The sequence below is a fragment of the Chryseobacterium lactis genome (assembly GCF_003815875.1).
Taxonomy (GTDB): domain Bacteria; phylum Bacteroidota; class Bacteroidia; order Flavobacteriales; family Weeksellaceae; genus Chryseobacterium; species Chryseobacterium lactis.
In genome coordinates this window covers 5,074,858-5,132,528 of the sequence record NZ_CP033924.1, presented here as the reverse complement: position 1 = coordinate 5,132,528, position 57,671 = coordinate 5,074,858, and the positions used below count along the sequence as shown (strand labels likewise).

At 37.7% G+C, this 57,671-nt stretch carries 64 protein-coding genes (2 of these 64 only partly in view); 37 read left to right on the top strand and 27 right to left on the bottom strand.

Features of this window, described 5'->3' with window-relative positions; translation table 11 throughout:
• The 5 genes from EG342_RS22900 to EG342_RS22880 all read left to right on the top strand — a co-directional run.
• Positions 1 to 1,952: the final stretch of a SpvB/TcaC N-terminal domain-containing protein gene (locus tag EG342_RS22900; protein WP_164466666.1), read on the top strand. It extends 8,122 nt beyond the left edge of the window; only the last 1,952 of its 10,074 coding nucleotides appear in the window; its start codon lies off the left edge, out of view; the stop codon is at positions 1,950 to 1,952.
• Positions 1,924 to 2,634 carry a hypothetical protein gene (locus EG342_RS22895; RefSeq protein ID WP_048506380.1) on the top strand — a complete coding sequence of 237 codons (711 nt, stop codon included), beginning with the start codon at positions 1,924 to 1,926 and terminating at the stop codon, positions 2,632 to 2,634. Before EG342_RS22900 ends, EG342_RS22895 begins: the two co-directional genes overlap by 29 nt.
• A 112-nt stretch (positions 2,635 to 2,746) precedes the next feature.
• A complete protein-coding gene (locus tag EG342_RS22890; RefSeq protein ID WP_048506379.1) occupies positions 2,747 to 2,989 on the top strand; it encodes a hypothetical protein in 243 nt (80 codons plus the stop codon).
• A gap of 4 nt (positions 2,990 to 2,993) precedes the next feature.
• Entirely contained in the window at positions 2,994 to 3,821 is an 828-nt protein-coding gene (locus EG342_RS22885) for an SOS response-associated peptidase (RefSeq protein WP_083429475.1), read from the top strand.
• Between the two features lie 243 nt (positions 3,822 to 4,064).
• Positions 4,065 to 4,397, top strand: coding sequence for a hypothetical protein (locus tag EG342_RS22880; RefSeq protein ID WP_048506377.1), 333 nt, complete (start codon positions 4,065 to 4,067; stop codon positions 4,395 to 4,397).
• A gap of 18 nt (positions 4,398 to 4,415) precedes the next feature.
• On the opposite strand, the gene EG342_RS22875 is transcribed toward EG342_RS22880, so the two are convergent.
• A complete protein-coding gene (locus EG342_RS22875) occupies positions 4,416 to 6,275 on the bottom strand; it encodes a PAS domain-containing sensor histidine kinase (RefSeq protein ID WP_048506376.1) in 1,860 nt (619 codons plus the stop codon).
• 394 nt (positions 6,276 to 6,669) lie between these two features.
• Between EG342_RS22875 and EG342_RS22870 the strand changes: the two genes are divergently transcribed.
• Complete coding sequence (locus EG342_RS22870) at positions 6,670 to 7,656, top strand: aldo/keto reductase (RefSeq protein ID WP_048506375.1); 987 nt, start codon at positions 6,670 to 6,672, stop codon at positions 7,654 to 7,656.
• Positions 7,657 to 7,875: 219 nt separating this feature from the next.
• On the opposite strand, the gene EG342_RS22865 is transcribed toward EG342_RS22870, so the two are convergent.
• Together EG342_RS22865 and EG342_RS22860 are read right to left on the bottom strand one after the other, a co-directional pair.
• A complete protein-coding gene (locus EG342_RS22865) occupies positions 7,876 to 8,157 on the bottom strand; it encodes a hypothetical protein (protein WP_073060384.1) in 282 nt (93 codons plus the stop codon).
• A gap of 689 nt (positions 8,158 to 8,846) precedes the next feature.
• Entirely contained in the window at positions 8,847 to 10,451 is a 1,605-nt protein-coding gene (locus tag EG342_RS22860; protein WP_103290211.1) for a hypothetical protein, read from the bottom strand.
• A gap of 912 nt (positions 10,452 to 11,363) precedes the next feature.
• On the opposite strand from EG342_RS22860, the gene EG342_RS22850 reads away from it, so the two are divergent.
• The 29 genes from EG342_RS22850 (at position 11,364) to arsB (ending at position 29,530) form a co-directional block, all read left to right on the top strand.
• Positions 11,364 to 11,768 (top strand): single-stranded DNA-binding protein, encoded by a 405-nt coding sequence (locus tag EG342_RS22850; RefSeq protein WP_048506370.1) that lies wholly within the window; start codon positions 11,364 to 11,366, stop codon positions 11,766 to 11,768.
• A 24-nt stretch (positions 11,769 to 11,792) separates the two neighbouring features.
• The gene (locus tag EG342_RS22845) at positions 11,793 to 12,065 is read left to right on the top strand and encodes a hypothetical protein (protein WP_048506369.1); all 273 of its coding nucleotides are present in this window, start codon (positions 11,793 to 11,795) and stop codon (positions 12,063 to 12,065) included.
• Positions 12,066 to 12,092: 27 nt separating this feature from the next.
• The gene (locus EG342_RS22840; protein ID WP_103290207.1) at positions 12,093 to 12,629 is read left to right on the top strand and encodes an antirestriction protein ArdA; all 537 of its coding nucleotides are present in this window, start codon (positions 12,093 to 12,095) and stop codon (positions 12,627 to 12,629) included.
• Between the two features lie 49 nt (positions 12,630 to 12,678).
• A complete protein-coding gene (locus EG342_RS25290; RefSeq protein WP_164465222.1) occupies positions 12,679 to 12,852 on the top strand; it encodes a hypothetical protein in 174 nt (57 codons plus the stop codon).
• 53 nt (positions 12,853 to 12,905) lie between these two features.
• Positions 12,906 to 13,280 (top strand): hypothetical protein, encoded by a 375-nt coding sequence (locus EG342_RS22835; protein WP_123868161.1) that lies wholly within the window; start codon positions 12,906 to 12,908, stop codon positions 13,278 to 13,280.
• A gap of 25 nt (positions 13,281 to 13,305) precedes the next feature.
• Complete coding sequence (locus tag EG342_RS22830) at positions 13,306 to 13,725, top strand: hypothetical protein (RefSeq protein ID WP_048506366.1); 420 nt, start codon at positions 13,306 to 13,308, stop codon at positions 13,723 to 13,725.
• Between the two features lie 48 nt (positions 13,726 to 13,773).
• Positions 13,774 to 14,022 carry a hypothetical protein gene (locus EG342_RS22825; protein ID WP_048506365.1) on the top strand — a complete coding sequence of 83 codons (249 nt, stop codon included), beginning with the start codon at positions 13,774 to 13,776 and terminating at the stop codon, positions 14,020 to 14,022.
• Positions 14,023 to 14,024: 2 nt separating this feature from the next.
• On the top strand, positions 14,025 to 14,393 hold the full coding sequence (locus tag EG342_RS22820) for a DUF1281 family ferredoxin-like fold protein (RefSeq protein ID WP_048506364.1): 369 nt from the start codon (positions 14,025 to 14,027) through the stop codon (positions 14,391 to 14,393).
• A gap of 26 nt (positions 14,394 to 14,419) precedes the next feature.
• The gene (locus EG342_RS22815) at positions 14,420 to 14,602 is read left to right on the top strand and encodes a hypothetical protein (RefSeq protein ID WP_048506363.1); all 183 of its coding nucleotides are present in this window, start codon (positions 14,420 to 14,422) and stop codon (positions 14,600 to 14,602) included.
• Entirely contained in the window at positions 14,599 to 14,853 is a 255-nt protein-coding gene (locus EG342_RS22810; protein WP_074941775.1) for a hypothetical protein, read from the top strand. The genes EG342_RS22815 and EG342_RS22810 overlap by 4 nt, the downstream gene beginning before the upstream one ends.
• A 3-nt stretch (positions 14,854 to 14,856) precedes the next feature.
• Complete coding sequence (locus EG342_RS22805) at positions 14,857 to 15,234, top strand: hypothetical protein (RefSeq protein ID WP_048506362.1); 378 nt, start codon at positions 14,857 to 14,859, stop codon at positions 15,232 to 15,234.
• Positions 15,235 to 15,263: 29 nt separating this feature from the next.
• Positions 15,264 to 15,824: a PRTRC system protein E gene (locus EG342_RS22800; protein ID WP_048506361.1), complete on the top strand. Its 561-nt coding sequence runs from the start codon at positions 15,264 to 15,266 to the stop codon at positions 15,822 to 15,824.
• 18 nt (positions 15,825 to 15,842) lie between these two features.
• Complete coding sequence (locus EG342_RS22795) at positions 15,843 to 16,061, top strand: PRTRC system protein C (RefSeq protein ID WP_048506360.1); 219 nt, start codon at positions 15,843 to 15,845, stop codon at positions 16,059 to 16,061.
• Positions 16,062 to 16,080: 19 nt separating this feature from the next.
• Positions 16,081 to 17,265 carry a hypothetical protein gene (locus tag EG342_RS22790; protein ID WP_048506359.1) on the top strand — a complete coding sequence of 395 codons (1,185 nt, stop codon included), beginning with the start codon at positions 16,081 to 16,083 and terminating at the stop codon, positions 17,263 to 17,265.
• Complete coding sequence (locus EG342_RS22785; protein ID WP_048506358.1) at positions 17,252 to 17,986, top strand: PRTRC system protein B; 735 nt, start codon at positions 17,252 to 17,254, stop codon at positions 17,984 to 17,986. Before EG342_RS22790 ends, EG342_RS22785 begins: the two co-directional genes overlap by 14 nt.
• Complete coding sequence (locus tag EG342_RS22780) at positions 17,983 to 18,792, top strand: PRTRC system ThiF family protein (protein WP_048506357.1); 810 nt, start codon at positions 17,983 to 17,985, stop codon at positions 18,790 to 18,792. Before EG342_RS22785 ends, EG342_RS22780 begins: the two co-directional genes overlap by 4 nt.
• 662 nt (positions 18,793 to 19,454) lie before the next feature.
• Positions 19,455 to 21,629 carry a TonB-dependent receptor gene (locus EG342_RS22770; protein ID WP_048506355.1) on the top strand — a complete coding sequence of 725 codons (2,175 nt, stop codon included), beginning with the start codon at positions 19,455 to 19,457 and terminating at the stop codon, positions 21,627 to 21,629.
• Between the two features lie 3 nt (positions 21,630 to 21,632).
• Positions 21,633 to 22,430 (top strand): cation transporter, encoded by a 798-nt coding sequence (locus EG342_RS22765; protein ID WP_048506354.1) that lies wholly within the window; start codon positions 21,633 to 21,635, stop codon positions 22,428 to 22,430.
• Between the two features lie 226 nt (positions 22,431 to 22,656).
• Positions 22,657 to 23,031: an ArsR/SmtB family transcription factor gene (locus EG342_RS22760; RefSeq protein WP_048506353.1), complete on the top strand. Its 375-nt coding sequence runs from the start codon at positions 22,657 to 22,659 to the stop codon at positions 23,029 to 23,031.
• On the top strand, positions 23,028 to 23,630 hold the full coding sequence (gene merTP, locus EG342_RS22755) for a mercuric transport protein MerTP (protein WP_048506352.1): 603 nt from the start codon (positions 23,028 to 23,030) through the stop codon (positions 23,628 to 23,630). Before EG342_RS22760 ends, merTP begins: the two co-directional genes overlap by 4 nt.
• On the top strand, positions 23,630 to 23,836 hold the full coding sequence (locus EG342_RS25565) for a GDCCVxC domain-containing (seleno)protein (protein WP_073060390.1): 207 nt from the start codon (positions 23,630 to 23,632) through the stop codon (positions 23,834 to 23,836). Before merTP ends, EG342_RS25565 begins: the two co-directional genes overlap by 1 nt.
• Before the next feature lie 224 nt (positions 23,837 to 24,060).
• Positions 24,061 to 24,387 carry an ArsR/SmtB family transcription factor gene (locus tag EG342_RS22745; RefSeq protein WP_048506351.1) on the top strand — a complete coding sequence of 109 codons (327 nt, stop codon included), beginning with the start codon at positions 24,061 to 24,063 and terminating at the stop codon, positions 24,385 to 24,387.
• 4 nt (positions 24,388 to 24,391) lie between these two features.
• Positions 24,392 to 24,958, top strand: coding sequence for a hypothetical protein (locus tag EG342_RS22740; RefSeq protein WP_048506350.1), 567 nt, complete (start codon positions 24,392 to 24,394; stop codon positions 24,956 to 24,958).
• 56 nt (positions 24,959 to 25,014) lie between these two features.
• A complete protein-coding gene (locus EG342_RS22735) occupies positions 25,015 to 25,488 on the top strand; it encodes a DUF6428 family protein (protein WP_048506349.1) in 474 nt (157 codons plus the stop codon).
• Positions 25,489 to 25,535: 47 nt separating this feature from the next.
• On the top strand, positions 25,536 to 26,597 hold the full coding sequence (locus EG342_RS22730) for an ArsO family NAD(P)H-dependent flavin-containing monooxygenase (RefSeq protein ID WP_048506348.1): 1,062 nt from the start codon (positions 25,536 to 25,538) through the stop codon (positions 26,595 to 26,597).
• Position 26,598: 1 nt separating this feature from the next.
• Positions 26,599 to 27,372 carry a metallophosphoesterase family protein gene (locus EG342_RS22725; protein WP_048506347.1) on the top strand — a complete coding sequence of 258 codons (774 nt, stop codon included), beginning with the start codon at positions 26,599 to 26,601 and terminating at the stop codon, positions 27,370 to 27,372.
• A gap of 15 nt (positions 27,373 to 27,387) precedes the next feature.
• Positions 27,388 to 27,999, top strand: coding sequence for an arsenate-mycothiol transferase ArsC (locus EG342_RS22720; RefSeq protein ID WP_048506346.1), 612 nt, complete (start codon positions 27,388 to 27,390; stop codon positions 27,997 to 27,999).
• A gap of 1 nt (position 28,000) precedes the next feature.
• Positions 28,001 to 28,492: a GNAT family N-acetyltransferase gene (locus EG342_RS22715; RefSeq protein ID WP_048506345.1), complete on the top strand. Its 492-nt coding sequence runs from the start codon at positions 28,001 to 28,003 to the stop codon at positions 28,490 to 28,492.
• Positions 28,493 to 28,498: 6 nt separating this feature from the next.
• Positions 28,499 to 29,530, top strand: coding sequence for an ACR3 family arsenite efflux transporter (gene arsB, locus EG342_RS22710; protein ID WP_048506344.1), 1,032 nt, complete (start codon positions 28,499 to 28,501; stop codon positions 29,528 to 29,530).
• Positions 29,531 to 29,616: 86 nt separating this feature from the next.
• Here arsB and EG342_RS22705 read toward each other — a convergent pair whose 3' ends face one another.
• The 4 genes from EG342_RS22705 to EG342_RS22690 form a co-directional block, all read right to left on the bottom strand.
• Positions 29,617 to 30,660 (bottom strand): IS110 family RNA-guided transposase, encoded by a 1,044-nt coding sequence (locus EG342_RS22705; protein ID WP_074941852.1) that lies wholly within the window; start codon positions 30,658 to 30,660, stop codon positions 29,617 to 29,619.
• 406 nt (positions 30,661 to 31,066) lie between these two features.
• Positions 31,067 to 31,318: a hypothetical protein gene (locus EG342_RS22700; protein WP_074941777.1), complete on the bottom strand. Its 252-nt coding sequence runs from the start codon at positions 31,316 to 31,318 to the stop codon at positions 31,067 to 31,069.
• 77 nt (positions 31,319 to 31,395) lie between these two features.
• Positions 31,396 to 33,825: an ATP-binding protein gene (locus EG342_RS22695; RefSeq protein ID WP_073060393.1), complete on the bottom strand. Its 2,430-nt coding sequence runs from the start codon at positions 33,823 to 33,825 to the stop codon at positions 31,396 to 31,398.
• A gap of 121 nt (positions 33,826 to 33,946) precedes the next feature.
• Complete coding sequence (locus EG342_RS22690; RefSeq protein ID WP_048506340.1) at positions 33,947 to 34,720, bottom strand: XRE family transcriptional regulator; 774 nt, start codon at positions 34,718 to 34,720, stop codon at positions 33,947 to 33,949.
• A 78-nt stretch (positions 34,721 to 34,798) separates the two neighbouring features.
• Here EG342_RS22690 and dinB point away from each other — a divergent pair, with 78 nt between their 5' ends.
• Positions 34,799 to 35,947 carry a DNA polymerase IV gene (gene dinB, locus EG342_RS22685; RefSeq protein ID WP_048506339.1) on the top strand — a complete coding sequence of 383 codons (1,149 nt, stop codon included), beginning with the start codon at positions 34,799 to 34,801 and terminating at the stop codon, positions 35,945 to 35,947.
• Between the two features lie 4 nt (positions 35,948 to 35,951).
• A complete protein-coding gene (locus tag EG342_RS22680; protein WP_048506338.1) occupies positions 35,952 to 38,891 on the top strand; it encodes a DNA polymerase III subunit alpha in 2,940 nt (979 codons plus the stop codon).
• Between the two features lie 7 nt (positions 38,892 to 38,898).
• Here the strand turns inward: EG342_RS22680 and EG342_RS22675 are convergent, their stop codons facing one another.
• The 20 genes from EG342_RS22675 to EG342_RS22580 all read right to left on the bottom strand — a co-directional run.
• Positions 38,899 to 39,798, bottom strand: coding sequence for a hypothetical protein (locus EG342_RS22675; protein WP_048506337.1), 900 nt, complete (start codon positions 39,796 to 39,798; stop codon positions 38,899 to 38,901).
• Positions 39,799 to 39,803: 5 nt separating this feature from the next.
• Positions 39,804 to 41,183: a hypothetical protein gene (locus EG342_RS22670; protein WP_074941779.1), complete on the bottom strand. Its 1,380-nt coding sequence runs from the start codon at positions 41,181 to 41,183 to the stop codon at positions 39,804 to 39,806.
• Entirely contained in the window at positions 41,176 to 42,006 is an 831-nt protein-coding gene (locus EG342_RS22665) for a hypothetical protein (protein ID WP_048506335.1), read from the bottom strand. The genes EG342_RS22670 and EG342_RS22665 overlap by 8 nt, the downstream gene beginning before the upstream one ends.
• 10 nt (positions 42,007 to 42,016) lie before the next feature.
• Positions 42,017 to 44,059: a type VI secretion system Vgr family protein gene (locus tag EG342_RS22660; RefSeq protein ID WP_073060396.1), complete on the bottom strand. Its 2,043-nt coding sequence runs from the start codon at positions 44,057 to 44,059 to the stop codon at positions 42,017 to 42,019.
• A gap of 346 nt (positions 44,060 to 44,405) precedes the next feature.
• Positions 44,406 to 44,681, bottom strand: a complete 276-nt coding sequence (locus EG342_RS22655) for a hypothetical protein (protein ID WP_048507115.1) — start codon at positions 44,679 to 44,681, stop codon at positions 44,406 to 44,408.
• Between the two features lie 140 nt (positions 44,682 to 44,821).
• Positions 44,822 to 45,343 carry a hypothetical protein gene (locus EG342_RS22650; RefSeq protein ID WP_048506334.1) on the bottom strand — a complete coding sequence of 174 codons (522 nt, stop codon included), beginning with the start codon at positions 45,341 to 45,343 and terminating at the stop codon, positions 44,822 to 44,824.
• 67 nt (positions 45,344 to 45,410) lie between these two features.
• Positions 45,411 to 45,863 (bottom strand): TraQ conjugal transfer family protein, encoded by a 453-nt coding sequence (locus tag EG342_RS22645; RefSeq protein WP_048506333.1) that lies wholly within the window; start codon positions 45,861 to 45,863, stop codon positions 45,411 to 45,413.
• A gap of 11 nt (positions 45,864 to 45,874) precedes the next feature.
• On the bottom strand, positions 45,875 to 46,435 hold the full coding sequence (locus EG342_RS22640) for a conjugal transfer protein TraO (RefSeq protein ID WP_074941782.1): 561 nt from the start codon (positions 46,433 to 46,435) through the stop codon (positions 45,875 to 45,877).
• A 19-nt stretch (positions 46,436 to 46,454) separates the two neighbouring features.
• The gene (gene traN / locus EG342_RS22635; RefSeq protein ID WP_048506331.1) at positions 46,455 to 47,354 is read right to left on the bottom strand and encodes a conjugative transposon protein TraN; all 900 of its coding nucleotides are present in this window, start codon (positions 47,352 to 47,354) and stop codon (positions 46,455 to 46,457) included.
• Between the two features lie 24 nt (positions 47,355 to 47,378).
• Entirely contained in the window at positions 47,379 to 48,707 is a 1,329-nt protein-coding gene (gene traM, locus EG342_RS22630) for a conjugative transposon protein TraM (protein WP_048506330.1), read from the bottom strand.
• Positions 48,697 to 48,978: a hypothetical protein gene (locus tag EG342_RS22625; protein WP_048506329.1), complete on the bottom strand. Its 282-nt coding sequence runs from the start codon at positions 48,976 to 48,978 to the stop codon at positions 48,697 to 48,699. Before EG342_RS22625 ends, traM begins: the two co-directional genes overlap by 11 nt.
• Positions 48,979 to 48,988: 10 nt before the next feature.
• Positions 48,989 to 49,612, bottom strand: a complete 624-nt coding sequence (gene traK / locus EG342_RS22620) for a conjugative transposon protein TraK (protein WP_048506328.1) — start codon at positions 49,610 to 49,612, stop codon at positions 48,989 to 48,991.
• Between the two features lie 21 nt (positions 49,613 to 49,633).
• Positions 49,634 to 50,617, bottom strand: coding sequence for a conjugative transposon protein TraJ (gene traJ, locus EG342_RS22615; RefSeq protein ID WP_048506327.1), 984 nt, complete (start codon positions 50,615 to 50,617; stop codon positions 49,634 to 49,636).
• 3 nt (positions 50,618 to 50,620) lie between these two features.
• Positions 50,621 to 51,253 (bottom strand): DUF4141 domain-containing protein, encoded by a 633-nt coding sequence (locus tag EG342_RS22610; RefSeq protein ID WP_048506326.1) that lies wholly within the window; start codon positions 51,251 to 51,253, stop codon positions 50,621 to 50,623.
• Positions 51,254 to 51,272: 19 nt separating this feature from the next.
• Entirely contained in the window at positions 51,273 to 53,780 is a 2,508-nt protein-coding gene (locus tag EG342_RS22605) for a TraG family conjugative transposon ATPase (RefSeq protein WP_048506325.1), read from the bottom strand.
• A complete protein-coding gene (locus EG342_RS22600) occupies positions 53,780 to 54,115 on the bottom strand; it encodes a DUF4133 domain-containing protein (RefSeq protein WP_048506324.1) in 336 nt (111 codons plus the stop codon). The genes EG342_RS22605 and EG342_RS22600 overlap by 1 nt, the downstream gene beginning before the upstream one ends.
• A 9-nt stretch (positions 54,116 to 54,124) precedes the next feature.
• Positions 54,125 to 54,958, bottom strand: a complete 834-nt coding sequence (locus EG342_RS22595; protein WP_083429476.1) for a DNA adenine methylase — start codon at positions 54,956 to 54,958, stop codon at positions 54,125 to 54,127.
• Positions 54,959 to 54,988: 30 nt separating this feature from the next.
• Complete coding sequence (locus EG342_RS22590) at positions 54,989 to 55,294, bottom strand: DUF4134 domain-containing protein (RefSeq protein ID WP_048506323.1); 306 nt, start codon at positions 55,292 to 55,294, stop codon at positions 54,989 to 54,991.
• Positions 55,295 to 55,565: 271 nt separating this feature from the next.
• On the bottom strand, positions 55,566 to 57,104 hold the full coding sequence (locus EG342_RS25560) for a hypothetical protein (protein WP_228419543.1): 1,539 nt from the start codon (positions 57,102 to 57,104) through the stop codon (positions 55,566 to 55,568).
• Between the two features lie 212 nt (positions 57,105 to 57,316).
• On the bottom strand, positions 57,317 to 57,671 hold the 3' portion of the coding sequence (locus EG342_RS22580) for a hypothetical protein (protein WP_048506322.1). Its footprint extends 260 nt past the window's final position; 355 of the gene's 615 nt are visible here — the last part of the coding sequence; its start codon lies off the right edge, out of view; the stop codon is at positions 57,317 to 57,319.

Below are 57,671 nucleotides of genomic sequence, written 5' to 3'. Positions count from 1 at the left end.
CTTCTCATACGCTTACTAAGGATAATTACACAACCTATCTTGCTAATAGCTATAAATATGACTTTGCGGGGAATGTAGTTTCTAATATCAATAGCAGTATTTTAACACCTAACCAATTAGGGGGAAGTTACCAGCTTCTATATGGATATGATAGCTTGAACAGGCTTACACATGCGGTAGGGGCAATGCTAAAAGATATAAAAGAAGATCCTAATAACCCTTCTAATGTTGGAGCAAGTTATGAGACAACCCTAACTTACACTACTGGAAATGGCTTTAAAGGAAAAAACCAGACCCATGTGGTAAGCGGTATAACAAATCCTTTAAATACTTACAATAATAGTTACAAGTACGTCAAAGGAACCCATATGGTCACTTCTGTTACCGATTTGAACAATGGGTTTGTAGAAAGTTTCAAATATGACCTGAACGGTAATCCAATAGATCTAAATTCACCAAATGGCACTGTCTCGATGGCGTGGGATGAAGAGGACAATATGAAAGCCTACTTTAAAAAGGCTGATGGTATATTCCAGTATTATTCCTATGACAATAAAGGCGACAGAACTATTAAGTATAATTTACAGGAAGGTCCTAAATTATATCAGAATGGGTCACTCGTTGATGGCACAATGCAGCTGTATGGATACAAAGTCTATCCGAACTCCTATGTTGTGGTAAGCTCAGATAATACTTATACAAAACATTATTATGCCGGAACACAAAGGATCGCAAGCCGATTGGCAGACAATCCAGGTCTTTTTAACAGAGTAGCAGTAAACCAAAATGTCAACGATGATAAGGACAGTGTGCCTGACGTTGAAACTGAATTTAAAGCTTACTCAGAAAAAATGGGTGTAGATATTACAAAACTGGAAACTGAATTTGCTAAAAACAGTTCACAGGCAGGACTATATTATTTACACAGTGATCATTTATCGACAGCAAATTTTGTCACAGATGCAAATGCCGTAGCAACACAATTTTTCCTAAATTTACCTTTTGGTGAAACGTTCATTGAACAGCAGGTTCCTGGAGTCTATGAAAATCCATACAAGTTCAATGCAAAAGAACTGGATAGTGAAAGTGGCCTATATTATTATGGTGCAAGATACTATAATCCAAGACTGAGCATCTGGTATGGCGTAGATCCACTAGCTATCCATAATCCGGTTATGGAGCACCAATTTTATGGGAATGGTCAACATAATTCAGGATTCTATTTCATAGGTAATTTAAACCCATATATTTATACCTATCAAAATCCTGTACGATACACTGATCCAAATGGAAAACAGGTTGATACTGTTATTGATGGTCTCAAAAAGATGTGGAATGGGATCAATCCTTGGAAAGCCGTTGAAGGTAGTAAAGATGGTCCTAGGGTTCGCTCAGGCGAGGAAAGATTTCAGGAGTTTAGAACAGGAACTATACAGGCTGCTAAAGGAGCGGCAACGGCTGAAGTTGGGCATGTTGTCCTCGATGCAGCTGGTGTTGTTGATCCTACTCCTGTTTCAGATACGGCAAATGGTATTTGGTACGTCTTTGAAGGTGACTGGAAAAATGCTGCAATCAGTGGCATATCGGTTGCCCCCTATATAGGTGATGGTGCTAAAGGTGTTAAATATGGTGGAAAAATTATAACGCAGATACAAAAACACCACATTATTCCTCAGCAACTATATAAATTAATGCCAGAAATCGGAGATTTCATATTAAAGAATTCAGGTATAAATTTAAAGAAATTACCAAATAGATTTCATGGAAATCACCCAGCTTATACAAATTGGGTGAAAAATAAGATTGACGATTTATTAGCTGAGGGCGATCTTACGAAAGAAGGACTTGAAGGAGTAATAAAAGAAGCTAATATTGAACTTAATAAAGCCTATAAAGAGTTTAAAGAATCAGGGCAGTCATTGAATGATTATTTTAAAAACAAAAAGAAATAACATGCATAAACAGAAAAATTATTATCAAATTGAACCGACCATAGACAGTAAAATCATTGGCAAAAGTGAATTGGCACTTTCAGTTGAAATTACCAATAAACAATTTTTGGCATTCCGAAAAGATAAATTGGTCTATGTTGACAATTATTTTGAACAGACTGAACCATATAAGGATTTTCCCAAAAATATAACAGGCAAAATGTATCAGAGAAAGAAATCTCCCATTGATATTATGCAAGTCATGCCAATGTGCCTGGGAATTCCATTTATTATTAGTGGAAAAGTAAAGGAAATATTAGAGAACTTAAATATAAAAAAATCCGAATACCATTTGGAAGATTTGAGTATCGATGGATCTTCAGAGCCATTTTATTTTCTCTTTATTCCTATGCTTAAAAATTCTGAGACAATTGATTATTCCAAGAGTGTTTTCTATAGTACATTACAGGATAGATTTGCTGTTTTTGATACTTATGAAAAATATCTCACAGAAAAGAACAATAGATTCAAAGTTAAAAATCTGTTTTTATCTAAAGCACTGGAAAGTCAGGATATTATAAGTGTCCAGGCAGCAGGACCGTTTTTTAGCGAAAGAATAATTGATGCCTTCAAAGAAAATCATGTCATTGGTTACGATATAATAAAGGGCGGAGATTTTAAAGTAGACCTTAAATTCTCCTGATTTTATGTTGATGTGAATGTTTTTGAAACCACCGAAAGGTGGTTTCTTTTTTGCCATTTAAAAATTAAAAATGATTAACTTTAATTGTGGTAAATCATTGACAAATAATTGAATGGGCAATCTTTTTGAGAATAAAATAATTGAAATCATATCAGAAGGTGTAAAAATTGCTGTATCTGAACATACGGTAAATGATCAGCAAATATATCGACTGATCTTTTCCGATGATAGATTACCTCTTGTAATTACACGTATTTCCACTTTTTCTGGTAATAACTGGACAAGTGTTCCGCAGGGAAGACAGAAAGAAGCTGAATTATTTGGTAATGAAATCCTAAAACATTTAAAAAAATAATGATATGTGTTATTATAACGGACAACGTGTTTCAAGAGCTGAGTTCATTCGTTTAATGGACTTGGAAAAAGCGGTTGTGAATTATGATTTTTTAAATCAGGATCTGCACGAGGGTTTTAATTATGGAAAGATAGCGGTTCTGCGTCCTTCCGAAGACAAATGTAATTTTGAAATTGTGCAAATGGAATGGGGTTTCATCCCTTCTTATATTAAAAATCGCGATGCGGTTCAAAAGATGCGTTTTGGATACAAAGACTCCCTGGGTAAGTGGCATCAACCCTATACAACACTTAACGCTAAAGGAGAAGAGCTTCTGCTGATCGATGAAAATTCGGGCAAGGAAAAAATGTTTCGCAAAGCTGCACTTGATCGAAGATGCCTTATCCTGTCTAGTGAATTCTACGAATGGCGACACATTTATCGTCTGAACAAAAAGACAAACCAGCCTTTAAAAACAGCAGATAAATATCCTTACCATATTGGTTTAAAGGACAAAGAGTATTTTTTTATTGCAGCGATATGGCAAAACTGGATTGATAAGGAAACCGGAGAAACAATTGACTGCGTAGCCCTGGTAACAACAGAAGCAAATAGCTTAATGAGACAAATTCATAATTCAAAAAAACGTATGCCAACAATGTTGCCTGATGACCTTGCCTGGGAATGGATGATGGAAGATCTGGATGAAAAAAGAATTACTGAGCTGGCAACCTATCAGATAAATCCTACTGAAATGGTCGCTTATACGGTTGAAAAAGAATTTAAAACAACCGGTACTCCTTCAAAGGCTTTCGTTTACGATGAGATCCCTGATCTTTCTTATGAAGTCTAACAGTTAAAAATGATCGGCTAAAAAAATCCCATTACATAGAAGTTGCCGTTTTAAATATTTAAAGTTGGTCAATAAATTGGTTAGATGATGGGAATTGTCATACTAATGACTTCTTATGCACCATCAAAAACAAATAGATGTATTCCATGTTTTAAACTTTGCATGTATAGGGTTGTTATTGCCTTGTGATAGGATCAACCTAATATGTCATTTCTTTATTAATTTCTGAATTCTATAAAAAATATGAATGGAATAATTTTTCAGCATAACAAGGCCCATATCGGATGTTCTGCTAAATTTATGTTTATTCCTGAGCCTGGGCAAAGGTCAATTCCAGCAATAGCTGAATTTCAAGGTGGTGAAAAAGCATATGCCGTAATAGAAGAGGTAAATGCTCTTGAAGTTGTTTTAAGAATAGGTGAATACTTAGATGCCAAAGGACTCAAAGTTCCTGAGAAAGTATGGCGCATGAGATATGATAAAGACAATGACCAATGGCAAATTGTTGGTAGTTTTTTATCTAATGAAAATCTAAAAAACAACCGAAGAAAGAAATCAAAAATTGGAAAGATTTAATTTTTTTATTCGATTTTTTTAATCTTTGTTTTCCAACACAAACTGAAAGGTAGAACCTTTACCTTCTTCACTTTCCACACTTATAATTGAATTGTGATAATGCAATATCTCTGCGACAATATAAAGGCCGATACCAAAGCCGGAAATATTCGCAAGTTCCTTCCTTTCGACCCTAAAGAATCTTTTAAAAAGTTCTTTCTGATCTGCATTACTTATTCCGACACCTTCATCACTGACAAAAATCCTTAAAGAAGCATTACTGATTTTCTCACAGCCTAACACAATAGTTCCGCCTTCGGGGGAATATTTTATGGCATTGGTCAAAAGATTTGTTAAGACCTGACCGATTTTATCTCGGTCGGCAAGCACTTCATGAGAGGAATTACATTGAATCTTTATTATATGCTTTTCGCTGATATATCTTGCCTCCGATACGATCTCCTGCAACAAACCTAAAATTTGAAAATATTCAAAATGCATCCTGATTTTACCCTCCTCGATCTTTGCGAGGTTCAGAAAATCCTGAATCATCGAAGTCATCCGTTTCGCCTGATTTTCGATCCCGACTGACAAGTTTCTTCCTATTTCCAAATTATTATTCTTAAAACCTCTTTGCATGGCCTGAGAACTTAATAATATGGAAGTAAGCGGTGTTTTAAGCTCATGGCTCACCATTGAAACAAAATCATTTTTCCTTCTTTCTTCCTGTTTTTTTTCCGAAATATCCCTGGCTATTTTGGATATTCCCATGATTTCACCATTGGCGTTCTTAATGGGTGATATTGTCAGGGACACATCTAATAGTTTACCAGATTTTGTCAGCCTCTGCGTTTCAAAATGATTTATGGATTCCCCAGCCCTGAGTTTTTCCAAGATATAATCTTCTTCCCCCAAGCGCTCTTCAGGGATTATCTTTATGATCGGCTGACCGATCATTTCATCGGCACTGTAACCGAATATTGTTTCTGCAGAACTGTTCCAGGTACTGACAACTCCATTCAATGTTTTACTTATGATGGCATCAAAAGAAGAGTTCACTATGGCCACAAGTTTTGAATGGTACTCTTCTGAATTTTTTAGATCTGTAATATCAAGTACGCAGCCGACGACCCTGTGTAAACCTTCGCTTACTTGTTTCTGTATAATTCCCTGCACCCTGATCCAGACAGGAATAGCATTCGATTTTAAAAATCTAAAAATAATATCAAACTCACCGTTATCCCTATATTTCACATCTGAAATATGGGATTCCACCTTTTCTTTATCTTCCGGGTAAATATAATCTTTAAGCAGACCACCTGCATCAACTTCTATCGGGATTTCAAGCATCTGCCGAAGTTCATCTGAAATTTGGATATTTCCGGTAATTAAATCTAATTCCCATATACCCAAGTTAGATGCTGAAATCGCAAGCCGTAAACGTTCCGCACTTTCCGCAAGTAGATGGTGAAGTTCGTTCTTGCGTTTTTCTTCTTTGACCAGCTCGGTTACATCTCTGGTGAAACATCGCGTATGGATAAATTTTCCGTCCTCTATCAGTACATTTGAACTGATTCTGACATATTTGACATCCCCATTTTTGGACAGTAGACTGGCCGGAAAATCCTGTACCGTTTCATTATTGGAAAGTTTAACCAATAGCTCCGAAATTATATCACTATCGGCATGAAAATTCTGGATCGGAAAACCAATATATTCTTCTTTGGTATATCCCAGAAGATCGAGTTCGGCCTGGTTTGCCCAGATAATAATACCGTCCCCATTTACCCAGTGAAGGGGCATACTTCCGTTTTCGATAAAATCCGTCAGCTCTTTCACACGATATTTTAGCGATTCTAATTCGATTCTCAGATCCTCTACATTTTCAGGTTGGGCCATAGTCAATTAACTTTCGATATTTTAACTAAGTAAATTTATTAATTATACAAATATATAGCGCAATAATCATTTATTTATCCTACGTGGTATGGCTTATTTCACAACTGGTTAAATATCAGTGATGTGCGAATAAAATAACTGTGCGATATAGAATTTGTATGTATTAACAGAAGAGATTAAATAGAGGCTGGGCAAAATACCCAGCCAAACGTTACTAATAGTATTAATGGAGCGCGTTTAAATAAAACAAATACAGAAATCATTTGTTTAGGCATTTCTATAATATTTAGGTCAAAAAAACACTGCTTGCTATTCTATTTTACTGCAAATTATTTTTAATTTTAGTAAGCTTATATCGCTATAACAATTAATTTACCTCTAAACCTATATTTCGATGCAGTATAGATCTTTGGGAAAAAATGGGCCAAAAGTTTCTGCAGTATCCATTGGTACACGCAGTATGACACCAAATAGGGATATTGATTCCACGGAAAGTTCAAGAATAATTAAAGTGTTAGAAACAGCAATAGAAAAGGGCATTAATTTCATAAATACCGCTGATTTTTACAGTATGGGCTTAAATGAAATGCAGATCGGAAAAGCCATAAAAGGAAAGAGAGACAAAGTTTTTCTCAGTGTAAAAACTGGACTCAGAAGATCTCCGACAGGAGATTATCTCGGTCTTGACTGTACTCCATCTTCGATCAAGAATTTTTGCAACTATTCCCTGACCAGATTGGGTGTTGAGGTCATTGATCTCTACCAGCCCGCACGCATAGACCCCAATGTTCCGTTAGAGGATACCGTAGGAGCAATTGCAGACCTTATTAAAGAAGGAAAAGTCCGATACCTTGGTATGTCAGAGGTAAATGCCCGGCAGCTTAAGATTGCGAATGAAATATATCCGGTTTCCGCACTTGAAATTGAATATTCACTGGCTACCAGATTCATTGAGCATGAAATTTTACCTATGGCAAGGTCTTTGGAAATTTCAGTGATACCCTATTCAGTTCTCTATTATGGTCTCCTTACAGGCGATATTAATGGCCCGTTTTCTAAATCTGATTACAGAAGCACCCTGCCTAGATTCAACAGCGAAAATCTTACGGCAAATCTGGAAATCATTGACTTTCTAAAAGACTTTAGTGCCCAAAAAGGATATAGCCCCAGCCAGATAGCAGTTGCATGGTTGCTCAATCAGGGAAATGATATTATACCTATCATCGGAATGGGATGTCCTGAGAGAGTGTCGGATAACCTGAAAGCACTTGAAATAAAATTTACCAATGAAGAGCTTCTGTTTTTGGACAGCACTTTTTCAATGGGTGCTATTAAAGGCGACCGTTATCCTGAAACACTTAAATCAATAATTCCGTCCTAATTTATTAGCCTAGAGAAATGGTTATTTAATTTTTTCTTTTTCAAACGGAATATCAGAATTAAATTTTATTTTAGTGTTATCTTCCTCCTTAGAAGATGATCAAATATAGCTAAGCACCGAATTCTCTCTCGGTGCTTTCTTTTTCAAGTCAAAAAGTATATCAGTAGAGCAGTTTTGGGTTGTCATTATTATCCCCAACTAAAATATAAATGAAAATGGTTAATATTCCGAATATTTTTTGTCTACTTTCCATATATTTTCTTCCAGTTTTTTAAGGAACCAGGATTTTTTACTCATTTTGGTTCCAGAAGCTGTAACATATTCGTAGACATTCAGGATCAGTTCTTTGTCATTCAGAACTTCCATATCACCTTTTGCTATGATTCCATCAGTAAATTCAATATCTATTTCAAGATATGCGCTGCGGGAAGAGACAGGAAACAATATTTTTCCTATTGAACCAGCATAAAGATGGCTATTGTCAAACATTATCTTTTTCATAATTACGACAGTTTGGACAGATTTAAATTCAATGAAGTAACACCACCTAACCTTACTTTTAAAATGATAATTACTCCTAATGGAACTTTACATACAATTTACGGTTTCTAATTCAGATATCGTTTCAAATTGCCGTATAAAAAGCTAAAGTTATTTCAAATTTTGGGTTTAACATGAAAACGATCTTCTCTAAAAATATAAATAGTTGTCCAATAATAACGAAAGCTATCCTGTTTTGGGATAGCTTTCTATTTTTTCCTCTCGGTTCGATCAACAAATCCTGTCTAATGATGCTTTTATTACAATTACAGGAATTTTTGCAACCACAGACTGAATAAGATCAGAATATTCAGAACAAAAAGACAATTAACAGTTATATAAATTGAACGTTTGCTGAATTTTTTTAAAAAGAAAATGGACAAAACCGGTATTATCAAGGTGATAAAGTAGATGATTGATACTATTTGATTTACCATTTTAAATGTCGTAACCGTCATGCCCAACTTTTCTGATATTTCAGAAATTCTTTCGGGGTATGCGTCTGAATAAAAACCGCTGCCGGTTACCATATGCCAGATTGCACCTACTCCCATGAACGGGGTAAAAAGCCAGAGCACGAGCTGTAATAAGCACACCATAAATGACAGGGCATATAAAACTTTTAATGCTTTCATATTTAAAATTAATGATTAATCCTTACAATCGCTACTCAGTGTACTTAAAGGCTTTTTACCGTCAATTACATCTTTAACCGTATTCCAGTCTGGACGATGGATTTCTTGCTTTCCCGGTGCTGCTTTTCCTCCGTTTTTGTTCACGAAATCTGAAACCATTTTTTGATAAGAATTCCATAATGCATCCGCTTTACCGAATGGCCCTGCATTCGGTACGCCAAAAAAGTTTGCAACTGCTTGGAAATTGCTGCCGTCGATATAGGATAATCTATCCACGCCACGTGTATAAAACGTATAGGAGCCATTCGCATTTTTTACAAAACCAAAATCCCGGTTACCGGACACTGGATGCCCCTTATATTGGGGTTCAAAAATTGTTGTGAAAGTCCAGCCTCCACTATTATACTTACTCACAATAACAGAACCGTTATCAGGGCCTAAAATATCAATTGTAATAACAGCGTTTTTTGGATTACTGGAGTTCCATAAATTTTGGTCAGCAACTCCCCATTTGTCATATGGTGAAAATTTCGAATAATACGTGTCAACAAAATTATTGATATTTTTGCGGATATGTTCCTGAAACTGCTCAGGGGTTGCAGTTTTTCCATTAATAGTCGGCATTTTATCGATATTAATAGGGAAATAATCCATATTGACCAACGGACTGAATGCATCATTTATATCAAGTGCGTGAGAAACAGGACTTCCGAAATATGCTACATCAAATTTCCGAATTTTATCTTTCGTCGATTGGTCAATAGCGAATTTAGCCATTGCTAACCACTTCTTGATTATTGCACAGTCGATATTTGGGATTAAAGCAAAAGGTTTGTTTTTCAGCTGATTTTTCAGTTCATCCACATTTGGTTTAGGGAAATTGTCACTTGGGGCACCTGGAGCTCCACCACCGCCAGTACCTGTTGGGATAGGATCATCGGAACATGCAGCATGGGGTAATTTTGTCTTGGGAAAAGTCCATACGGTATTGAGTTGCCCTTCAACATAACCTTCAACAGTTCTCTGATCTTCTTCTTCCTCTGGCTGACATCTTGGATCACCGGGTAGTCCGCCTGCTTTCAGCTTAGGTGCTGACCTATCTTTAAGCCAGCTATTATCCGCATTAAATGTAGAAAAATATGCCTTTCCTTCATAGTATTTAGTAACGGTAAAGTTGTTATCAAAATATCCTTCAGAAATAATACGTCCTGTAAACCCGTTAGGTATATCTTTCCCATATTCAGGCAGATAGATAACTTTTACAAAATCCCATTCTCTTTTTTGGTTTTTAGTCGCCTTTAAAATCAGGTTGTTGCTTAAGTCGACAGGTATCGAATCGTTCGTGAATATTTTCACATCACTTAACAATTTTACCCTCACAATTGCCGTATCTGCCGTTTTGAAAGTCACGCTGTCCCATAGGATCTGCGTATTGAAATTCTTGCTGAAATTTTTTCTGTCCGCCGGAAGGCCACTGTCGCTATGCTGTTTTTCAAATGCTGCTTTCAGCGAAAGAACCTGTTGATTGCTGTTTTCTAAACTACTGACATGATCTTTTTTGCAGCTCTGAAATCCCACAAATAGGGTCAGGAGCATGCTCAGATAATAAATTCTTTTCATCTACATCTAATAATTGTTATTTAAACTGCTTATTTTTCGTCCATCATAAGATTATATCTAAGACGGTTAACAAAACAAATTGTCCCGAAATATTTTGATTTTTTAATATGATTGAGACATGTTTATTTGTATTCAAAAGAAATAAATTAAAAGGTGTTTTTCAATTCTTTTTTGATTTTAAAAGTAATCGATTTGTCATGTTTTGTTTAGATTAAAAAATGTAATTCAAGTGTAGTGGGTTAGATACAATGGTGATAGCTGTATTTTGCCGACTTACAACGCATTTAAGATCCAATTAAATTTTTTGAGATTATAGGGACAGAAGGCATAAGGGGAAGATCTGACTTGTCGTGATCTTTTTCGTATCGGGGCGTGTCAAATTGAGACCGCGCTTTTTGTTCCAAGTCCTCGCTGAGCTGTGGGCTATCCACTTCAATCGCTCTCGCATTATTGTATGTTTCCCATCGCGCACGCCAAAGCACATTTACCTCCCAGCTTCTTTCCGTCCCATAAAAGAGCTTTTGGCTTCCCATGATCAGAAAATTGTAAGTCAGATCCCAAAACAGTTCCCAACATCTGCCTTTCAAATCTCTGATGTCCGGACAACTAAATATCCGGATTTTTTTATGCATAGAAATTCAATGAATATCATTTTCAAAGAAAAGGATAAAAAGGCAGCCAAGTTAGTTCATCCATCCGACCCACATCCCACCAAGAGAAAAAAGTGAATGAACGGTTTCCCCCCAAAGGCCCCCCCCATTAAATCATTTTTTCTCTTGGTCTACGCAGTTGTATGATCTGTTTGTCTGCTTTCTTTTTTTCCTTTTTTTCTTTTGAAAATAATATCGGGGCCGAGCCTCGGAAGGACTGGAAGAACATAACAAGCAATGTAAAACAATAAAACAAAACGTTATGAACATCACCGCAAAAATCACAAGAACAGCAGAAGTTAGAACAACTTCAAACGGCAAAGAGGTAGTAAATTTTGGCGTAGCGATTAGGCACACCTTCCGAAACAAAGAAGGCGAAAAAATCAGTCAGCCAACTTTTTTTGACTGTGCCTACTGGAGAACTCCAAACATTGCCCCATACCTGACTAAAGGCACTATTGTAGAACTTTCGGGAAGGGTCAGCCCTAGAGCGTGGATAGACAAAGAAGGCAACCTAAAGGCAGGACTGAATTTTCACGTAACAGACATAGTTTTTCACGGTGGGGATGGAAAACAGGGGGGAGAAACAGTAAAAAAGGAAACTGTAAAAACTGGCAACTCTACATCCGTATTTGCGGGGGACAATGACGATGATCTACCATTTTAAAACAACGCAAATCTAAAATTCATCATGAAAAAATCAGCCCAAAATACAGGGGTACAGATACCCGATAATATAGCACAGATTGCCCTATTGGTTAGAAAAGACTGGAAAAACGTCTATTTCGGGGCTGTGCCTTATTTGGATGCAATGCACTCACTCAGTAGCGTAAATGAAAGCTATTACGAAGATTCCGCAAGCTCGATAATCAATTATTTCCTTGCAAATGCGACAACTTGGCGCGGAGAGGTTGCAAGGGCGGTAAAAGCCAAATTAAAACAGCTTGTCGCAAGTGCAAACTAATTTTTAAACCTTCAAAAATTTAACATCATGTCAACAATTCAAATAGATATAACACAGGCTAGTATTTACGTAGGAACATACGCTAAATATAACGATGGGTCAATTTTCGGAAAATGGCTAAAACTGTCCGATTATGCAGATAGGGGCGAGTTTTACGATGCCTGCGCCGAGTTGCACAGTGACGAGGAAGACCCAGAGTTTATGTTTCAGGATTACGAACATATACCCAAAGGCTTAATAGGCGAATCATGGTTATGTGAAAACACTTTTGAAGTACTGGAAGCCCTCGGAAATCTTGACGATAACGATCTTGAAGCATTTTTAATCTGGTGTGACAATGATCACAAAGACTTTTCCAAAAGTGACATTGACGAGCTTATCAGTGATTTTAAAGATGATTATGTAGCCCATTACGACAGTGAGGAGGATTTTGCACGGGAACTGGTAGAAGGTCGTTCAGATCTCAGCGATTTTGCGAAAGAGTATTTTGATTATGAAGCCTACGCAAGGGATCTTTTCTGCGGAAGCTATTGGAGCCAGGACGGACACGTATTCTATAACTAAAGTTTAACCACAGGCGACTGTGAAAGCAGTCGCCTATAAATCTAAAAAAATGGTACTGGAAACATTCAAAATAACATTGAAACATGATACAGGTTTTTTCAAGGTCAAAGTGACCTCACTCAGCGGAGAGCAGGGAGCAATTCAGCAGGTAATGGCCTGTGAAAGATGTCCAATAGGGGCAATAATCAGGATTAAAAAAATCGGTCAGAAATCAATCATTTAAAATTTACCGCTATGAATATTGGCGTAATAACATACAAAAAGTACGACGAAAATGTGCTACTGAACGCACATTTCAATGTAGATGAATTATTCAGGATCATCCTGCACGACAAAGATTTTGTACGCTTTGAAATCTTCGACAGGGAGAAGAAATTATTGGCATCTACCTATTACCCGAATGTTGACGGAAAGGGGCTGTATATCCATCCTGTCAAGGTGTTCAGGGACGAGGAACTTAAATGGATAGACTATTACGCATTTAGATCGCCTTCTACAATCAGGCATTATAAGGTGACTTGGAAAGTAGACGGTGCGGTTTTCCGAACAAGGAAAAAAGCCACTGAATACGCAAATCTTGTCAATAAAAGGGTTGCATACAGAATTGAACCTTTCATTGACCGAAGCACTTACCGCAGGTCGCAGAACTGAATTTTACACATCAAAATTTATCAAAATGAAACCATTGGACGAAATGAACAATATAGAAAAGGCTTATGTACTAGCCCGATTATTCCCTAAAGATTTAAAAGACCTTATCAGCTTTGTTCAAAAGGAGATAACCCATTTTCGGGAAAAGCAGGAAGATATTAAACTGGCTTGGCCACCCCAATGCCTGATAACAGCGAATTATTGGTATAGCCTGATCGCAGAAATTGAAAAGCTATTGGAAAGGCTCAATGTTCAGCTTCACAGAAGCCCGAAAATATTTTCCGAACATCTTTTTTGGGGACACAATTCAATTTTTATGATGCACTGCCTTGTGCGCTTTGTCGGGTGTGAAAATCCCCACCATAGCCTGAAACTGGCAATAGAACTACTGTTCGGAGATAAAGAAATAGTATCCATAGAATTTACAGAAAATACGGAAGATTAAAGTTTAACCACAGGTGACTGTGAAAAGTCACCTGTAAATACAAGCAAAATGACACAGGCAGAATTAACGGAAAATTTCAAAGCATTGATGACCATAAACCCACCCCTAAAAGAAATTGAAGAACTTTTCTTTAAGGCTGTGAACAGTGGCGCACTGGATTTTGAAGATGAACCACAGGACAGTTATAGAACTGCGAAGATTATTTATCATGCCATTCTTTGTACGATGGCGGCAAAATGGTTTCCCCTCGCAATAGAAAATTGGAAGGAAGCCCAAAACCTTAAAAAATTCTTGTAATCATGGCAAATTGGTGTAATAACACGCTTGTCTTCGTGGGAACTCCCGGAGCTATCGAGCAGATAACAGTCCTATTTAACACAATAGCACAAATGGGACAGCAGATAGATTTTGAAAAACTGCCTGATTTTCTAGGCGGTACGGAAGATCATTTTTTCTGCTATATAAGCTATAACCATGACGGTATGGTGGAATATGAAACGAGATGGACACCCAACATACAAGCTGTGGTGCGGATAGCAAAGCATTATAATGTTGATTTTACACTGGGCTATCAGGAAATAAGCAATTGTCTATATGGCATGGCAACCTATGCTAACGGTATTCTCAAAACTATCTGTTTAGACCCAATGGATTTTGGCAGATTCTAATCTGGTTGAACTATAATTAATTAAAAATGAAAATAACGGATTTAAACGGTCTGGAAATAACAGTGACCGATCTTGATAAAGCGATTCAGCAGGCGGAACTATTTAAGGATATGCACCATGTTCCGCCTGTACCCTACGATAAAGTAAGGCAAAAATACTGGACTGACGTTTACAACAAACTTTTGGAACTAAAATCAAAAATATCATGAGCAATCTAGCAGATAAAACAGAATATCGGGCACTTTCGATCATAGCCCGAATGGTTAAGGATTTTGAACGCTTGCATTGCCTGAACATGACGGCAACAGACGATTGGGATGCCACAGGAGCAAGGAATCTTTTGGAAGGCATCGTGCAGAGCAACGGCTACAAGATAAATTATGACCGTGACGGAAAGGGAAATAGACCGCTTCTCAAAGATGATAATATTTCAGATGCTAAACACAATTACACACGGTAAATCATGGACAAGGACAATCAATTTATGGACTTTCTTTTCAATGAATTTTTGATGATGGAAAGAAAGTTCGGAAAAAGCCGATCACATAAATATTTGACAATTATTTCAAAATATATAGAAGTCGGTTTTAGCTACAATGACCCTGAAAAAGCACAACAATACGCCTGCATGACTTATTCAAGTATTTTATATGCGATCTATAACTGGAAAACACATTTACTTGACCTCAAAGGAAAGGACGAGGAAGCTATACGGTTCGCAAGGTATAAAAAGCGATTAAAAAAACTGGGTTATTCCGAGGACGAAATTGCAAATCTTCTCATAGATAGATTTAAACTCAATAACCCGACTGAAATCATTTCCCCATACGGGCAATTATAAATAAATCAATATTCACAAACAACAATATTATGGAAGCGAATTTTTTTAAACAGATAGCAAAAATGGACTTGCAGAGCAAAGTAACGCTTACGATTGCCAAAGCAACAGAAGATAAAATAGTTGTCTCTATTTTGGTGCAGAATGACGGATGTGGAGATAAAGCAAAGTATATAATCCCCCCACTTAATCTCAAAGGAACGGCAGAAGAACTGGACGCTGAATTTTTCTCACATATCAAAAAACCGATTGAATCCGCTTCGGGGCTTATGTCCAATATGGAAGCTTTTATGAAGCAGATGGAGGAAGCAAAAAAACAGTCCGCTATGGAGAAAGAAAAAGCGGACAAGGCGAAAAAGGAAAAGGATGTGAAGATTAAAAAGTACAACGATGCAATGGCGAAAGCCGAAGCACTTGAAAAAGAGGGAAAATTCAAAGAAGCATGGACTGCGTTACCAAAGGCTTCCGAATATCCCGACCATGCCGAAACAATAGGTCAGAAGCAAAATTTGTATCAGTCCCACTTTGCAGGTGATCTTTTTGCCTCACCACAGAACCAAAATGAAGAGCCATTGGCAGAAGTGAATGTTTAACAATAAAATTGAAAGAATATGTTATTGAGCGTTGAATTAGCGAGAGTGTTTGTTCTCATGGACAAGGGATTGAAAATAATCCTTGACGACCCCGAACCACGTTGGGGCGTGGATGCAGTGATGAATTTTTATGCGAATACTTATCCCATTTTGACGACTTCAAAGGTTTCTGCGCCAGTAATTAAGGATGATTCTGTCGTATACACTTTTGAAAGTGTGATGGGTACGAAGGGTTAATTATTAAAGAATTAAAACAATGAACAATGCGAAAACAGATCATATCGGGAACAATAAAAATTCCCGACAAAGAAAGAGAAACCAACCTGCACCGCAGGATTGCGGAGTTCGCCCGATGGATGGAAAAACCAAAAGATGCACAGGAAATTTTCAGGGACAGAAGGAAATCCGTACCGATTGCCATGTTGCCAATGGTTTACTAAACTGCACATTTCTACCTAAGTTCAGGCAAACAGAAATGAATCAGGTAAATGAAACCTCTGCAAAACTTGAAAGTGACTTTTTCAGGTCACTTTCAAGACTGGCAGAACACTACAAAATCGAACCGTTTGCCAAGTCCGATAATTATAAATTTCCCTACAATATCAATCTTGCAATTTCCGACATAAAGGGGAAACTAAAAAAGAACGTGCTGAACTTTCACAGTTTGCGGTTCAAAAAAGAAAATGATAAATTTTATGTGGTTTCCGAAGAACGCTGTGATACAGGGGCGACACTCTTTTACATTCCTGTTATCCCGCTTTTCAGAATGCTTAATGACAAAAAACGGAAAAAAACAGCGCATCTTTTATTATCCGTGTTTTCCTATCTCTATCACATTGCTGATATACCCTATTACAGACAGGAGGGAAGCTATTTATATTATGAGTATGAAATATTGAAAGACTGGATAATGGATGATCCCTACGAAGACGAAGAAGACAACCGTGTAAGCGAAATCGAGATTGCGGAATGGGTGGGAGATAAAATTGAACAGAAAATTTACAACCGTGAGAACCTCACTTTTTTCGATCAGCGGATTGCCCATTTCGATGCCAAAGATGATTTTGATACCAATTGTTTGATCTTGGCACAAAAAACACTGGCAATTTACCGTGAATATCCCGATGCCAGTATTTTTCGCAATGCCAGTAGTATGTTCGATGAGGATGAAGAATATTTGGAAGATCAGATCATTCCGATGGAAAAATATATTTCTTTCTATGCCGATAATAAAGGTTGGCTCGCAGAAACCGTATTTGAATCCGTCAATAACCAGTTTCAGGAATACAGTGAAACGCAGGAACCTGCCCTGATCCAATGTTTTGACGGACAGAAAAATGAAACTAAAGACCTTGCATTTGAGGAAAGGCTCTTTGAACTATTGCATGACCTTACTGATTTAATTTACGATTATAGACAATTGAGCGATGAAAAACAATAACATAGACATTACGCAGGATTTTGACAATAAGCTTTATTATCCCAAATGTGCATTGGTGCTTTATGAATCACAGGGACTTGACCCTGATGTATATGTAGAACATTTTGATATGGACGGTAACGGAAACCCGATAAACGCCCATCCCCTGACAGTGATGGAAGCCGATATTCTGGCGAAAACGCTAATGCTCGAACACGAAAAAGAAAGCGCATTTTTAAAACCTAAATCTGTCCTTCCGAGCAATGTTTTGAGCCTTGACCCGAACACCGAAAAAGGAACAGTGATCTGGCATACCAAAGCACAGCAAAGAGAACTGTTTTTTGTCGAAAGTCTAGGGATTCCAAACGGCAAAGCCTATGTTCCGCCTATGCTGTGGAAGGCTAGCAAATCCAGTCTCACGGTATTTGCGCTTAAAAACAATAGAAGACCAACTTTAAAGTCACAGCTTTACCATTGCCCTTTTTTCAATATATACGCTGACGGAAAAGTATGTTTGGGAACAATAAAAATAGACATTAAAAATACGACTTCGGTAGAGGATTTTATGAAAGCATGGGAACACTATTTCTTCCACAGTTATTTTAGCCATGCCCTTGTTACAGGAGGACAGAGCAAAGAAAATTCCGTGACACTATGGAAAAGGCTGATAAAACAGGGAACGATTTTTCCAATAGAGGTGCTAATGCCCCATAAATTAACCCTTAAAAATATATTGCTATGAATCAGGAGAAAACAAAAATGCATTTTACAGATAACTACCTGTTAGCCCCGACAAACCCGATCACTGTCAATTTGGTGGGAGCAGGCGGAACAGGCTCAAAGGTACTGACTGGATTGATGGAAATCAATGAAAGCCTATTGGCACTAGGACATACTGGTCTGCAGGTCAGGCTATGGGATGATGATATTGTCACATCCGCAAATTTGGGGAGACAGCGTTTTTTTGACTGTGAGGTCGGATTGCCGAAGTCCGTGGCTCTTATTAACCGTATTAACCGTTGCACGGGGGCTAACTGGAAAGCCGAGACGGTCAAATTTGAAAAGGATAAGTTTGGAAAAATGCCCAAACAATCTAATGCGACAATTACGATTACCTGTGTCGATACGGTACAGGCAAGATTTGGAGTTGCCGAAATACTCACATCGGTTAACGGGCAGCGTAACCATGTTCGGGATTCGCCCAAATATTGGTTGGATTATGGCAATAGTAAACATACAGGGCAGGTTATCCTTTCCACAGTGGGTAACATCGTACAACCGGAATCTGAAAAATATATTCCTGTGAACAACCTGCCATTTGTGACCCAAGAATATGGCGAACTGCTGATGCAGTCAGAACGGGACGACAATACGCCAAGCTGTTCCCTTGCAGAAGCACTTGAACAGCAAGACCTCTTTATTAACGCTTCCTTAGCGCAGATGGGATGCAAGTTACTGTGGAGTTTATTCAGGTTCGGAATGACTAAGTACAGGGGATTATTCCATAATCTTGAAGATTTCAGGACTAGCCCGATATTGATAGACTGATCACATCGGGCAAAAAGACATTTCCTTAGCAGGAAAAGTCTTTTTGCGTAAAGCGAAATAGCCGCTTTAGGATATGCCCATTGATTTTCGCCCTACTCCGGGCACTAGGCATATCTTCTTTTCTTGTCGTATGGGCGACCAAAGAAAAGATTCTGTGTTATTTTTCAATTTTTTTTTAAAATATTCTTTTATCAGTTTGTAAAAAGTTTAATTAAATTGTTATTAGAACACTTAAAAAAGTGAATATAAATTTTCATATTTTTGCAGAATGAAGTATCTGTCTTACATATCGGCTATAATGATTTTGCTGTTATCTATAGCACCTTGCCTTGTAGAAGATAGTTGTATGGATGAACCTTTTGAAACTTCAAATAGTCAACAAAATGACGATAATTGCAATAAAAATTGTTGTTCACCATTTTTTAATTGTAAAACTTGTGCAGGTTTTGTTGTAAACTCATTTCATTTTTCAATATCGGGTTTCGTGAAGCAACCTGAAAAAAAGATAATGGTAACAACTATTGCTGCTATTTCCGACTTCCGATATTCAGTTTGGCATCCCCCGAAATATGCTTAATGTGTAGTGCTTTCAGCACAAATTAATTAATAACGATGTCTTTGCATCGTTAAGTTTATACAATCACATTAAATATCATTTTATAATGAAGAAAATGCTCATATTGTCGTTTTTTATGGCAATAAACCTTTGTGTATATGCACAAAACACATTAAAAGCCGTTGTTAAAAATAACGAAACAAAAGAAGTTCTTGTTGGGGTAACAGCTTCTATAAAAGGCACTTCAAATGGTGCAATATCTGATGAAAAAGGACAGATTACATTGTCAAATATCCCCGATGGATTACAGGAAATACACTTTAGTTACTTAGGCTTCGAAGAGTTTACTGAAATAATAAAATTCCCATTAAAAGAGAACGGCATAATAGAAATTCTTCTTAAAGAAAACTCAGAGGAATTAGAGAGTGTGGTAATTACATCAACAAGAAGTACGAGAAGCATTCAAAATATCCCAACTCGGATTGAATTTATCGGCGGCGAAGAACTGGAAGAAAAAGGCAATATGAAACCCGGAGATATCAGAATGTTGCTTGCTGAAAGTACTGGAATCCAGACGCAGCAGACCTCAGCAACCAGTGGAAACTCTGCCATACGTATCCAAGGACTCGATGGTAAATATACGCAGGTTATCCGTGATGGTTTTCCATTATATTCCGGGTTTTCAGGTGGTCTGGGTCTATTACAGGTAGCACCTTTGGATCTTCAGCAGGTTGAGGTGATAAAAGGATCATCTTCCACACTGTATGGTGGCGGAGCAATTGCAGGCTTGGTAAACCTCGTTTCAAAAAAACCAACCGAGCAAAGACAGCTTAATTTTCTGCTCAATGGAACCTCTGCCCTGGGACTTGACGCCAGTGGCTTTTATGCCCAAAAGTTTAATGGTATAGGAACAACAATATATGCGGCATATAATCATGGGACTGCCTATGATCCTGCTGATATTGGACTTACGGCTATTCCTAAATTTGACCGTTTTACGTTGAATCCCAAAGTATTTTTCTATTTCAATGAGAATACCACATTAATGGCTGGAATCAATGCAACTTCCGAAAAACGAATTGGTGGAGATATGGAATATATCAAAGGCAATGGGAGTACAGATCATTCCTACTTTGAGGAAAATAAAACCGGACGTTACAGTACTCAGTTAGAATTGGATCGTAGAATAAATGACAGGGCTAAATTTGTGATAAAAAACAGTGTCAGTTACTATGACCGTACCATTGGCTTGCCTGCTTATCAATTTTCTGGTGATCAATTGTCTACGTATACGGAAGCAAACTATTCCCTTAATGGCGAAAAGACTGACTGGGTGCTTGGTGCAAATTTTTTGACCGATAAATTTACGGAGAAGCAAGTAGCTGGAACTCCTGTAAGAGATTATAATTACACAACTGTTGGCGGATTTGTTCAGAATACATGGAATACCTCAGATAAAATTACCATCGAATCAGGTATTAGAGGTGATTATCATAACCGCTTCGGGTTCTTTTTTCTTCCTAGAATATCTACTTTATGGAAGATCAATGAACATTTTTCAACACGATTGGGTGGTGGTCTTGGCTATAAAGCACCAACTGTATTTACCGAAGACGCTGAACGTATCCAGTTTAGAGGAGTTTTGCCTTTGAATTTGGATGATACAAAAGCCGAGCGCTCTTATGGTGCGAATTATGATATCAATTACAAAACAGCATTGTTTGATGGTCAGGTACGTTTCAGTATCAATCATATGTTTTTCTATACCCGTATCAACAATCCGGTTCTGCTAACCTCTACAACAGGTAACATGTATCAGTATGTCCAACCTTCCGGAAATTTTGATACCAAAGGGATGGAAACAAATGTCAAGCTTACATACGGGGATTTTAAACTATTTGTGGGATATACCTATGCCAATGTTAATCAGCATACGGATGGTACTTCAAAAATTTATCCGCTTGTTTCCAAACACAGGCTCAATAATGTGCTGATGTATGAAATCGAAGAAAAGTGGAAAGTGGGTGCTGAGGCTTATTATTTCAGTCCACAACAGTTAAATGATGGAAGTACCGGTAAAGGTTATTGGACAGCGGGATTGATGGCAGAAAGAATTTGGGAACGTTTTTCAATCTTTGCGAATTTTGAGAACTATACAAATACCCGTCAGACCAAATTCGGACCGATTTATTCAGGACCTATTACAAACCCTGTTTTCCAGGATATATATGCGCCTGTTGATGGGTTTGTAATTAATGTTGGCATAAAGCTTAAATTCTAAGCGATGAAGAAGTCGACTTTCGAAATTAAGCGAATGGACTGCTCTGCCGAGGAACAGATGATCCGTATGAAACTTAGTGAGATTACAGGCATATCCAGATTGGATTTTAATCTGGCAGCCAGGAAATTGGAAGTATACCATCTGGATAACATGGAACAGATCAAGGCGGCTATCAGTGAACTGAATCTCAAGGACAGTTATATCGGTTCCGTCGATTCACTTGATCATAATCCAGTTCAAAAAGATGAGCGCAAAGAGCGAAAATTATTGTGGCTTGTTCTACTGATCAATGCCTTTTTCTTTGGTCTGGAAATCATTACAGGTTTTATTTCAAATTCAATGGGACTGGTAGCCGATAGCTTAGATATGCTGGCCGATGCACTTGTTTATGGACTTAGCCTATGGGCAGTGGGTGGATCAATTATGCGAAAAAAGAATATTGCAAAGGTAAGCGGATATTTACAGCTTATTTTGGCTGTTTTAGGATTTTTCGAAGTCATACGCAGATTTATGGGATATGGAGAAACACCTGTGTTTTCAACAATGATTACGATATCCCTTTTAGCTTTAATGGGTAATGCTGCTTCATTGATCATTCTCCGTCGTACAAACAGTGATGATGCTCATATTAAAGCCAGCCAGCTTTTTACCTCAAACGATGTTATTATAAATATAGGTGTTATCCTTGCAGGAATTTTGGTATATGTTACTTCTTCCCGAATACCAGACCTGATAGTTGGAACGGTAGTCTTCGCAATTGTAATACGTGGCGCATTTTCTATTATGAAACTAGCAAAATAATATCTTATAAAAAGCCGAATACTAATCTATTCGGCTTTTTTACTTTTATCCATTAGAAAAAAATATCTCTTAAAAAGTTCAAAAAAATCGGAATGTAAAGAAGGTAGGTATCCACTGTATCTTTTTCTGAGCAATAGATTCTGTATTATAATCCGAACAATTCTTAAAACATTTCAATCATTATTTAAGCACTTGCTTAAATAATAAATTTAGCTATATTTGCAAGATGGAAAATAATTCGTGCATAAGACAACGGGCGGATATTAGACAGATCAATCGCTGTAAAAATCGAGTTTTAGAACTCCAAGACCCTTTTGATTATTTATCAAGTGGACTTGAATTAGCGGGAAATAATGTAAGGCTGAAAATCTTGTTTCTTCTACATGAAGAAAAACGACTTTGTGTATGTGATTTAAGCGATATACTAGATATGACAATTTCAGCAGTTTCCCAGCATTTACGAAAGCTTAAAGACCGAAAGCTAATCATAACAGAAAGAGAAGCACAAACCATTTTTTACTCATTGACAAAAGAGTACGAAAAATTGCTGGATCCATTTTTTAAAATACTAGTTGATAATAAAGTTTTAGAAACAATATGAAAACGGATAAAAAACTTATCGGTACTGGACTTTTAACAGCTATTGCAGCTTCTCTGTGTTGTATAACACCTGTTTTGGCGCTTATAGCTGGAACAAGTGGTCTTGCTTCAACTTTTTCCTGGCTTGAACCTTTCCGTCCATATTTTATCGGTTTAACAATTTTAGTGCTTGGCTTTGCATGGTATCAAAAATTGAAACCGCTAAGGAAAATAGATTGTAATTGTGAAGTAACTGAAAAACCAAATTTTATGCAGACAAGTTCATTTTTAGGAATTGTTACCGTCTTTGCGGGTTTACTTTTATCGTTTCCAATTTATTCTCACATATTTTTTTCCCAGACTAAAAGTAAAACTATTATAACTCAGACTTCCAAGATTCAGAAAGTTGAGTTTGCTATTAAAGGAATGACTTGTTCTGGGTGTGAACAACATATTAAAACAGAGATCAACCGACTAAAAGGAATTGTCGAAGTTGTAGTATCTTATGAAAAGGGCAACGCTATTGTTAAGTTCGACAGTAAACAAACAAGTATCACGGAAATTGAAAATGCTATCAATTCAACAGGATATAAAGCAATAAATAGTAAAACTATATCGTAATGGAAATAAAGTTACAAACAATAATAACTTGTCCAGACTGTGGTTACAAGAAAGAGGAAACAATGCCAACAAACGCCTGCCAATATTTTTACGAATGTGAAAAGTGCAAGAGAGTTTTAAAACCTCTCAAGGGTGATTGTTGCGTATATTGTAGTTTCGGCTCTGTAAAGTGTCCGCCAATTCAAGAAAATAAAAAATGCTGTTAATCTCTGGGTATTTATTTAAACCTAGATACAATTACAAATTCTTGGATAAAAACAAGGAGTAAATTATAATGACAAACGCAGCCTCTTTCACTTAAACTTCAAAGAAACAATTTAAATTATCCCTTTTTTTATATTTAAGGTTTGCGGTAACATATAAAAAAATATCATCATTATCTTTTTATATCAAAAATAATATCGTAATATTGCAATATAATAATTATGACATGGGAGCTACAAAAACAGAGCATTTTACTGAAAGCCAGAACCAGATAGCGGTTATTGCTAAAGCCTTGGGACATCCTGCTAGAATTGCTATTATCGAGTATTTGTTGAAGGTCAATACTTGTATAACTGGAGACATTGTGAATGAATTACCGTTAGCACAGCCAACTGTATCACAACATTTAAAAGAACTGAAAAACGCAGGATTGATAAAAGGAAGCATTGAAGGTAATTCAGTTTGTTATTGTATTGACGAAAATACTTTTGACATATTGAAAGAGTATTTTTCAAAAATAATCTTTACGGTAACTAACCAAAAATGTTGTTAAGAAAATGGAAATTGCTTTCATTATATCATCGATATTATTGATCAGCTATTCACTACTGGCAGTATTTGATGGTGTATTCTTACACCTATATAAATATCGCCTCTATCAACATGAAGAAAGTCGTTTTGAACATCTTACACATACAATAAGAGCCTTATTATTTACGGGTATTTTAATCTCTCTATTCATCAATATTGAAAACAACAATTTGTTTTTATTAGGCTGCATTTTGATTGCAGTTGATATTATCACCTTGTTGGTCGATGCCTATGTTGAAAAAGATAGTAGAGCATTTATGGGAGGGTTGCCAAGATGGGAATATATTGTTCACCTTTTGGTAAATGGTTTCCACTTCGCGGCTATCGCTGTTTTTTTAGTGATTAAAATAAATATAAATGCTGATGGCATCAGTTTAACTGAAAATTTTCAGCAGATAGAAAACTATCAAACTTTCAAGATCATAGCATTGAATCTTTTACCGGGTGCAATTATCATAAGCCTTTTGCATATTATGGTTTATAGTCCGAAATTCAATTATTACTTTAAAAAGATACAGCTCAAATGCTGTTAAAAAAATTTGTCAACAAATATCGCAATATTGCATTATAACTATAAAATATTAAAACAATGAAATTATCAGAAATCAAAGAAATTCTTCCAACATTAGAAAATGTTGAATTTCAGTTAGAAAATGGAACATTTGTACCTGAACATTTCCATGTTACAGAAGTTGGTCAGATCAATAAAAAGTTCATTGACTGTGGTGGTGTAATCCGTGACGAAAAAGCTGTAAACTTTCAGCTTTGGAATGCGGATGATTATGAACATCGTTTAAAACCAGGTAAGTTGTTAAACATTATCAGACTTTCTGAGGAGAAATTAGGAATCGAAGATTCGGAGATCGAAGTTGAATATCAAAGTGATACCATCGGTAAATATGATCTGGAGTTTAACGGAAAAACATTTGTGTTGAAAAGCAAAACAACAGCATGCCTTGCCCAGGACGCTTGTGGTATTCCATCAGAAAAGCAAAAGAAAAACCTTTCTGAGTTAACGGTAAATCAGAGCAATACATGTACACCCGGAGGTGGTTGTTGCTAACTATCCGAAGAATGTAATATATAACTTCTAAACAGTATTAAAATCCGATGGAAGAAATTTTTGATGTTATTGTTATTGGAGGGGGACAGAGTGCCTTAGCTTGTGGATATTATCTGAGACGAGCAAAACTGAAATATATTATACTGGATAAACAGGCTGTTCCAGGTGGTGCATGGCTCCATACCTGGGATAGTCTGACTCTTTTTTCTCCCAGAGAATACAGTTCATTACCGGGTTGGCTAATGCCTAAATCTGAACATCAGTTTCCGCTAAGACAAGAAGTAATTGATTACTTGGGCAAGTATGAAGACCATTATCAACTGAATGTTCAAAGGAGTACTGAAGTTACTGAAATTAAAAAAAATGAAGGTTTATTTTACGTTCATACTCTTCAAGGGATTTTTAAAACCAAAACAGTTATTTCAGCAACCGGAACTTGGGAGAATCCATTTATTCCAACGATTGATGGAATAGAAGATTATAAAGGTTTACAGATACATTCGGGAAAATATAAGAACCCTGAAAAATTTATCGGACTGAAAACATTAGTAGTAGGCGAAGGTAATTCAGGCGCACAGATTGTTGCAGAGCTTTCAAAAGTTACCACTGTAAAATGGTCAACCAAAAAGGAGCCTGAATTTTTACCTGATGATGTAGATGGTTATTATTTATTCACTGTTGCCTCTGCCCGATACAAGGCGGAAAAAGAAGGAAAACCGTTTGATTCATCGCAATACAATTTAGGTAATATCGTAATGGTTCCAACCGTTAAGGAGGCTAAACAAAGAGGCGTATTTGTATCAAGTGGTACATTCCATCAGCTATACGATAAAGGGGTAATCTGGTATAATGGTGAAAAAGAGGAATTTGATGCTATTATTTGGTGCACAGGTTTCGGTTACAATACCTCTTATCTTAAATCACTTATAGAAACGGATGAAAAGGGCATTGCAAAAACTACAGAAAGCAAGTCCTTAGAAGTGACCGGACTATGGCTTGTAGGATATGGCAACTGGACTGGTTACGCCTCTGCAACATTAATAGGGGTAAACAGAATAGCAAAACAGACCATTGCTGAAATCGAAGAATTTTTAAACCAACAAAACTAAAATGAAAATTGCATTATTCAGTGATATTCACGCAAATTTACCGGCACTGGAAGCTTTCTTTAAAGATGTCGAATTCCGTGATCCGGATAGTATTTACTGTTTAGGAGATCTTGTAGGTTACAATATTTGGCCCAACGAGGTGGTCAATGAGATCCGGAAGAGGAAAATACCAACCATTGCCGGAAATTATGATTTTGGCATTGGGCGTATGAGCAACGAATGTGGTTGTGCCTATAAAACTGACGGTGAAAAAGACAATGGTAACATTTCCATTTCTTTTACAAACTCCATTATGATGGACGATGAACGCTCCTATCTGCGAACACTTCCTGCACACATCAAAGTTGAGTTCCAGCTTAATGAAGACAAATTAAATCTTCTATTAGTACATGGCAGCCCAAGAAAAATCAATGAATATCTGTTTGAAGACCGGGAGGAAAAAAGCATGCTCAGGATCATGGAGCAAGCGGATGCGGATATTATGTGTTTTGGACATACCCATAAGCCATATCATCGCATTTTAAATTCAGGTACTGAGGATCTTCCGCATTATCGCCATGCAGTTAATATCGGTTCTGTTGGAAAACCAAAAGATAATGATGTGCGGGGAGGCTATGTTATGTTAACGATCAATGACAATAGTTCTGTGCTTAATAAAGACAGTATCAAAGTTGAATTTATTCGATTTGATTATGATATTGAAAAAGCGGCACAAGCAGTTGAAAACAGCCCACTACCTAATGAATATGCAGAAAATTTAAGAAGAGGCTATTAATTTTAGAATTTAGAAATGAACCAAACACTTGTAAAAAATATCGAAGCACTCTCAGCTGGTACGATATCAGAAGAACGAAAAATAGTTTTGCAACCTTTAGTTGATTATGTGCAGAGGAAAATAGAAACTGACCAGACGATCCGTTTAAATTTCATCTGTACCCATAACAGTAGAAGAAGTCATTTATCGCAGATCTGGGCGCAGACTATGGCTTATCATTTTGACGTTAAGAACGTATATTGCTATTCAGGTGGCACTGAGGCAACAGCGATGTTTCCGAAAGTAGCAGAAACGTTAAGTAACCAAGGTTTTCAGATCCAAAAACTTAGCGAGAACGAAAACCCTGTCTATGCAGTAAAGTACGCACAAAATGAAGCTGCTGTAATCTGTTTCTCCAAAGAATATAACAATGACTTTAATCCAAAAAATGAATTCGGAGCAATTATGACCTGTAATAATGCGGATGAAGGCTGTCCGATTGTGTTTGGAGCAGAGGATAGATTTCCAATAAAATACGATGATCCCAAAGCTTCTGACAATACCCCGGAACAAACTCAGGTCTACGCAGAAAGAAGTTTACAGATAGCATCAGAAATGCTTTATGTCTTTTCACAATTAAAGAAATAATATGGATATAATTTCATTTGGTAAAGAACAGTTTAGGGAAATTGCTGAAATCTATAGACAGGGCCTTGAAACTGGAAATGCGACTTTTGAAACCTCAGTTCCCAATTGGGAAGATTGGGACAAAAGTAAATTAGAGCATAGCCGTTTTGCTGCTGTCATTGACAATATCATAGTGGGATGGGCAGCGTTATCTGCGGTTAGTGATCGCTGTGTATATGGCGGAGTGGCTGAAGTGAGCATTTACATTTCCAATGACCACAAAGGAAAAGGAATAGGAAAAGCCCTGATGACAAAATTGATAACGGAAAGTGAGATCCATGGAATTTGGACATTACAAAGTGGAATGTTTCCAGAAAATGAAGCTCCAATAGCTCTTCATAAGAGTACGGGATTTAGAATAATAGGTCACCGTGAAAAAATCGGAAAGCTTGGAGATACCTGGCGTGACACAGTAATCATGGAAAGAAGAAGTAAAACAATAGGATTAAATTAAAATAGTATGCAACCAAAATTAAAATTTCTTGATAGATACCTAACCTTATGGATATTTCTTGCTATGGCCATCGGCGTGGGCTTAGGTTTCTTATTCCCTGGTATTTCAAAGGTAACAGATTCCTTATCCATGGGTACAACCAATATCCCATTAGCAATTGGATTGATCTTAATGATGTACCCTCCACTAGCTAAAGTGGACTATTCCCTTTTACCGACTGCCTTTAAGGATAAAAAGGTAATTAGTATTTCACTATTGCTAAATTGGGTTATAGGACCAATTTTAATGTTTGTTCTAGCCATTTTATTTTTGAGAAATGAGCCAGACTATATGATAGGATTAATCCTTATCGGATTAGCAAGATGTATCGCTATGGTCATCGTATGGAATGATTTAGCAAAAGGAAATAGAGAATATGCTGCTCTTCTGGTAGCTTTAAACAGTATCTTTCAGGTATTTACCTACAGTTTTTTTGTCTGGTTATTTATCAATGTTCTGCCTGGTAAATTAGGTCTTGCTAATTTCAATGTCAGCGTATCCATGAAAGATGTTACAGAAAGTGTACTTATTTATCTTGGTATTCCTTTTCTAGCCGGATTCTTAAGCAGATACATTCTAGTAAAGTCAAAAGGGATCGAATGGTATAATAGAAAATTTGTTCCAAGAATTTCCCCGATTACATTGTATGCTTTGTTATTCACGATTGTTTTAATGTTCAGCTTGAAAGGTGAAAAAATCGTAGAGCTTCCAATGGACGTAATCAAAGTTGCCATACCATTGATAATCTATTTTATCCTAATGTTCTTCGTTAGTTTCTTTGTAAACAAATCCTTAAAAGTACCTTACGACAAAAATGCATCTATTGCCTTTACAGCGACAGGGAATAATTTTGAGCTGGCCATAGCGGTTGCGATTGCTGTATTTGGTATTAATTCTCCACAAGCTTTTGTTGGTGTCATTGGACCTTTAGTGGAAGTTCCTGTACTCATACTACTGGTCAGAGCAAGTCTGTGGCTGAAGAAAAAATACTATTCTTAAGATAATGCAATAAAATTCAGGGGTAGTAGTATAATCTAAAACCTTTTAAATAAATTATAGGGAGGTCGATTTGGAACTGATAAGTTTTAAATCGACCTCCCTCTTTTTAATTTTATGGAATAATCTACAAATTGCGGATCATAATATGAATTATTTTTCCATAAAATAAAAGTCAACTCTAATAGTTTTCTTTGAATGGCCACAACAGCTTTCATTTTAATTCCATGCTTTGAAACTAATCTTAAAAAAATCTCTCTGAACCTTCCGTCGGTTCTGATTGCAGCTAGAGCAGGAAAATGCATTACCTTCCTTAAATAGCGATTACCCCGCTTGGAGATTCGGGGTTTCGATTTCACTGAAGTTCCAGACGTCTTTTCTTTTACATCCAATCCTGCATAGCTGACTAACTGTCGTTTATTTTTTATCAACTCAAAGCCATTTGTTTCGGCTATAATTGTTACAGCTGTTAGGCTTCCTATTCCCGGAATAGAAGATACTATTGTCATCTTATCCGCTAAAACGTGATCTCCTTTGATAAGTACAGCTATTTCTTCACGTATTTCTTTTTCCTGCAGATCTATTATGGATATTCTCTTTTTTGTTCTCTTCACTGAACTGGCATTTGAAGTTTCAGAAGTATGGTCAGCATGCAGTTGATTTTTTAACATTGTACGCTCCTGTATGAACTGTTCACGCTCTCGACAAAGTTGCTTCAAATCATTGTATATTTTTAAAGGAGGTTCCCAAACTTCCAATTGTCTTTCCAAACCAAATCTCGCAATGGCTTGTGATGCACTCTTGTCCGTTATCGTTTTTATGTCTAGTGTTCTCGAATAATTGCTGATCTTATTCGGTAAAACGATACTGACTTGTTTTTTAACATTGTATAGATAGTATGCCAGGGATTCATGGTAAACACCTGTCGCTTCCATTACATACCGTATCTCTGTTGAGGTCGATGTCTGCTTATTGACCCACGATACAAGAGCTGAATAACCTTTTTTGGTATTTGCAAATACTTTATAAGCATAAACTTCTATACTGAGATGCTCATCCATTCGGCCAAGTGATACCACCAATTCGTTTTGTGCCACATCAATGCCTACCGTTTGTTTTAATAATACCTTCATCTTATTTGTTTTAGATAAGTGAAAACCTTTCGTCATCTTTTCTCCTGAGTGGATATACTGGCTATACGACTCTTGATAATGAGTGCATTCCTTACATTCTGTTCAGATTCTAAAAGGTAAAGAAGAGGAGGTAGTTTCTTTTCCCGAATATACCGTATGGCTATTTAAAGCAAAATCTACTCTCACTCTTCTTCACTTAGATTATAATTATACAAACATAGGAGAAGCAAAAGAACGTCGGCTGATTAAAATATGTAGCTTTTAATTTCTTCCATTATTCTATTTCGAGTTCAAAGTAGGTATCTTCCCAATTGAATTTAGCCTTTAAAAATTCCCAGGCTCTATCAAGTACCATGTCCTCGTCCTGTCCAAGATTCTTCGCGTTACTTATAACAAAAAATCCCGTTTAATTTTCAGTCTTATATACAAAGTCCTTATGTCTTGATGTAAAATTTTGGGGCTCCCGTCCATTCATATACAGGAACTCGATCAGTGATTCGCTTTTTAGGTGATAGACCCAGGTTCTTTCATCTTCAATATAGTACCCGTCCAGTAACGAGTCCGCCTTCTGGGACACAAGCTCACCGTCATTCTCGTAATCCTGAATGCTTTTTTCGCAAAAAAGAAATTCTGGTTGATGAAATTCAATGCTTTTCATGATAGATGTCCTTGATTGTTATGATCTAATATACGATTATTTTTTTGCTGCTTCAATTTGATATTCCTTGTTATATTTTATTCATCATTCAGGAATAGTCGATCAAGTTCCTGATCAATATTCAGTTTCAGCAGGCTATTATAAAGTTCATCCTGCTGTTTACTATCTCCAAGGTTTTTACCGAAATACTCAGCCATAAATTCGGCGAAGAACCTGTGAAAAATTCTAACATAAGTCTGGGCTTTTTCTGCTATATCTGTGTCTCCAATATTGATTAAACCATGAAGGGCCAAGTAGATCCTGTAAAGTAGATTGAAATTCTTTTCCTTTAAACCAAATTGGTATAATAATTTCATCTCGTTTGGTATCAAAAGAAAGCATTTCCGTATGGCCTGAACTATGGGTTCGATTATGCCTTCCTTACCGCTTATAATCTGTCCGATCCCTTCCCATTCGTAGCTTTCATAGGATTTCATATTCAACAAAGATCTACGATCTGCCCTGTGGATAAATATAGGGGATGAAGCAATTTTATGAATAAAGGTCAGATGAAAATTGTAAGGGGTCAGATCTGAATTTTCACAATGATTTTCATCGCCCATTGGGAACGGAGCCAATTGCGACAGTACCGCAAAAGGAAAAAAATCTGCGATCAACAAACCTTCATTTCCATATTTTTTTTTCTCATAATCGATGTCGATGTGACCTGCGTTTTCATCAAATAAAAGTAATCTTGACTGATCAGAAATCACTTCCTTTTTTGGCTCTACTTTTAGCATTCTGTTGATAAGATCTGAAAACAATTTTGGTTTTGTTTGAGAAATCTCCATCAGTACAGCGGCTCCCACAATATCGCAATATGGAACTGCCATAGTCAATTCGCTAAAATAATTGAGATTTTGATCAATATCTCTGGTCTCAGAATCTTCCGCGAGAAGGCGTGAAATTATTGGAATACAATAATTGGCTAATAGTTCAGGAAGTTTGGGGTATAGTATACTAAAACCATTGTTCCGAAAATGCCTGATCACCGTTATGGAAGATTTTATCAGTCCCTCGTAATGGTCATTATATTTCCGTTTAAATATATCAATCGTAATAGAACCACTTAACGATGCAGCCACATTAAGATCTGAGTTTTGTTTCCGCAAATTATTTTCTTCCATAAAGCATTCTGCCATCATTGACATCAGACGGTGAATTTCTTGCGAATAAGTTTGGTTGTTTGTAAGGAGCTTTAAAAGGTAAACATCAGGTATCGGCTGGATCTTATCATATTGCCCTTCGACAAGGGCATCATTTTTATACAGAGAAATTAAATGTCTAATAATACGTGGTTCTCTATATTCAGCTGCATAATGTCCTCCATTTTCAATAACCAACTTGAATTTATCAAACATTATTTCATTTGCCTGAAAATACTCATCGTCGTCGAGCGCATCTAATTTTATAATTTTACTTTTCTCGCCTATAACAGTTTTATAATTTTTAAAAGGTACATAGGCTAACTGTTGTAAATTGAATTCGTCTACCGTATAAAGGATTCGATGGTGTCCATCATCAAAAATGTCAATTAGCTCAATGATTTCGTCCATAATAACATTGGAGATACTCTCGTTGAAGTTATCAAGCAACAAATAGAACCTATTCTCACTACCCACCCTCAGTGAAGAATGTAACCATTCCCTGATCTGTTCGTCACTCACACGCATACCGGAGTTTTTTGTAAAGGTATTGGCTAGTTGTCTATAAATTGAATAGTTATGGTCATGACAGTCCAGATAGAAGACAAAATTTTCCTGTGAATTCAACCTACTGAAGAATTGGTAGAGCAACATTGTTTTTCCGCTGAATGCCTGGCCTTGTACGCCTATCAAAGAGGTTTTATCGTCGAATGCTTCAATCACCTCTGCTAGAATGCTGCGGTCAATCACAAAATCTGGGCATATAGGCTTGGTTAAATCTCCAATTTCTCCCGTCAATCGTAAAAATTTTTGTTGGGTTATCTGGTTAATAACATGAGCGAATAATTCTGGATCGTTATTCAACAGGAGATTTACGGCATCCTTGAAATCATTTGCTGCCAGGGCGAAAGAATCCTTGATGCACTCATTTATCATCCCAAAATCTACACTATCGGTAATAATTTCTTCTTTGGTATAGGTGTTAAAAAAACGATTGATCTTTCCGTTAGAAATTAATGTTATCGCTGGCATCTGATCTAAAAGTCGTGCGTAGGAAATTCCTTGAGCTATATCTCCAGAAGAAATAGCCACATTCTCCTGTTTCAGTTCCAGGAGAATCACATTTTGCCCATCAATTTTCAATATAATGTCGGAAATTCCCCGTACAATATTTTTTGCTGAATATCCGGAATCTAATGGGATATAGTGATGTCCTATTTTAAGCGTAAATGAGGTTTGGTGTTCTACTTTTACCTCCTTGAATGTTGGAAATACTGTGTGCAGTACACGATCAATTCTTGCTTCTAACGTAGCTTCATTCATTGTTAATAATATGTATAAATTGATCCCAAAAGTTGGTTCTGAGGGATTAAAGCAATTTACAATTTTTCACCAATATATTCACCCTAATTATAATCCGATCTCCAAGATATAAAACGCTCAATTACGATGTTAATTTTGAAAGATCCGATTTGATTTCATTGAACATTTTGATAATAGTAGTGTTGTCCAACAGAAGTTCATTTTGTTGTGATTCCTCGACAGCAATACTCGACGTAAATTCCCAAACCTCCAAAAGATCTTTCAAAAGAATATTGTATGGCTTATAAAAAGAGTTGTCGGCCATAACCTCCAATGCGGTCGGTTGTACTGCCGATAATCTTTTATAGGTAATTCCTTCATGTGTTAAAAAAATATATGTCTTCCCGATCTTAATGTCATTCAGTGATTCTATATACCTTCCGATTATATAAGCACCGTCTTTATGAGGTGGCATAGAATCACCTTCTACTGGAAAGGCTCTATATTTTCCATTTCGAAGAAACGGCAGAGACATAGTTTGTAAGGACTCTATATAGTCAGGATCTGCATAGCTCATAAGATAGCCCATTGAAGCTTTGAATGGAACAATCTCGATTTTATTTTCACCCATCTCGTCGGTTTTTATAGGAAGTAGGATTCTGTTGTCAGGTAAATTGACCATTTCTTCTAACCTATATTTTCTAAGGTCAACGGTAAGAAGTAAGTCGGTACTTAAATGATAAAATTTAGAAAGCGCCACAAGTACTTCCAGAGGAAGAGAAACTTTTCCGTTCTCATATTTAGAATAGCGATCTCTTGTTATACCTATGGCCTCGGCTATTTTCTCTTGTGAAAGCTGCGTTTTCTGCATCCGTAAATACCTGATGTTGTCGGCCAAAAAAGTTTGTAATGTCATTTTGGGAATATTTTTCCCAACAAATATAAACCATCTTGGGAAATTTCTTCTCAATTTTGCTAAATAAATTAGTATAAAATGGAGCGGACGATTGTACATTGTGACTTGGATACATTCTTTGTATCGGTTGAAAGGCTGATCAACAGCGATCTTATCGGGAAACCAGTATTGATCGGAGGAAGTTCTGACCGTGGCGTTGTTGCGTCCTGTTCTTATGAGGCCCGCAAGTATGGTATCCATTCCGCCATGCCCATGCGCCTTGCCAGACAGCTCTGTCCCGAAGCTGTGCTTGTGCGGGGCGACCATGATCTTTACAGTAAATATTCAGACATTGTTACGGAAATAATCGAAGATAAAATTCCGGTTGTTGAGAAAGCGTCAATTGATGAACATTATCTTGATATGACCGGAATGGATAGATTTTTCGGTTCCTGGCAATTGACACAGGAACTCCGCAAAACCATTATTAAAGAAACTGGACTCCCCATTTCATTTGGTTTTTCAAAAAATAAAACCGTAAGTAAGATTGCCACGGGCGAAGCGAAACCCTGTGGAGAACGAAAAATTGATGAAGGGACTGAACGGAATTTCCTTGCTCCGCTATCTATTCGTAAAATACCGGGTATCGGGGAAAAGACCTATCCGTTATTGCGCAATATGGGAATATCACAGATCCTTACTTTACAGCAGATGGACGTCATTACCATGAGAAAGGTACTGGGTGAAAATGGCGTCAGCATCTGGAACAAAGCCAACGGTATTGACAACAATGCGGTTATTCCTTTCAGCCAGCAGAAAAGTATGAGCAAGGAGACGACATTTGAACAGGACACAATTGATATGGATATTCTCAGACGGACGATGCTTTCAATGGTGGACGAGCTGGCATTTGATCTGCGTAGAGACGGCAGACTGACTTCATGTGTGACAGTAAAGCTTAGATACAGCAATTTTGATACCCATACCATGCAGACAAAATTGCCCTTTACATCATCCGAAAGGGTTATTTCTGAAAAAGTAATGCAGCTTTTTGAAAAACTATACAGCCGCAGGATGCTGATACGCCTGATCGGTGTAAAATTCAGCAATCTGATAGCAGGTGGATATCAGGCAGATCTTTTCAATGACACACTTGAAGATATCAGGCTGTCTGAGGCAATGGACAGGATAAGAATAAGATATGGGCACGATTCGGTGCTCAGGGGCTTCGCACTTCCAAATTTATAATACGATGCTGCTCAATTTACATAGTTATTATAGTCTACGATATGGTACAATAAGCGTAAAGGATCTGATTGAGGGTATCCGCAAGTATGGATTTGACACAGCTGTACTCACGGACATGAATAATTCTTCAGCAACAATTGATTTTATCAGACAGTGCAGGGAAGCTGGTATAAATGGACTTGCAGGAATGGAATTTCGTAATAATTGTAAGCTTCTCTATATCGGAATCGCAAAGAACGAAAAAGGTTTCAGGGAACTCAACGAATTTATGACTGCCCACAATCGTGATAAAACATTATTGCCACCAATAGCACCTGGCTTTCGGGATGTTTTTATAATTTATCCTTATGGAAGTATTCAAGAAGCTGCTCTTCGGGATAATGAATTTATAGGAATACGGCCTTCGGAGCTTACCCGTTATATCGTTGCTCCAAAACGTTTTATGGATCGATATGTAATCCTTTCCCCCGTATCATTTAAACAGGATGATTTTCAGTTGCATAAACAGTTGCGCGCTATTGATAACAATATTCTGATATCACAGCTTCCTGCTGATCAGATGGCGGAGAAAGATGAAATATTTGTTCATAAGGAAAAATTAATGCAAATATATGGCCTGGTTCCTGAGTTGATTGCAAATACAGAAAAGTTACTTTCAGAATGCCGTTTTGATTTTGACTTCAAGGGTTCCAAAAATAAAAAGACTTTTACGGGAAACCGTTATGACGATAAACAATTATTGTTTAAGTACGCTATGGACGGGTTTGAACGACGGTATGGATCAAATGACAAAATTGCCAGAGATCGGGTTCTGCATGAACTGGATATCATTCATGAGCTGAATTTTTCCAGTTATTTCCTCATAACCGATGATATATGCCGTTATGCAAGAAACAGGAACTTTCATTATGTCGGTAGAGGCAGCGGAGCCAATAGTATTATCGCATACTGTCTTGGGATAACTGATGTTTGTCCAATCGAACTGAACCTTTATTTTGAACGGTTCCTTAACCCTAAAAGGAAAAGTCCACCCGACTTTGACGTTGACTTTTCATGGCGGGATCGGGATGAGATATATGATTATATTTTCAAAAGATATCAGGGCGAACATACTGCTCTCATGGGAGCAATGGGAACTTTTCGTGACCGTTCGATCATAAGGGAACTTGGAAAGGTTTATGGACTTCCCAAACCTGAAATTGATCGACTGATCAGTGACCCCTCCAATATGCTCAACAAAAATGAAGTTACCAGGACAATCCTGGGAGTTTATAATCAAATGGCAGATTTTCCCAATCAACGTACGATACATGCCTCCGGTGTGCTGATATCGGAAAATCCGCTGACCTGCTATTCTGCGCTGGATTATCCGCCCAAAAACCTGCCGACAATGCAGTTTGATATGTATGTTGCCGAGGAAATAGGGTTTGAAAAATTTGATATTTTATCACAGAGAGGAATCGGACATATTGAGGATTGCAGGGAAATCGTTAGAACCAATAGGGGCGAAGCCATCGAAACTTCCGATCCTAAACGTTTCTTTAACGATCCAAAGATTGCAGATCAGCTAAGGTCAGCCCATACCGTCGGATGCTTCTATATTGAATCCCCGGCAATGAGGCAGCTCATAAGTAAATTGAAATGCGATGATTATTTGACGCTTGTCGCTGCAAGTTCAATAATTAGACCCGGAGTAGCGTCGTCGGGAATGATGGGGACTTTTATTGAAAGGCATCTAAACCCTGAAAAAGTTGAGTATATCCATCCGGCATTTAAACAGGAACTCGAAGATACCTATGGTGTAATGGTATATCAAGAAGATGTAATGAAGATCGGTCACCGCTTTGGGGGATTGGATCTGGCTGATGCGGACGTACTGCGTAGAATGATGTCCGGCAAATACCGAAATAAGAATCATATGCTCGAAATTGAAGATAAATTTTTCTCCCATTGCAGGAACCAGAATTATCCGGAAGAAATATCCCGTGAAGTATGGCGGCAGATGGAAAGCTTTGCCGGATATTCGTTTAATAAAGCGCACTCCGCATCTTTTGCCGTGGAGAGTTACCAAAGCCTTTTTTTGAAGACTTACTATCCGCTTGAATTTATGGTTGCAGTGCTGAATAATCATGGCGGTTTCTATGACCGTGAAGTGTATGTGAACGAAGCAAAAAAAGCAGGCGCTAATATTTGTCTGCCCTGTATAAACAGAAGTATATTCGATACCTCAATAATTGGTAAAGATATCTACCTTGGTTTTGACTGTATTTTGAATCTGGAAACAAAACTGGCACAGTCGATCTCAGAAGAACGGAAGAAAAATGGCCCGTATCTGGGGATTGAAGATTTCAATCAAAGGACAGGAGCAGGGCTTGAACAGATCATCATTCTGATACGTTGCGGAGCCTTCGGATTTCTTGACGTTGATAAAAAGGAACTGCTGTGGGAGGCACATCTGATCCTTAATTCCAATAAAAACATGAACTTTCAGTTGGGCCAACTCTTCCAGAGTTCAAACGAAAAACCGAAACTTCCAGTCCTCATTACCGATCCGCTGGAAGATATTTATGATGAGATTGAACTGATGGGTTTTCCTGTTTCGGGCAGTATTTTTGATCTGGCAAAATCAAATTATCGAGGTAATGCATGCGCCGATAATATGTCCTTATTCGCAGGTCAGACGGTAAGGATCGTCGCCTATATGGTAGCTGAAAAATGGGTAAAGACGAAAACCGGTAAACCCATGAAATTTGGAACCTTCCTGGATAACAACGGTGACTTTATAGACACCGTGCATTTCACACAGAGCCTGCTCAAATTCCCCCTTCGTGGAAAAGGATTATACCTGATAGAAGGTAGAGTTACCATTGAATATGGATGCCCATCAATAGACGTTCAAAGATGTGCAAAAATGCCCATAAGACCTGATCCAAGAAGTATATAGTATTTGTTTATATGAATATGAAACTATCCATGTGACCATATTTACTACACCAGAAGTCAGCCCATAAATGAAATGCTTTCTCAGTAGAGACTTGTTTTAGTCGCTGTAATCTTTCTCCGACTTCTTTAGGGGTAAAGCCAATACCATTAATTGTGAACCAGGCTTTGTCATACTCCCCACTTACAATATACTTTTCAAATAGCTCTTTTTTATTTGTATTTGCTAAAAGCCATTCGGGAATATCCTCGATTGGTTTGTATTTTGGATCTTTTTTAAAAAAGGAAAAACTTGACTTATCTTTATTATACCCGATCCATTCTTTGTGAAAGATTTCAAAGTAACAAGACTTTGGAACATTGCTCAAAATTATCAGTTTATCGTTAGAGGGAAATTGACCATCATAAATTTCATTTTCGTTTACACATGAAAGTGGTCTATTTGTATTGATTACCGATATATTACATTCTGGATTTTCTTGGTGGTTCTGATTTGCTTGTTGAAATTCTAAAAAATCCTGATTCCTTAACCCCATGAGTGCCGCACATTTTTCTAGTCTTTCGGTAACTATGCAATCCTCGCTGTTTACGAATTCGTTAAACAACAATCGCGAAAACAGTTGTTTCTCGTTTCTAGCAATTTCACTTGTTTGAAACCCAGCTCCATCTGTCATATCACCAAAACTAATTTTTCTATCTGAAAACCAGTGTTTAACCATTCCCACATGATAATGGTCTGCGTCATAACTATACATAAAAGGTATGAGAAACGGTGGATGAGCAAATGAGCCTGTATTTGTTTCTTCAATATAAAACCTAAACATGCTATATTCATCAATAATCGGAATTTCACCTTTATACAATGATTTAAGTTCCTTTCCTAAATTTAATTCATTTAATAATTCTTCCATTCTTCTTAATCTAAGTCGTTATCGTCAATTGGTCTAGGAGGATATTCATATAATGGTTTTTCATGCTGTGGACTAACCGGATCTCTGGTTGGATGCGGACCCTGAGTAGTTGCTGGATGTATTTGGTTCAAATGCTGGTCAGTACTCTGGGTTGGATATAAATTTTTAGGATCAGTAGCATGCTCTGGATAACGCTGTAATGGCCAATTGGTATGATGTATTGGGCCTTCCGGTAAGTCTACACCCTGTTCAGAAGCCAGTTTTTTAAATTCTCGCTCAATCGTTGAAAATGCATTCCTCAATTCTGTATTTGTCATCTGTCTATTATTACGCATATTTGCTTCGTATCGAGTAAAAGCATTTTCTTGTCCCGTGTTTCTTTTGTTTTCTTTGGCTTGTTCCCACAAGGCACGCCAGACCGGATTATCAAAAAGTGATTGCAATCCAAATCTCCCCTCTAAAGTGACACGCTCAAAAAGCTTACCATTTTTCAATGCATTAACTGTCTGCGCTCCCTGTTTGTAAATTCCAACCGCCATATTCGGGTTTGTCCTCGCACTTTCAGCCATCGCTCTTTGCCCAACCAGTGATAATCCAGCATAATAGAAATCCTGCCAATTCAACGGTTGTGGATTTGAGCCAGTAGCTTTTTGGTATATCTGAATAAAGGGTTGCTCAAACATCGTTAAACCTGAAATTACTTCATCGCCTGTTTCACTTAGACTTTTACCATTTCTTAATATCCCCTCGAAGCCTACCTGATCTACAACAGCAATTCCCCTTGCGGAAACGTTCAGAAAAGCAAAATTGAGCAATGCTGTAGACATTGTGGGGGTTGCGGTTCCTGCGAAAGCACCAAAGCCCGCTGATCCAAGTTTACCCAGCATAGCACCTTCTAAAACTGCCCAGCCAGTGTTTCTTGCAGTGTAGATCATAGCCTGCCAGGTACTCGTAATTCCTTCTGCATAAGTAACCGTGCCACCTATAATGCAAGTCATTTGGCATTTTGAAGTTAAAGAATACGCATCTTTACGTCCATAGGCATTTAACGTGGAGTAACCCACCCACTTTCTGAAAGGAGCTGCCAGACCTCCACAGAGTGCAGCACTTGCAGCCACTGCGACTGCCGCTAATAAAACCAATGCCGCACCTCCGGTAACAATGCCAGCTGCAGCTATCGCGGCAGCGATAACCACTGTCCAGCGGCAACAGAAATCGCCCAGCTGTTGTGTTGCAGTATCATCTTTAACTAAATAATAGAATTTATCTTTTGTCCCGTGGTTTGTTTGCGTCGGGTACATCTTTGCCGGAGCAAGACCTGATGAACATGTAAAATACATATCACTGGTCAATGCCACATAGCCGGTTTGTCCTGATTCACTCATACAGTCTAATTTTATAATGAACTTCGCCTCCAAATTTATCATTGATAGCTTCAGAAAAATTCACTTCCCCGTCAATAATAAAGCCACTCAATAGGTCTATATTATATTGTGCGTTATACAGATATACCGGTTTTAAAGCGTCAAAATCTGAAATCGGGAACCCACCATATAAATCTTTCAGATGATTCTCTGCCACTATATTCGGATATCCATCAACCTTGATAGTATAGATATTTTCCGCATCCGGACTTTTGTTCCCATCATATCCCAAGGCAAAAGGAATTAAACCTGACCTAAATAAATTAGGAATATTTTTTTTTATCCTTCCAAAAAAATCCCTGCCATAAATATTATTTAAATATATGTCAAAAAATTCCATAGCCTTTACCATTGCATCCACACCGCCAACCTTTTCAAAAGCTTCATCTTGGATTTTAAACAACTCAACCAATGAGGTATTGGCCTTATTGTATTCAATTGTCTCAGCCTTAACATCTTCCCATCGTTCCTTTATCTGTTCCAAATTTTTAACCCGCAGAAGAGTACCTTGCTTATCTACGGTAAAAGTGATTTCATTGAGAGCCTTTTGTAATTGGCTGACAACTTTATGAATTTCTATGTATCCCATATTATCCGCTTTGACCATACGGTGATCAAGCGTAATAAGTTCAAATGTATAATCGTGGGAGCCTATTTCTTTAAGTGTAAGCATCCATCTTAATTCCACTTCTGTTTCACTCATCATGCCATTTAAAAGCATATTGCTAGTAATGTTGACAAGGTATTTCTTAGTACTTAAGGTCTTAAAATTTATATATTCCATTCAGATAACCTTAATTAATAAATACGTTTCCACCACTCCAGGAACCTTCACCAGTAATTTCTATTTTTGCTCCGTTGACCTTAATTCCTGCCGTTGAAATTTCAAGACTGTTGTCACCAACTTTTAAGGTTAGCTTTTCCAGCGAACTTAAATCAATAACACCATCTTTTCCCATGGTAAGAACACTTTGACCGTTTCCAACATCTGTTTTGTGGATATCTCCAACAGTTACCGTATTTTTTTCACCAACTGAAACAGATTTATTCTTGGTAGCATTGGTGTTCGCATTCCCGGCACCATCAAATTTCATGTTCGCACCACCTTGATCTGTAAGGAAAACAGATCCTTCACCGTCATTCAATTCTAGCTTATTTCCACTTTTACTACTAAGACTTTTGATATTATTTCCTTCTCCTCCTCCGGCGCCAATCCCACCGTGATACATTCCTCCCATAACAAAAGGCCGATCAGGATGCAGATGGACATAATTGACAATTACCTGGTCACCAACTTCCGGAATTGACATAAATCCCCGGTTTTTTCCAACTTTATCGCTGCTTCCAGCATCTGGTGACATAACGCGGATAAACTCCGTGGTATCCTGGCCCTTTTGCCAGTCAAGCTGTACCTGTACTCTTCCTTGATTTTGTGGATCGGTATTGGATATTACTTTTGCAAACTGGGGCTCCGCTAATGGATTGATATATTCCGGTCTTGGAAGAAAGCCCGTATCGGAGGCAATTGCTTTAAATGATCCTTCATAATAGCCTCTGGCATCTACCTGATGAAGAGCTTCAATAACCATTAATTTCGTAAAAAAAGTAGTCTCATTGGAGTCCGGTTTTCGCATTTCTATATCCGTTATGCATCCTGGATAAAGAAATGGCAAACTTGTTTTCCCAGAGGTAACGAGTACCTCAGCGGCTTTGCTCCCTGCCGTACCTCTTTGGGAAGCATCAATATCCATAAAAGATATCGCTTTGATAGGGGCAACACGTAAAGAAGGTGTTTGAAAAGTGCGTTCTGAAATCTCATAAGCACGTTTTGCAATGTCTGAAGTATGTGTAATTTTTGAACTGCTTCCGATAAACTTTTCATCTTTACTACTATTGTAACCATAAAAAGTTGGTTTAACATGCTGTGCCTTCATTTTGATCTTTACATCACTTAAATTACTTCCATAAACCAATTTTATCGGTTTCTCCTGTGGTGGCAATTTGCCAAAATGAAGAATCTCTCCATCATAAAAAAACTGCTCACCATAAGCCTCGGCGATTCTTGACAGATAATTAAAATGTGTTTCCTCATATTGACAACTGTAAGAAATATTACCATGCTGAGAATCAACACGAAAATCAAATTTTCCTTGATCCAGGGCTTCTTTAATCACTTCATTTGCAACGCTGTTCAAACTTATCGGTTGCGAACCTCCAAAACTTTGTATATGTGGAGCTGCATCTAATAGGATCGTTGGACTATAGCCCTTAAAAACGATGTCTCCTAAACTGCCTTTTTCCTGACTAAATCCAATCTCTGTAATAACACCTACAAAATTTCTCTCAGGGCTTTGATCCACATCTTTATATTTAAAAACAACGGTGATTCTTTTCCCTAGAAAAGCCTGTGCGTTTTCAAGATTATGGTTTTCAGGATCTCCCAGTGCATCGTGGGCAAGAACCATTTCAAACTTATGATGGTTAGATGCCTTCTGTTTTAATCTAAAATGTTTAAAATGTCTGATTTGCTTACCTTCAACATGAATGTCAAGATTTATAACCCGATTAATACCTGCAATTGCGTTTTCCGGGATTGCATGGGCATTGAAAATTTTTGAAGTCGGTTGATTGCTCCAGATCTTTTTATTGGAAATTTCCGCCTCATTAGGAGTTATCGGCTTATTAAACATCTGGTTTCCTGAACTTATAGCATCTTGGGCTTTTAAAGCATCGCTTTTCAGGTTTTCAATATTTACATTTTTTTTGAATTCGTTTTCATAATTCATCTTATCCGAATACTTTCCGGTTTGGGAAAGATCCTTTTCTTCTTGAAACATGATAATAATTTTTTCGGTTGTGTTTAATTAAAATATAATCCTTTGGGTAGGATTCTTTGAGGACAACTGCAAACAAAAAGGTAGGCCCTGTTCCATTTACATTAATTTCACTTGCTTGTAATTGTAGCGAAAACTAGCGGGAATACCTCAACAAGAGGTGATTTGAAGATTAAATAAATGACTCATTAGCGGTTTTTAATAGGTTAATAATTAATGACTTGGTAAGCCAATATATAACTATAAAAATTTCTGACAAAATTTTATACCACATTTTTGAGAAATTGTCGTATTTCTACGACCGGAGATATAAGGATAGGATTATATGGAATTTTAGCTTTTAAATAGCTTATTTCTGATAGGCTTCAATACTCTTTTGGCGTCTTTCCTGATCTTTTTTGAAAGTTCTTGCAGTCCATAAAAAACCAATACCTAAAATGATCAGTGCATACGCTATCCATTTGCCAAATCTTTCTGCTAAGGTTACAATGACGGATCGCTCATAACTGGAAAAGCCTTCTGCGCCTGCGGGACCACGACGGTAGAATTTACGCCTGTTGATCCAATAACGTAAAGCCAGTCCGAGAATTAAAAAGCCAATGCCCATAACTAATAACGGTATCATATTCAGTGTTTCGGTTTCCATAAAAATACGAAAAAATTTTTTCTTCATAAGATATTACTAAGAAAAAATTGGGTTGTTTCAGTGTGAAACAACCCAATTTTCATTTCCTCAACCGGATAATCCTGCAATCCTGATTTAATCTATAATCTGAATCTTCCTCTTTTCCGTTCCGGTTTCCGGTTCTTTTTCTGATCTGAAAGACTTTTGTCTTGTTTATCTTTTTGCTGAGTGACTGGGTTTTCTTTTTCAAAATGTCCGACATGCTCCACAGTTTTTTCTTTTGGGTTATTTTTTTCATTACTGATCTCCTTTTTTTCAATTTTTGTTAGTTCGTTCTCCACTTTGTCAGCATAATAAAAAGCTGTCATTTCCACATCGATTAAGTTTCCCTTTCTTACAAGTATGGTAGGATCTTTTATGCCTTCCAGCATCGCTTTATAAAGCCATTCTACCGATAACTGAACCACAAAATCACGATCCGTGGTGTTTTCAAAACAATATTCTGTCGCATCATAATTAGTTCGGAAAGTGGGAAGTGATTTCAGGTCTTCAAGGGTGCATAATGTTATCCAATCACCGTAGGCTAAATACTTGTCACCTTTATCAAGTGTTCTCTTTAGATAGTCCATTGTCAGCAAATAATCGTTTTCTGAAATCGTCATCGTTAAGTTTTAATGAGAGAAAAATAAATGAGACAGCTTTGATCATTAAGCTGTCCCATTACATTAATTAATCAATACTGTTAAATTGAAAGCTCAATTGTCTTTCATTGCCAAAATTATCGAGTATCCAAATGTCAAATGATTGCTGGACATTGGATTGCGATGTGTAATAGAAGGTGATCTCCGAACTCTTGGCATCGGAAAGAAAGTATACTTTATTGGGTAGAAAGGCTTTTTTCCCTGTCTTCCCAATCTCATAGATCAGATTTCCATTTCCGTCATACTGAAAATACCGGAAGAAATATTGAACACCAGAAAAACTTCCTGTATTTTTGATTTTCATGGAAATTGCCTCCGTCTGGCCGACTGCAATTGCTTTGTTAACAGGAAGGACAACAACCTCAAATGGGAAGTTCTGCTGAATATCAAGATCATCATTTTTACAGGAAAATAATAAGCCAATACTCATTAATAAAATGAACCAGCTATACTGGAATTTTGTATCTAAGAATGTTTTCATATAGATAAAATTTAAAGGTTAAAACGAAGGCCAATACCCGCGGAAGGACGGAACTGATTAAAATTTGTTCCCCAAACGTATTTCGCTCTGGCCTGTAAGGATAGGATAATAAAATTGGTCAGATATGTCTCTAGGGTCAGCCTGCCTCCGGCACCGTACACAAAACTGCTTTCATTGTTGATTTGTGAACCATCCGCTAGCAATAGTTTGTTGTGATTGACCAACTGATAACCACCACTGGCTTCAACTGCTGAATTTAAATTCACAATTTTATTTGGTAAGCCTATAACATGGAAACTATATCCCCCCGATAATAAATAAGTTTCAATCGGAATGGGGTTTTCAGTATAGAATGTTGTCCTACGCTGATATTCTGCTGAAAAGAAATGATAGTTTCCTTTTTTGTGATTTTGTGTCAGCTCCAGATTCACAAAATAATTGTCCTTTGGCTGATCATTGGAAAACATGCCAGCAGTGACCTGTAAACCTTTTTGATAAGGTAGTAATCGTTGCGCCAAAATTGACGTAAATGGCAATAGAACCATTAAGAATATGCTTAATATCTTTTTCATATCGTTTTAAATAAGATTGTTATTTAATTTTTAGTGGTAGATCCTTTAATAGTACTGCACGGAGTAGATCCTCATTTTCAACTTCAAGTCGTTGATGCCTTCCACCATTCTTTTCAAAAAGCTCAATTACAAGTATTTTATCATGATCAAGTGTGAACTGATCCAGCAGATAAACTTCACGGCTCGTTTTGTTGTCCGGAACTTCGGCAATATCGCTGTAAGTCCGTACGATATTTAGTGGTTTCTCTTGAAATACAGTACGTTTTGCTACTTTTTTATCGACTATTTTAAAATTTATAAAGTCTATCTGATAGGAAACATTGGTTTTATTCTGAATCTGCGTATTAAAGTAATATTTCCCCTGGTATATGTAAATCCCTTTCAGACTAAAGAGAATTCCAAAACTTCTGGAAGCAATGTGCCTGATATTGTTCCGGTTTTTTTTATAGATAGCTTCCATGAGCTGATCGGGAACATAAGGAGAAAAACCCAGGTCTTCCAGATGTATATTGGCTCTGGAGTTTGATACGGATTTATCCATTGGATCAAGGTTATAGGTTAGGATCTCGGGATAAGAACTGTAAAAAACACTGAAGCTATAAAATTTTCCGTCATCCGTAATCACTGAGAAATTGGATTCATCTTCAAAATCTTTCACTGCTGCTTTGATCCGTAATACATTGTCCGCATCATCAGCTTTTCCCGCAGTGAGAAATTCACTTCCCAGATCAACATAACGGATCGCAGATGGAAAGATAAGGTGCGTTGTTTTATTATACGTTACAGTGATGTGATAAGGCTCAACGTGTTCTGAATCTAACTGATGATTTAATGAGTCTGTAATTGTTTGTGCATGCGAATAAACAAAACCAAGCATTGCACAAATCGTTATTAATATTTTTTTAATGATCGATTTCATTTCTATTTGATTTAAGAATTAGTATTATTTTTTTGAAACTAAAAAGACCTGATGACCTGCCTTTAACATTACTTTGGGTGTTCTTACTTTCTTTGAAAAATAGCCCGCAACTCCTTGAACCAGGCCACGGGAGAGGTCGCCCGCTATTTGCTGGCCTGCGGATCTGCTCATCATGATAGAAGTACCGGAAGACTGGCTCATGTTAGCAGCAATTTCATTGACGGCACTCATTTCAGCGGAATATGGCACGTTCAGCCCCAATTGACCGTCCAGATCATAAATATTGATTTCTACCGGGAAAATATTGCCGCTGGATTCTATTGAAGAAACCTTTAGGCTTAAACGTCCATTGTTGAATTTTGCTCCGGCAGTAACAATAGAACCGGAGGGAATAGTGAAATCAGGAGTCTTTGAATCTTCAAGAAGCCGCAATTTCACGGTTCCTTCACCAACAATGGTTGTGTTTTCATGAATGCATGCCCGAATACTATTCTTAACTTTGGTAGCCTGTTGGGTTACACCCACAGTGTAGAATCCACGGTTTCTTTCTCCGTTAATATTTTCCAAAAACTCCCGATCTGAAGGTTCACGATAAAGTGCAGAAACCACATTTGCACGCATAGGCGAAAAAGCAACAAAGGATGTTTTCTGACCTCCGGTATTTCTAATGGCTGTACTGTCTGACTTTTTTTGCTCACCACCATTATTTGGAAGATACTTGGACGCCATCTGGTAAGATTTTTCCATGAGCTGCAATTGGTCATTAACTGTCAAGGGAGCAGGATTCGCATCCCTTTCATCAAGTTGCCTTTTTAATCCTGCAATCTCTTTGCGAAGTTCATTTGATTCATAATTTTCATTACTGTTATAAAATGACCCTAAAGTCGCCTGTGCGTTGCGATAGGAGTTTAATGCCGGACTTTCGGCCTGATAGCTCTTTCCTGATGGATTATTTGTTGGATTCTCATTTAATCCTGAATTCGGATCGGCGGCCTGCATCGTACTGTCACTATTCCAATAATCGGAAAGTGATGTGAGCATATTCTTTTTTTGCTGGTTTTTCTCGTCCATCATTGCCTGCTCATAGGCTTTTTGTTTATCGGACTGCATACCTATTTCTGTTGCCTGTGGAACAGCACCATTGAGGCCCGAATCTTTGTTCTCATCCTTATCGGACGATGGTTTGAAAATCAGATATAGACAGACAAGGAAAACAATTCCCATTAGAAGATAGATCAATGGCTTTTTTAATTTTTCCAGCTTGGATTTGTCATTCCCACTGATTAAATCTTCAGATTTCTGGTCAGATTCTTCGACTAGAATACTGATTCTTTTATTCTCGTTATTTTCCATTATTCTCATTTTTTAAGTTAATTGATACACTGTCCTTGGCTATAAGACCGGACTTTTCTGTTTTTTCGACAGGATTCTCAATATGCCGGATGGCAACTTCCTGATCTGCTTCTCCCGTTTCGACACATACGTTTACCACAACAATAAGCGTTAAAATGGTGTACAACAGGAAAAAATAAATAGTATATTTTCGCTGCTTTTTTATGGGCAATTCGCGCCAACAGTCATCAAGATCATTGATACGATTTTCGATTTTTGTTCTTAGATTCATAATGATAGATTTAACGTTCTACAACTTCCAGATCCCTGTTCTCCAACACGGCGAATTTCTCGATGTTGAAGCCCTGTGGGTTATTATCTGACCGAACGGAGTTTAGCAGATTACAGGAAGTGACCAGATTACGCTTGGTCACGTTGCTTGAACGGATGATAAATTGAGTGGAATAAGTTTTTACTGAATAGGGGTAAGAATCGAAGTTGCAGATTACACTGTCAACTTCGACCCTTTGCTGTACATTTCCACTGATGATACGATTATAATATCCCTTTTCCGCAAGGTCATTGTAATAGTCAAATACGCTCTTGTCGGCAAGATTAAAAGCACGCTTCATGTTGCTCTCAATAGCATTTTTGTCCGGGGCCAGGGTAAAAAACAGTTCGTGAAAACGTCTTACATGCTCTCTTGCCTCAACAGGGCGGTTGATGCTGGCATCCTGTGCAAGCGCCAGCATCAATGATTTGCCCTGATCCAAGACATAGATTTTTTCCCGTTGCTTTTCCGCGAAACTGTATGACTTCCAGATTGCGTATCCAACGATACCAGTGCATAACAAGGCAAAAATTATCGCATAAAGCCTGATCTGGCGGAAGCTATTTTCTATATTCCGGAGGGTTTTAAATTCCATGTTTTTAATTTTTTAGGTATGTTATTTTTTAAGTAATCTCCCACCAATATTTCCGGCAACAGCCCCCGCACCACCACTAGCAACACTTGCAGCCTGCTGAATATTTCGGGTGAAATTTGTAGCACCAGAAGCTTGAATGATCCAGCCTGTTACCGTAGGAACCGTAAAATATCCTACTATCCCGATGATCATAAAAATGATGTATACGGTGTTGGTTGTATCTGGAATAAAGGAAGGATCGGATAAATTCTCGATATCGCGCTCCAAAATCAGAGACTGTATTCTGGCAAGGATGGAGCTGAACAGGTCAGCAACAGGTAGCCATAAATACACGCTGACATATCTCGTAAACCACTGATTTAATGTGGACTGAAATCCATCCCAGACACTTATGGCAAATGCGATTGGTCCTAGAATTGAAAGGACTATCAGAAAAAATGTTCTTATGGTATCGATCACCAAAGCCGCTGCATTGAATAATATTTCCAGAAACTCCCTAAAAGAATCTTTAATACTCTGTCCAAATTGGAACATTCCCCGCTCAAAATACATAGCGCTCATGGTAGCAAGGTCCCCAGGCGACCAGCCAAGTTCTTCCAGTTTTTTGTCAAATGCTTCGTCAGAAACCAAATATGCTTTTTCAGGATTTCGGATCATTGCCTCATATTCCAGTTTGTCTTTCTTTTCCTGTAAAGCATTTAGGTCAAGAACCTGATTTTCGAGCATGGCATGGGTGCCTTTTACAACCGGGCTTAAAACAGCATTGATAGATCCCAGCACAATTGTTGGAAAGAACATGATACAAATGCCCAAAGCGAAGGGTCTGAGTAAAGGAAAAACGTCGATAGGTTCAGCACGGCTTAATGCTTGCCATACCTTTATAGCCACATAGAAAAGCGCTCCTAAACCGGCTACACCTTTAGCCACTCCCGCCATATCAGCTGAAAGTGGGATCATCTCGTCGTATAACGACCTTAAGATTTCATGTAAGTTCTCGTATTCCATGATTTACCAATATTTTTGATCAGGATTTCCATAGAGTTCAAGAACTCGTTGGGTATTGTTTTTCTTCTTGGCACGAATGATACTCACGGAAATATTTTTGTTGGTAAAGTATTTTACAAGGGCATGGTATTCCCTTACTTCCTTGTATACTTTATCAATAACTTCCATTCTTTCCTTGTCATTAAGAGATAGGCCGTTGGCAGTGATAATCTGCTTTAATTCTTTTAAAAGCTCAGTACTCTCATTAAGCAAGGCAGAATAGCCGTTTGCAATGGCTGCCAGTTCATTCGGTTTGAAATTGGGGTCATTCATCATTTTACCAAAATTGGTAACGTACATTTCAGATACATCGCCAACGAGTAAAACTGTTTGCTGAACTTTGCGCGCGTCTTTTACTAGATTATTTACAGCCTTGAGCTTATCGTAGTATTCTTTTCCTTGCTCATAGACTCGCTTGACTTCGTTGAAATTCTTGATTACATTTGAAACTGTCGAGGATGTCTGGACAATCTCGTTTGCACTGTTGACAATACCCGATGCAAGATTTGTCGGATCGGTTACTACCCACTGCGCCTTTGCTAATGGTGTGAAGGCGAATGTAAATGCCATCATCACCATGAAAATGATCTTTTTCATTGTTTTAAAATTTTAGAGATTAATTATTATTTTGATTTGCGGTATTTTTGAGAACAATGCGTTTTATGGCATGCTCAACATTCCCGCCGAGTTCCTCAGCCAGTTGCATGACCTCCAGTTTTTCGGTTTCTTCCGTGGTATAGGCATAATATTCGGCCATTGAAACCTCCGTTGCGTAGACTGCAGAGTGAGTGCCCCCAAGCCCGATCCATACTTCCTTATATTTTCTGGAAGGATCATTGTTCATATTGATCGAAAGTATCTGGGATTTCTCTTTTTCGGTAAGACCTAGCATCGCTTGGATGTCATCGAACTTATTCATATATTTACGCTGATCAAGGAGAATTTTGCAATCAGAGTTGTTGATGATAGTCTCTTTGACCACGGGTGAATGAATGATGTCATCTACCTCTTGGGTCACGACGATTGCTTCTCCGAAGAATTTTCTGACCGTTTTAAAGAGGTATTTTATGTATTCCGCGAAACCTTCTTTTGCTATCGCTTTCCAAGCCTCTTCAATCAGAATTAGCTTCCGGATACCCTTTAACCGCCTCATCTTATTGATAAAAGTTTCCATTATAATAATGGTCACAATGGGGAAAAGAATTTTATGATCCTTGATAGCGTCGATTTCGAAAACAATAAACCGTTTATTCAGTAGATCCAGCTCCTTTTCGGAATTTAGTAAATAGTCATATTCTCCACCTTTATAGTAAGGCTCTAGCACATTTAGAAAATTGGCAAGGTCAAAGTCTTTTTCCCGGACTTCCTTGGCTTGGAGAACTTGCTTGTATTCGTTCTTGACATATTCGTAAAATCCATTGAAGGACGGTTTAACATCGCTGTTTTTAATATGTTCGATGTACCCGCTTACCGCATTCGATAAAGCAACTTCTTCTGAACGTTTTGGTGGTTCATCATCTCGCTTCCATAGTGTTAGGATAAGCGTCTTAATACTTTCCCTTTTTTCAATATCAAAAACGTTGTCGTCTGTATAGAATGGGTTAAAGGATATTGGATTATCTTCGGTGTAAGTGAAATATACCCCGTCTTGCCCTTTGGTCTTACCCTTTATCATTTCACATAACCCCTGATATGAATTCCCGGTATCGATCAATAAAACATGCGATCCCTGTTCCCAGTATTGGCGAACCATGTGGTTAGTGAAAAAAGACTTGCCCGAACCGGAAGGACCAAGAATGAATTTATTTCTGTTTGTGATGATACCTTTTTTCATCGGGAAATCAGATATATCCAGATGAACTGGTTTTCCCGTGAGCCGATCTGCCATTTTTATCCCGAAATGAGAGGGGGAATCATGGTAATTTGTTTCCTCGGTAAAAAAACAGAGCGCTGGTTCAATAAACGTATAGAAGCTTTCCTCACTTGGAAAGTCGCCTGCATTGCCGGGCATTGCTGCCCAAAACAGCGTAGCGACATCAACAGTGTTATGTCTTGGCTTGCATTCCATTAGGGCCAGTGCACTGCCGGTATCATTTTTTATACGTTTCAACTCTGCAGGATCATCTGACCAGGCTATCACATTGAAATGTGCCCTTATCGAAGAAAGACCAAAAGAATGCGCTTCATTGAGATATTTTTCGATCCATTCCCGATTTATCTGATTGCTTCGGCTATACTTTGCCAACGAATGCATGTTCCGTGCGGATTTCTCAAATTTTCTGAGGTTATCGTCAGAATTATCCAAAAAGATGTATTGGTTGTAGATATGATTACAGTTAAGCAACAAACCAACAGGTGAAGCAAATGACAGTAAACAGTCACTACGGTCCGTTGATAGTTTCTCGTACCTGCTATCTATTGAAACAGTACCAGGAAGATCATCGGTGTCCGATAAGGTATGTACACAGAGCCTTTTATTACCAACGCGCACTTCTTCGTTTCCAAGAGATATGTCCTGTAAAGGTTCATCTTTGGCTCTTGAAAGGGTTAAGTATTGGTCAAGGAGGCCAGGAACATTGTCAGTTCCGGTAATTTCCTCACTCGTAAGCCTTTCAAGAGATATAAATCCACTGTCATTTAAAATCCGTTCAAACTGTGCCACGGCCTCCATGAACCTATGGATGTTTTCTTTGTCACGTATTTCTTTGGGTATCAAGACACCTTTGCAAAGCGAGGAGAAATTAGATTGCATCCGCATTCTTTCCTTACTGGTCTTGGTCAGAAATAGATAACAGTAATGGTTTAAGAATGGTCGCTCATTGAAATGCTGTTGATAGGATTTCCCTAAAAAGCTTATATCTTCTTTGGAAAGATCCGGTTCATAACTCTCTTTAATGAACCAATCCTGTTTTAGCACGATTGAATGATCGGGCAAGGTTTTTATCGCTTTATGCCAGGCAGAGTGCATTGCATCATACTCAGCAGATGATACCGTAAATACTTCCGGAAGGATAACTTTGAAACATACAGTGATGTCCGCTTCTTTCGATATAATACAGTTCTCTTCAACTGCAAGTAGCGGAAACCTTGATTCAAGTGTCCTTGTCTTTGCCATATTTCTCATTATTTGATTGATTTGAAATTCAACTTGGATTTTAGTAAGCGATAAATCCGCTTTTGGCTGATAATGAACCTAGGATGTCGCTTTTTTGAAGCTATTTTCATAAGTCCATGTTCACCATACTTCCCATTAAGTGAGAAAGTCTGCCAGATGAGAACCGATGATCCCGTAGTTCCCAGTACAAGGCATACATAGGAGTTTAGACCAATCATGTACATGATCATGACCAGGATCAATACACCCAGAAGACCTGCCGCAAAAATGAAAAGGTACTGGGCCTTAAGCCCTTTAAATTCAACCGAACGGCCCACACCTTTATTGATATTAAATGTTTTCATCGGTATGGTCTAAAAGTTTATAGTTCCCTGAATTGCGTTCAGGTCGTAATTCGCCGTCAAGACCTCAATCTTCTTTTTATGCGGTTTTCCATGTGCATTATCCACCATTACACTGGACTGCATCTGTAAAGTGTACCAGCCCTCGTTTTTTATGTATTGCTTTAACTCAGGGCTCGGATAACTGCTCAGCAGAAATTTCCCACTGATCTGGGACAGGCACCGTAGGAGTGAGGAATAATCTTCTCTCGTATAGCCGTCATAATGGCCACAGTCAGAATTGTAATATGGTGGATCACAGTAATGAAATGCAGAAATGTGATCGCGTGAATTAATGATGCGGAGAGCATCGGTATTCTCGATCTGAACATTCTGTAACCTGATCGCATATTCCTCTGAAAATGAGTTGCGCTTATTGCTGATCTTTCTGGCGCTCGTAGAACTGGTTTTGTCGTAGCCCCAGGTGTCCCCGATAATTGAACTAAAGGATTGGTTACAGAGAACCCATACTGCCCAGGCACGCTTTAACCTGTCAAATAAGTGAGGGTTGTTGTAAATCACTAGGGCGTCGTTGTGTAAGGATCTACTGTGGAGACTTATTCTGATCAGCTTTTCCAATTCTACGAACTGGTTTTGGACCATTTCGTAGAAATTGATCAATTCCCTATTGTAGTCGTTGATAACTTCAACCTCGGTAATAGGTTTTGACCAAAATATAGCCCCGCCACCGACAAAAGGCTCAACGTATGTTTTATGTGGCGGGATAAGAGGAATTATAACCTTTGCGAGTTTTTGTTTACCCCCATAATATGTTAATGGAGTAACTATTTTTTTTGCTGTCGTCATAGCTGTTGATTTGAAGGTTTGAATTGAAGGCTACAGGAAGAATGATCGTAAGATCGTAGCCGCGACAATTAAAAAAATACATGCTCCAAACCAACTGGCAGCAGTCTTACTGGTATCGGGGTCACCAGAGCTAAATTTGTTGTAAACCTTGACACCTCCAATCAGCCCGACTACTGCGCCGATAGCATAAACCAATTTTGTTGCAGGATCAAAATAAGAAGTAACCATTTGAGTTGCTTCCTGAATACCGCCCTGACCGTTTCCCTGGGCAAATGCGCCAAAAGTTGACATCATTAACAATGCTGTCATCAAAATTCTTTTTCTTTGTTTTTCCATGTTTTAATCGAATTTTTTGTTATTCTTTTCCTGCACCCTGCAGGCTTACATGGCAAATGTGAGATAGAATTGAAAGCACTCTTTTAAATTGGAAATCCGTGGAATTATTTGGCTTTCTAAGGTTGTCAGGGGGTACTTTTGCGACCTAAATAATGAGTATTTATAACCCTAGAATACAGGTCAGCGGATGGGACGATTTTATCTTTCTGGGGAACAAAAAAAAGTGCTAGATTCTAAGAACTAGCACTTTTAATCTTATAGTTTGAAATGGTTAGAATTTCCGCCCTTTACTTTTCTTTGACTGATTATTGGCCTTTTGATTGTCCTGACTTTTTTGTTGTTTTTCCTTATTTTCTTTGATGACATCAACAATAAAAGTTTTTTCCCAGAGAATTTTCTTGGCTTCAAAATGGCTCTGTACGCCAAGCCATTTTAAATCACTTTTCAGATCCCACCCACCTTCACGGTTCCATCCAATCGGATCAAGTTTTGTTTGAAATGGAAATTCAATGGCGATCAGATCTTTTGGAATGCTGGAAATATTTGCGTAGTCCAATTCGCGAAATTCATGTTTTATGGGATCGTACGGAATGAGATAAGCATCTTTCTCTTCCGAATAATAGTGGTCAATATCATCAAAATTTATCCCTTTAGATGCGAAATCAGTTGCCGAACGGAGCATATTCATCCTGATGTCAACAGTAAAGGTATGGCCTTCAATATCGATAGTTGGAAGTTTGCCCTGCATCCGGCTGTGAAAAGCCTGTTGATCAACCATAAAATGAAAGTCATCATGCGATTCCACTTCCATGATGGAGACGTTGTATTTTTTTGCCATGCCTGAAGGATCAAGTACAACAAATTCAGGTAAGTGAATATCCTTGTCATTATATTCGATCAGATATCCATCACCACTGTCCTGCATTTCTTTTAACGGAATTACATTATTTGGATCGGACTTGTCACGGAACTCAAATCTATTGATATCGACAATAAATGTAGTCCCCTCGATCAGTAATTCCAGTTGGCCCTGATCATTCCTATTTGCTGGTATAACCTGGCTAATTTCGTTCAGACTGTAGGCAAGGTCGTATTCAAGCTTTAGATCATGGTATAAAAGGCCAAATTTTAGCGGTAATTTTGCCGCATGGTTTTTACCTATAGGATCTATGGTTCTTATGTCTGGAATCTCCACAAGCCTAACAGACTCAGTATCCATAACACTTTCCTTTTTGAGATCAATAACCCGTCCGGTTGCAGGTTCATACAATATATTATATGCTCTGTTTTTGTCACTATAATAATCTCTAACCAGGTCAAGGTCAATGTCCGGTTTTCCCTGAATCGACCATAAGATATCATTGTCCGGATCAACAACATATTGATTGCCGCAAATGTTTACTTTGACGGGATGACCGTCAATTATCTTATTGTAAACATCCTGGTTAACCATCAATTCAAAGTCAGTCTTCTCAACCATATCTTTGCTGGTGCAATTGTACTTCTGGCTAAACCCTAATGGATCAATCTCTGTAATCCTTGGAATTTTAACATTCTGGCTGGTCTCAAAATAAGGATCAAGGATAATTTTTCCAGTGTCGTCAAATTCGGGATCGATAACGATAAAATCGTGATTTTTAGAGATTGGGCTGTAATTAAAGGAATAGTGTGTCCCATGATCTTCCATGTAGGCAAAGCTGATCGAATTGGCTGGATTGTCTTTTTCTATAAGAGCAAGCCTATCAATGTCAAATTGAAAAACAGTTCCACTTATTTCAATTTCCGGGAGTTGTCTTTTGGTCTGTTCCATAATAATGAATATTTGTTATTGTTATGGAGCAAAAATGTTTGGAAAAGCAATAGCATTGTTTAAAAGGAATTTTAGGGCATCTTTTGTCTTTCAATTGCGCTGTCGCCCTAAAAATAAATCATATAACAGGTTTTGTACTTCAACGGCAAATAATGAGAAGGATTTTTTAAAGAACTAATGACTTGAAAGCCGGTAAAAAAACAAAGGGGATCTTAAATAAAATCCCCAATGTTAAAATCATCACTGTTTTCAGAAGTTTTAGGTTCTTCTTCGTTTGGCAAATTCTTATTCAAAAGATCTGCGATCTTACGGGATGAACCTTCCATAGCATTTTCCAAAAGATAGAACAGGTCGGTACCTTCTATTTTACGAACTACAGCAACGGCCTTTTTAACTGAAACAGGTTCCGGATCATTGTTCCTTAATACCTGCCCGGCATCATTGAGTTCCTGAAAGGAAACCCCTTTGGCATACCCTCTGACATCATTTGGAAGTCCCATGTTTTTAAATTCTTCCTCTTCTTCCTCGTAGTCAATTTGCTCTTCGGAATTTTCATCAGAATTTCCA

Excerpts from the sequence above, each read along its gene's own strand:
- EG342_RS22895 (WP_048506380.1), top strand. The coding sequence starts at position 1,924 with ATGATTATTTTAAAAACAAAAAGAAATAACATGCATAAACAGAAAAAT.
- EG342_RS22890 (WP_048506379.1), top strand. The coding sequence starts at position 2,747 with ATGGGCAATCTTTTTGAGAATAAAATAATTGAAATCATATCAGAAGGT.
- EG342_RS22885 (WP_083429475.1), top strand. The coding sequence starts at position 2,994 with ATGTGTTATTATAACGGACAACGTGTTTCAAGAGCTGAGTTCATTCGT.
- EG342_RS22880 (WP_048506377.1), top strand. The coding sequence starts at position 4,065 with ATGAATGGAATAATTTTTCAGCATAACAAGGCCCATATCGGATGTTCT.
- EG342_RS22875 (WP_048506376.1), bottom strand. The coding sequence starts at position 6,275 with ATGGCCCAACCTGAAAATGTAGAGGATCTGAGAATCGAATTAGAATCG.
- EG342_RS22870 (WP_048506375.1), top strand. The coding sequence starts at position 6,670 with ATGCAGTATAGATCTTTGGGAAAAAATGGGCCAAAAGTTTCTGCAGTA.
- EG342_RS22865 (WP_073060384.1), bottom strand. The coding sequence starts at position 8,157 with ATGAAAAAGATAATGTTTGACAATAGCCATCTTTATGCTGGTTCAATA.
- EG342_RS22860 (WP_103290211.1), bottom strand. The coding sequence starts at position 10,451 with ATGAAAAGAATTTATTATCTGAGCATGCTCCTGACCCTATTTGTGGGA.
- EG342_RS22850 (WP_048506370.1), top strand. The coding sequence starts at position 11,364 with ATGAACATCACCGCAAAAATCACAAGAACAGCAGAAGTTAGAACAACT.
- EG342_RS22845 (WP_048506369.1), top strand. The coding sequence starts at position 11,793 with ATGAAAAAATCAGCCCAAAATACAGGGGTACAGATACCCGATAATATA.
- EG342_RS22840 (WP_103290207.1), top strand. The coding sequence starts at position 12,093 with ATGTCAACAATTCAAATAGATATAACACAGGCTAGTATTTACGTAGGA.
- EG342_RS25290 (WP_164465222.1), top strand. The coding sequence starts at position 12,679 with ATGGTACTGGAAACATTCAAAATAACATTGAAACATGATACAGGTTTT.
- EG342_RS22830 (WP_048506366.1), top strand. The coding sequence starts at position 13,306 with ATGAAACCATTGGACGAAATGAACAATATAGAAAAGGCTTATGTACTA.
- EG342_RS22825 (WP_048506365.1), top strand. The coding sequence starts at position 13,774 with ATGACACAGGCAGAATTAACGGAAAATTTCAAAGCATTGATGACCATA.
- EG342_RS22820 (WP_048506364.1), top strand. The coding sequence starts at position 14,025 with ATGGCAAATTGGTGTAATAACACGCTTGTCTTCGTGGGAACTCCCGGA.
- EG342_RS22815 (WP_048506363.1), top strand. The coding sequence starts at position 14,420 with ATGAAAATAACGGATTTAAACGGTCTGGAAATAACAGTGACCGATCTT.
- EG342_RS22810 (WP_074941775.1), top strand. The coding sequence starts at position 14,599 with ATGAGCAATCTAGCAGATAAAACAGAATATCGGGCACTTTCGATCATA.
- EG342_RS22805 (WP_048506362.1), top strand. The coding sequence starts at position 14,857 with ATGGACAAGGACAATCAATTTATGGACTTTCTTTTCAATGAATTTTTG.
- EG342_RS22800 (WP_048506361.1), top strand. The coding sequence starts at position 15,264 with ATGGAAGCGAATTTTTTTAAACAGATAGCAAAAATGGACTTGCAGAGC.
- EG342_RS22795 (WP_048506360.1), top strand. The coding sequence starts at position 15,843 with ATGTTATTGAGCGTTGAATTAGCGAGAGTGTTTGTTCTCATGGACAAG.
- EG342_RS22790 (WP_048506359.1), top strand. The coding sequence starts at position 16,081 with ATGAACAATGCGAAAACAGATCATATCGGGAACAATAAAAATTCCCGA.
- EG342_RS22785 (WP_048506358.1), top strand. The coding sequence starts at position 17,252 with ATGAAAAACAATAACATAGACATTACGCAGGATTTTGACAATAAGCTT.
- EG342_RS22780 (WP_048506357.1), top strand. The coding sequence starts at position 17,983 with ATGAATCAGGAGAAAACAAAAATGCATTTTACAGATAACTACCTGTTA.
- EG342_RS22770 (WP_048506355.1), top strand. The coding sequence starts at position 19,455 with ATGAAGAAAATGCTCATATTGTCGTTTTTTATGGCAATAAACCTTTGT.
- EG342_RS22765 (WP_048506354.1), top strand. The coding sequence starts at position 21,633 with ATGAAGAAGTCGACTTTCGAAATTAAGCGAATGGACTGCTCTGCCGAG.
- EG342_RS22760 (WP_048506353.1), top strand. The coding sequence starts at position 22,657 with ATGGAAAATAATTCGTGCATAAGACAACGGGCGGATATTAGACAGATC.
- merTP (WP_048506352.1), top strand. The coding sequence starts at position 23,028 with ATGAAAACGGATAAAAAACTTATCGGTACTGGACTTTTAACAGCTATT.
- EG342_RS25565 (WP_073060390.1), top strand. The coding sequence starts at position 23,630 with ATGGAAATAAAGTTACAAACAATAATAACTTGTCCAGACTGTGGTTAC.
- EG342_RS22745 (WP_048506351.1), top strand. The coding sequence starts at position 24,061 with ATGGGAGCTACAAAAACAGAGCATTTTACTGAAAGCCAGAACCAGATA.
- EG342_RS22740 (WP_048506350.1), top strand. The coding sequence starts at position 24,392 with ATGGAAATTGCTTTCATTATATCATCGATATTATTGATCAGCTATTCA.
- EG342_RS22735 (WP_048506349.1), top strand. The coding sequence starts at position 25,015 with ATGAAATTATCAGAAATCAAAGAAATTCTTCCAACATTAGAAAATGTT.
- EG342_RS22730 (WP_048506348.1), top strand. The coding sequence starts at position 25,536 with ATGGAAGAAATTTTTGATGTTATTGTTATTGGAGGGGGACAGAGTGCC.
- EG342_RS22725 (WP_048506347.1), top strand. The coding sequence starts at position 26,599 with ATGAAAATTGCATTATTCAGTGATATTCACGCAAATTTACCGGCACTG.
- EG342_RS22720 (WP_048506346.1), top strand. The coding sequence starts at position 27,388 with ATGAACCAAACACTTGTAAAAAATATCGAAGCACTCTCAGCTGGTACG.
- EG342_RS22715 (WP_048506345.1), top strand. The coding sequence starts at position 28,001 with ATGGATATAATTTCATTTGGTAAAGAACAGTTTAGGGAAATTGCTGAA.
- arsB (WP_048506344.1), top strand. The coding sequence starts at position 28,499 with ATGCAACCAAAATTAAAATTTCTTGATAGATACCTAACCTTATGGATA.
- EG342_RS22705 (WP_074941852.1), bottom strand. The coding sequence starts at position 30,660 with ATGAAGGTATTATTAAAACAAACGGTAGGCATTGATGTGGCACAAAAC.
- EG342_RS22700 (WP_074941777.1), bottom strand. The coding sequence starts at position 31,318 with ATGAAAAGCATTGAATTTCATCAACCAGAATTTCTTTTTTGCGAAAAA.
- EG342_RS22695 (WP_073060393.1), bottom strand. The coding sequence starts at position 33,825 with ATGAATGAAGCTACGTTAGAAGCAAGAATTGATCGTGTACTGCACACA.
- EG342_RS22690 (WP_048506340.1), bottom strand. The coding sequence starts at position 34,720 with ATGACATTACAAACTTTTTTGGCCGACAACATCAGGTATTTACGGATG.
- dinB (WP_048506339.1), top strand. The coding sequence starts at position 34,799 with ATGGAGCGGACGATTGTACATTGTGACTTGGATACATTCTTTGTATCG.
- EG342_RS22680 (WP_048506338.1), top strand. The coding sequence starts at position 35,952 with ATGCTGCTCAATTTACATAGTTATTATAGTCTACGATATGGTACAATA.
- EG342_RS22675 (WP_048506337.1), bottom strand. The coding sequence starts at position 39,798 with ATGGAAGAATTATTAAATGAATTAAATTTAGGAAAGGAACTTAAATCA.
- EG342_RS22670 (WP_074941779.1), bottom strand. The coding sequence starts at position 41,183 with ATGAGTGAATCAGGACAAACCGGCTATGTGGCATTGACCAGTGATATG.
- EG342_RS22665 (WP_048506335.1), bottom strand. The coding sequence starts at position 42,006 with ATGGAATATATAAATTTTAAGACCTTAAGTACTAAGAAATACCTTGTC.
- EG342_RS22660 (WP_073060396.1), bottom strand. The coding sequence starts at position 44,059 with ATGTTTCAAGAAGAAAAGGATCTTTCCCAAACCGGAAAGTATTCGGAT.
- EG342_RS22655 (WP_048507115.1), bottom strand. The coding sequence starts at position 44,681 with ATGATACCGTTATTAGTTATGGGCATTGGCTTTTTAATTCTCGGACTG.
- EG342_RS22650 (WP_048506334.1), bottom strand. The coding sequence starts at position 45,343 with ATGACGATTTCAGAAAACGATTATTTGCTGACAATGGACTATCTAAAG.
- EG342_RS22645 (WP_048506333.1), bottom strand. The coding sequence starts at position 45,863 with ATGAAAACATTCTTAGATACAAAATTCCAGTATAGCTGGTTCATTTTA.
- EG342_RS22640 (WP_074941782.1), bottom strand. The coding sequence starts at position 46,435 with ATGAAAAAGATATTAAGCATATTCTTAATGGTTCTATTGCCATTTACG.
- traN (WP_048506331.1), bottom strand. The coding sequence starts at position 47,354 with ATGAAATCGATCATTAAAAAAATATTAATAACGATTTGTGCAATGCTT.
- traM (WP_048506330.1), bottom strand. The coding sequence starts at position 48,707 with ATGGAAAATAACGAGAATAAAAGAATCAGTATTCTAGTCGAAGAATCT.
- EG342_RS22625 (WP_048506329.1), bottom strand. The coding sequence starts at position 48,978 with ATGAATCTAAGAACAAAAATCGAAAATCGTATCAATGATCTTGATGAC.
- traK (WP_048506328.1), bottom strand. The coding sequence starts at position 49,612 with ATGGAATTTAAAACCCTCCGGAATATAGAAAATAGCTTCCGCCAGATC.
- traJ (WP_048506327.1), bottom strand. The coding sequence starts at position 50,617 with ATGGAATACGAGAACTTACATGAAATCTTAAGGTCGTTATACGACGAG.
- EG342_RS22610 (WP_048506326.1), bottom strand. The coding sequence starts at position 51,253 with ATGAAAAAGATCATTTTCATGGTGATGATGGCATTTACATTCGCCTTC.
- EG342_RS22605 (WP_048506325.1), bottom strand. The coding sequence starts at position 53,780 with ATGAGAAATATGGCAAAGACAAGGACACTTGAATCAAGGTTTCCGCTA.
- EG342_RS22600 (WP_048506324.1), bottom strand. The coding sequence starts at position 54,115 with ATGAAAACATTTAATATCAATAAAGGTGTGGGCCGTTCGGTTGAATTT.
- EG342_RS22595 (WP_083429476.1), bottom strand. The coding sequence starts at position 54,958 with ATGACGACAGCAAAAAAAATAGTTACTCCATTAACATATTATGGGGGT.
- EG342_RS22590 (WP_048506323.1), bottom strand. The coding sequence starts at position 55,294 with ATGGAAAAACAAAGAAAAAGAATTTTGATGACAGCATTGTTAATGATG.
- EG342_RS25560 (WP_228419543.1), bottom strand. The coding sequence starts at position 57,104 with ATGGAACAGACCAAAAGACAACTCCCGGAAATTGAAATAAGTGGAACT.